The organism is Pseudomonas fluorescens (genome assembly GCF_001307155.1).
Classification (GTDB): Bacteria; Pseudomonadota; Gammaproteobacteria; order Pseudomonadales; family Pseudomonadaceae; genus Aquipseudomonas; species Aquipseudomonas helvetica.
This window is the reverse complement of sequence record NZ_CP012830.1, coordinates 2,432,501-2,490,171: the sequence shown is the minus strand read 5'-3', so window position 1 is coordinate 2,490,171 and position 57,671 is coordinate 2,432,501. Positions and strand designations below refer to the sequence as shown.

The following is a 57,671-nucleotide window of genomic DNA, read 5'->3' as shown; positions in this document are numbered from 1 at the left end:
TTGGAATGTTTGCGACTTGCCTTTGCTCCACCACATGCTGCTCACCCGGATTCGAACTTTTATTACCGCGCAAATAAAAACGCCGCAATCAACTGATCGCGGCGTCGGCTTTCATGCGAATAACGTTGGCGGCGCTGGCTGAGCCATCGTGCCAAAAGGACAATTCTGCGTATTTGTCGAACAGGTCCGGCGGCAGGATCGTGCGCCGAGGCTCCAGTGCGACCGAGCGCTTGACCTTGTGCAGCCCCGATACCCCGAGTGCCTGGTCGAATTCCGGCGCATCGTAGGCGAGGTTGTTGAAATCGTGCTCGAACCAGGGTTCGCCAATGAAATCGTAGATCAACCGCATGACCCGGTCAGGCGCCTGGCTCAACAGATCGTAATCGACGATCAACAGCGAATCGGCGTTTTCGCCGTAATAAGCCTCTTTCAGCGCGGTCCAGGCAAAGCCCACCAGACGATTGCGCTGGGCCAGGGTTTCACAACGACTGTAAACGGTATGGCGCTCGATTTCGTCATTGAACAGCTTGGTGTTCTCGAACGGATTGGCGCGGTACAGACGCTCAAGGCTGTCCATCACCCAGGCGACATTGCGCACACAGGCAATGGTTTTGGCCTCGGGAAACAGTTCCCGTAGCGCAGGCTGACGCGAGCACCATTGGCGATTGGTATCGAAGATAACGGGTGTATCTGCCTGATCGGCATAGAAGGAGTCGAATAGACCGCGCAATAGACGACGGCGTAGCGGAGTGTCGATCACCGCGCCAAATTCGCTGCCGGCACTGCATTGCTCCAGGACGCTGGTGAACAGCGAGCCGACGGGGCTGGTCATGCCGGCATGAAAACGCGGGTTCTGCAACAGGATTGCAGAAAGCAGGGTCGAGCCTGAGCGCGGCAAGCCGGAGATAAAGTGGAACTTCTGCATCCCTTCACCGTAGTCGGAAGTCCTTTTGTAAGACAAAGCGTAGACTACGATTTTGGATCCGACTAGTGGGCTTTTGATATCAAATCGGAGCAAAAACCTTTCAGAAGGTGTGGTTGTAACGAATGTGGACAGAATGAAACGTTTAAGCTGATCAAGTACGGTCTTCAGCTGTAACGCGCTTCTGTAGGAGCGGGGGGCGCCTAGCTCTTGCCCGCGATGGGTGCGCCGCAATACTTAAGACATACCGCGTCATCGTTCATCGCGGGCAAGCCTTGCTCCTACAGATTTACAGGTTATTTTTTAGGGCTGTTGATGACAAACAACCGTGCCCGCGCATTGCCGGCGACTTTTTCGCTGATCTTCTGCCAATCGGCGGGCAACGGTGCGAACTCATCAGGTTGGTCAGCGGTGCTGAACAACCACACACGGTGCGTTTCGGGCGGCAGATCGGTGAGCCGATCGAGGTAAATCTTGTCGGCGGCTTCCTCTACCAGCGTACCGAAACCGTAGGCATTCGGGCGACTGGACGTGCCATTGGCTAAGGGCGGAGTAAAGAGTCGTGGCTGGACGACGGTGCGATCGTAGTAGACGTACGGCATATACCAGAGCAGATCGCTGATGACGACCTGATCACCCGGCTCGTAATGCTGATTGATGAACTCCACCGTCACATTGAGCTGGTCATTCGGATCGACCATCGCGTTGTTTTTCAGGCCCACCCCTTCAATACCGATAAACAGCATGAGAAATGCCAAGGCCAGCACCCGAGCCCCTTTTTTCAGGCCATCGACGCTCAGGGCGATGATCAGCGGTAACCCCAGCGCGTAGGCCGTCACGTAGCGTTCGATAAACACCGGCGAAATGAACGACACCAGGAAAACCAGCACCAGCGGCACCACCGCGTAAATCGCCAGCAAGGCACTCCAGCGGTAGGCGCTACGATCACGCAGCACCGTCGACACGATCACACCCAGCAACAGCACCGGCAGTGCGAAAAACACCGACCTGGGCAGGAAGTCATCATCGCTCTGGATCATGAAGGTCCAGACCATGGACGGCAAAGAGCTAAGAGTGACCGGATCTTCCCAGCCCACATCGCCGCTGGCCTTGAGTTCCGGCATATGCTGAACCAGGCTCAGCAACTGCGGGAACCACGGTAGAAACAGCAGCACGATCGCCGCATTGGTCAGCCACCAGCCCGGGCGGTTGATATGCCGCAACCGCTCGCCTGGCTGCACCCGCAGCACCAGCAGGTACAACCAATGGGCAATCACGCACAGGGCCGTGAAGTAGTGGGTGTAAAACCCGGCGGCCATCAGCACTGCATAGATCACCAGATACCGTGCACGCTGGGGCTGTTTGACCCAATACACCAGTGCAATGGTCGCGCCGAGCAGCAACACGCCCAGCAGCGAATACATCCGCACTTCCTGGCTGTAACGCACCGCCGAGGGGAATAGCGCCAGCAACAACCCGGCCAGCAACGCCGCCCGCGGGTTGGCGATCAACCGTACCAGCCAGACGCCCATTGCCACCGTGGCGATCCCCGGCAGCGCACTCAGGCCGCGAATCGAGAGCATGCTGTCGCCAAACAGTTCGATCCAGCCGTGCAACACCATGAAGTAAAGCGGTGGATGCACATCACGGGCCGCGTGGAACCAGATCCCGGCCAGATCGTACTGGCTCATCAGCAGGCTGGAGCCTTCATCGCCCCAAATCGCCGCGGCTGTCAGGTCGTAAAACCGCACGAACGCCGCCAACAGCAAAATTGGCCAGATCCCGTAATCGGTCAGCCATTGAAACAGACGCGCCGAGGCCGCCAGCCGAGTGCGCGCAGCACACGCATCAGGCTTGCCGGCAAGCTCTGTTTCTCTTCGGTATTCCATCTGTCCCCCTGGGTGATTGATAAGGCCCTATAAGGCTTGGACCTCGAATTGGGTGTGGATGCTGCCCCATTCCCTGCACGCACGCAATGTAGCGGCATTCGTCTTTGCGGCTACGCTGATCGGTGGTCGGCGGACACGCCGGCCTCCTCCAAAAAACACAGGGATAACAACCATGGAAGTGTTTACCGGAACCATCCAGACCTTCGCTTTCAACTATCCTCCCAGCGGCTGGGCGTTGTGCAACGGGCAGACCATGCAAGTCGGCCAGTTCCAGGCGCTGTTCGCCTTGCTCGGCACCAATTACGGCGGCAACGGCACGACAAACTTCATGCTGCCGGACCTGCGCGGTCGCCTGCCTTTGTGTCAGGGGTTGGGCTTGAACCTCACTCCACGGGTGATCGGCACCGCCTCCGGCGCCGAAAAAACCTCTGCCACGGTGAGCAACCTGCCCATTCACACACCCACGGCGACCGCCGTCGGCACTCCTAACCTGACGGCCAGCACCACCGTCAACCTGGCCAGTGTCGCTGCCACCCCCGCGAGCGTGCCCTCAACGACCAATGCCTTTATCGGTGCCTCCAGCGGCGGCCCGGGCACGGCCAATATTTACTCCACCGCACAGGGCACTGCGCCCGTGCCGCTGCAAGGTGTCAGCACCTCCGTTGGCGGCACCGTCAACGTCGCCGTCTCCGTAGCGCCCATCGGCGGTGGCGTGCCCATGGACACGATGAACCCGTTCCTGGTGCTGAACTTCAGCATGTGCCTCAACGGTCTTTTCCCGTCTCGCAACTGAACATGCCGCCGGGGCCCAAGGCCCCGGCTCTTTACTTTTCTGGAGCCAGGCCATGCAGCAACAGGTCAACAGCGATCATTTTCGACAGCTATTGGAAACACCCACCAGGCTGTACCTGGAGGATGGCAGCGAACTGTCGGTGATCATCGAATTGGTAGAAGACGTACCAAAGGCACGCTTGTCAGAGGGCAGCCGAATGCCTTTTGGGGTGACCTTGAGCAGCCCGGACCTCACTTCGTTCGTCGATGGACTCTGTGCGATCGACTTGCCTGGGCTGGGCCGCATCGAAGGCATATTCGTATCGCGCACCCTGGCGCTGGGGCGCGACGCAAGCCGGGCGTATTTCTACATCACCTTCAACTGACCAGAATCTGCGGCTGGCCGGGATACCAGACCAGGCGTTCAGCCGCGACACTTTGCTCCTCGACCTGAAACCCCAGCGCCAGATAATGCTGGCGCGCATGGGGGTTACTGGCCCAGACCACCGTGCTCACCGGGCAGCGCACCTGTTCGGCGGCTTTTTGCACGCCTTGCAGCACCGTACGGCCATAGCCCTTGCCGCGGGCCGACGGAATGAACGCCAGGTACAGGACACGAATTTCGTTGCTGCCAAACTCGGCGCTCAAGGCGCCAATCGGGGTGTCGAGTTTCTCGACCACATAATGCATCGCGTTGGGGAAGTGCTCCCCGGTGCCCTGCTCCTGCACCCGAAACTGCTGGGCGATGACTTCCTCGACCAGCTCGCGTTCGCCGTCGATCCATTGCAGATCGGGGCGCGCCGCATGATAGAGGCTTTCCAGAAACGGCCCATCGGTTGCCCGTGAAGGGCGCACCACCAGACCGTCTGCGGCATTGGCATTGTTGTTCAGCATCGTGATGCTCCTTGCGCTAAAAACCACTCTCCCTCACGCCCAACGCCGCCAACCGGCGCCAGGCCGTCCCCAGCAACGACTCACTGCCGCCCTGCAACACCACCAGCCCCCGCAATGGCTGCACCGGGGTGGCAATGCTGTCGAGGACTTTGAGCCGCACCGCGTATTGCGCTTGCACAGGCTCGGCGCGCTGGCTCTGATCGCGGCGCACGGCAATCGGCCCGTGGTGGTCGGAGGTCAGCGCTTCCTGATCCACAACCGCCGCGCCATTGGTGTCGATTTCAGTCAACTCGACCGCCACCGCCGGGTGCATCGGGTCCTCGGCGATAAACCGTCCCGTCGCACCGGGTGCAACCCGCCACAGCTCGGCTTCGGCCAGATAACCGCGCAACCGCGCGCCCTCTTCGACAACCCGGGCCAGCGTCTCCTTGGGTGACAACCAGCGGCCAACAGCCAGTTGCGGCAGCAGATCGCGCACCTGACCGGCCTGGGGCGCCCGCAGCAGCAGGCGCTCGCGCTGCGCCGCCAAACCGCGATATTCGGCCACCGCCTCTGCCAGCCGCTGTTCGACGATGCCGGCATCGGCGGCGGTTTCGCTGCGTCCGGCCTGACGGCGCATCTGCAATTGCTGGATCTCGATTTCCCGGCGCGCGATGGCCTGACGCGAATCCAGGTCCGGCGACTCCAGCTCAATCAACACATCGCCCTGGGCGACGATTTGCCCGTCGCGGACATTCAACTGCTTGACCCGTGCCGCCACCGGCGCATGCAAGGCACTGACCCGGCCAGCCTCGAGCATGCTCGGCAATTCCACCGCGCTGCGCCACGGCAACACCAACACGGCAATCACCGCCAACAACCCCAGACCACTGAGCAACGCCCGCGGTGCATGGGCCTGTTCGCGGCGGCTCCACCATTCGCGCCATTCACGTGCAATTGGCAGGAAGATGAACCACACCAGCTCGACCATCATCAGGAAGATCCCCAACAACTTGAAGAACAGGTGATACACCGCCAGCGCAATCCCGAAAAACAGCACCGCGCGCCACAGCCACGAGCCATATCCCCACCACAGCAAACGCCGCTGCATCGACGGCGACCAAGGCTCCGGTGCCGGCGCGCCGTAACCGAACAGCGCCTCGCGCAATCGCCAACGACACAAGGCAAATGCCCGGCCCTGAAGGTTGTCCACTTCCCAGAAGTCGCTGAGCAAAAAATAACCATCGAAGCGCATGAACGGGTTCAGGTTGACCGCAAGCGTAGTGAGCCAGGTCGCGCTGGCGAGCATGAACGCCGCCGTCCGCGCCGGCCCGTCCGGCAACAGCGACCAGGCGAGCAAGGCGATACACGCCAGCAGCAACTCGGCGAGCACCCCGCCCGCGCCGATCAGCAACCGCGCGCGCCGATCATTGACCCGCCAGGCGTCACTGACGTCGGTGTAAAACATCGGCAGCAGCACCATGAACGCCACCCCCATGCTCTGCACCCGACAACCGGCGCGCTTGGCCATGAAGGCGTGGCCGAACTCATGACAGAGCTTGGCAAAGAACAACGCCACCCCGAACGCCAACGCACCGCCAAGACTGAACAAGTGCGGGAAGGTCGCGATAAAGCGCTGCCAGTCCCGCGATACCAGAAATACCCCCAGACCCAGGGTCAGCGGCAAACCATAACGCAGCGCTCCAGGACCAAAACGCGCGAGCCATGGCCAGGCACGATTGAGGAAAGCGTCGGGGCGCCACAGTGGAATCCGGAAGAACAGGTATTGATGCAGCAAGATCTGCCAGACACTCTGACGTTGCGCCGCGGCCTTGAGGCCATAACTGTCGCGCTGTTGCGGGTCAAGGGCGGAAATCAGGTCGTGGGCGCGCAGAAAACTCAGCAACTGCTCAAGCTCAGCGACGTCCAGAGGCAAGCCCGGTTCGCGATTGGCGGCGCGCAGCACTTGCTCGGGATCGCCCAAAGACCAATGACGCAGCAAGCGCATGGCCGCGGCACCGAGCTTGAAGTAGCGCCCACGCAGCGGGTCGGCCAAGGTCCAGCGCGGTGATCCGTCCAGCGCCGGGGCGGCCATCTGCAACTGTAAATCGGCACGCAGGCTGGGCAATGTCATCTAGAGACCTACACTTTGGCGCAAGCCGGCCAGCGGCTTGCGCAACAGGTACAGCGCCAGCGGCGCGCGATCGCCGAAGATTTTCGCCGTACCGCGCAAGCCGATACGCGGCGGCGCGGCCTCGAAACTGGCATCGAGCCGATACGCCAACTGGCCGCCGGCCGTCGGTTGCGCTTCATAGGCCGAGCGTTCGAGTCTGGCCGAATGCCGTTGCAACGGATCGCTGTCGAGAAACAGCGCCACCTGCGCGCCCGGCTCCAGTGCAATCGCATCACCCACCGCCAGTTCGATGCGCAACTCCGCCTGGCTCGGGTCGGCGATTTCCATCAGCCGCTCGCCGGTCTGCACCGGTTTGCCGGTCCAGCGTTCGGCGTCGGCGAACACCGCAATGCCATCGCGCTCGGCACGCACTTCGCTGCGTTTGAGCAGTTCATGGGCGTAATCGCGTTCGGCACGCTTCTGCTCGACCCGTGCGGCCAGCAAATCAATTTTCGAACTCGACTCGGCGTCGGCAAAGGCGCGCTGGGCGTTGGCCTTGAGCTCGGCTTCCGCCACACCCAAGGCCCGATCGGCGACATCCGCCTGGGCTTTGAGCGTGGTGCCTTCGAAACGCAGCAACAGGTCGCCAGTCTTCACGCTCTGGTTGGGTTTGACCAGGAACTCGGCGATTACCCCATCCAACGGTGCCGCCACCACCCGACCGCCGAGCGGCACGACTTCGGCCGGCGCCAGCACCGACTGGCGTACCGGAATCAACAAGCCCAGCACCAGCACCGCCGCCAAGGCGACCTGACGTTTGCGGGTCCAGCGCAAGCGCCACGGTTGACGCGGTTGCAGCGCCAGCCAGGCGTGACTGTAGGTGTCACCGAGTTGCGACAACAGCACTTGCTCGGACGGATTCCACGGTACATCGCGAGCCAGCCACACACCGCCGAATACCTGGCCCTGGCGATCAATCAGCGGCAGCCAGAACACCTGTGCGGCAGAAAGACTTTGCCAGTCGGCCTGAATCGGGCCGCTTAACGCAGAGGCCGGTATAACCCGCGCCTGCTTCACCAGTTCGAGCTTGAACAACTGCGCCACCGCTTGCTCGACGAACGCTACAAACGGCGCATTCGGTTCCACGGCACTGACACCGGTAATCGCCCGCACCTTGCCGGCAATCAACAGCGCCGCATGACGAAAACCGAACAAGGATTGACCGTCATTGGCCAGGCTGTAAGCCAGTTGGTCGGCAGTGCGCGCGGCGCGGGTCTGGCGCTCCAGCTCCAGAAAGCGCGCGAAGACCTGCTCGGCGCCACCCGTGACGGGCGCGTTCATTTGAGCTCCGCGAAGCGCGCCGTGCCGCTCATCCCGGCCAGCAAGCCACTGGCGTTGGGCACCGTTGCAACCAGCAGCAAGGTCTGGCTGCCTTCGTCAATTCGCGCGCCAAGGCGTTTTACCGTGGCATCGAGTGGCTGGCCGGTTTCATCGGGGATGAAGCTGAAGGTCTGCCCGGGCTTGAGCTTGCTCATCCAGCGCGAAGGCACCAGCAGATGGATTTCCAGGCTACGGTTGTCGACGATGTCCAACAGCGGCGCACCGGCGGCGACGCTTTCATAACGCTGAACCTTGCGTGCGACGACCTGGCCGTCAAACGGCGCGACGACGCTGCAGCGTTTGACCTGAACCTGATACACCTGAGATTGCGCCTGGGTTTCGCTGAGTTTGGCTTCGGCTCGCGCCACTTCAAAACGCCCGACCGAGTTCAACGAAGCGAGTTGTTTGTTGTGGGCCAACTCTTCGCCGGCCCCCCGGCTGGCGGCCTGCGCGGCGTTGAGCTGCGCCTGAAAGGCCGAACAGTCGAACCGCGCCAGGGTATCGCCCTTTTTGAAGGACTCGCCTTCACTGAACGGCAACTCGACAATTCTGCCGGGCAGTTCACTGGCAAGCACCGCTTGATCGCGAGCACGCAACACACCGCGGGCTTCGCTGCTGGTTGTCGCATGACTGCCTGTGCTGGTGCTTTCCAGGAGCGGATCGTCTGGCACGGGCGTTTGCGCCTGTGATACGCCTGCCAGCCCGATCAAACCTAACGCCAAACCACGAAAACGCCGCATAGCCATGTCTCCCTGACAGATGGTCGGAGTCTAAGACAGCTTCGACCAGCGTCAAGCAATTAGCCATCACTGCCCGAAATTGCGGCTCGGCACTGCAAATTCGAGATCAGCGCGCGGTATGATCACGGCCTCGATTTCAGCGTTTGCGGATTAAGGACAATTCATGCGTACCGGTCTTCTGTCGCCCCTCGCTCTGGCACTTGCCACAACCTGCGCACTCCCGGCCCACGCCAGCTACGATCAGGACGCCTGTACGCCTGAACTGTCGCTCAGCGGCGCCGGACGCTGCAACAATGTGGCTTTCCTCAACCCTGGCAACGACAGCCGCGCCAATTTGCGCTTGCTGCTCTCCGATCAAGGCGCGCTAGCGCTGAACCCGGCGCCATTGAGTGATTTTGACCGCGAGGCCGGCTACGGCCCGGTGCCGTTCGACCTCGGACGTCTCGACTCACCGTCAGCTCCTGCACCTACTCCTCCCCCTGAATCGGCCCCGGTTTCCGTACTTGATGAGCCCCTGCGCCAACTCGGCATCAGCCACGAAGCCTCGACCATTGCCGGCAATCAGTTCATCGAAGGCGAAGGCAGCCGCTGCCGCAGCAACAGTGAAGAGAGCGCCGCCGCGTTCCTCGCGCAACTGCTGAAAACCACTCAATTGCCCGCCGAAGAACGCCAAAGCCTGGCGCAAAGTCGCCTCCAGATGCTCGCCGCATGCAGTTGGGAAGCCGATCAACTGAACAGCCTGCTGCCCGCCTCAATCACCTCGGAACCGGGTAAAGCCTTCCTCACGTACCTGCGCGGCGCGGCGCAGTTCTATGGCGGCCAGTTCGCCGAGGCCACGCAAACCTTCGCCAGCCTGAACCACAGCGAACAGCCTTGGCTCAAGGAAACCGCGCTGTACATGGCCGCGCGCATTGCGCTCAACGCGGCCCAGCAAAACGCTTTCGACGAGATGGGCCTGCCGACGCTCGAACATGTGGATAACGCGAACCTGCAATTGGCCGAAACCGGCTTCGACAACTATCTGAAAACTTATCCACAGGGCGAGTACAGCGCGTCGGCCAAAGGCCTGATCCGCCGCGTGCACTGGCTGGCCGGCGAAGATCAGAAACTCGCCGATGACTACGCCTGGCAACTCACCCAGGCCACTGACGCCCAGCGCAACAAAACCCTGCCGGAACTGGTGGAAGAGGTCGACAGCAAACTGCTGACCCAGCCGGATAACGGTATTCAGGCGCCGCTGCTGCTGGCGGTCAAAGACTTGCTGAGCATCGGCACCTACCAGACGCCTTTCAACCTCAAGACGCTGCAAGCGCAGAAAGCCTCGTTTGCCCAGCAACCAGCACTCTACGACTACCTGCAAGCTGCGGTGCTGGTGTACCTCGAGAAAAATCCCGAGCAGGCACTGAACGTCCTCCCGGGCAGCGTCCCGGACAAACTCGATTACCTGGCCTTCAGCCAACAGATGCTGCGTGGCATTGCCCTGCATGAGCAGCACAAATGGCCGGAAGCCGAAGCGCTGTGGCTGGAGTTGCTGGGCAAGGTCAAACAGCCGTTGCAGCGCGAGCAGGTCGAACTGGCGCTGGCCTTCAACTACGAACTCAGCCAGCGGCTGGGCAAAGTGTTCGCCGTCGACTCACCGATCAAGACACCTGCCGTGCGTTATCGCCTGCAACGGCTAGTGGCCGACGCCCCACTGCTGCGTCAGCAATTCAGCCAGGGCGCAGACGCCACCGAGCGCAACAGCGCGCTGTTCGTGCTGCTCTACAAAGAGTTGCTGCGCAGTCAGTACGCCGAGTTTGCCGAAGACTTCAAACGACTGCCGGCCGAGCCGTCGACGGACAAACTCGGTGTGAGCATTGGCTATTTCTACAGCACCGGCCAACCGCTGACGATGTTCCGCTGGCAGGGCGACAAGGCTGAATCGGGTTACCACTGCCCGAGCATCGCCGAGATTGCCGCGGCCCTTCAGGCGGACGGCAAGAACCCCAAAGGCCTGAACTGCCTGGGTGAGTTCATCCTGCGCAATGGCCTCGACAGTTCACCGCTGGAAGCCAAACCCAACAAGTCCGAACTCGGTGCCACAGGATCGGCGTTCAAAGACGAGATCTACTCCCGGCACGAAGGTTATCGCCAGGTCATCGACAACGCCAAAGCGCCGAAGGAAGACCGCGCTTACGCTCTGTTCCGCGCCATCAACTGCTATGCGCCCTCGGGCAATAACAGCTGCGGCGGCAAGGATGTCGAACCCGCTGTGCGCAAGGCCTGGTTCCGCCAGCTGAAAAGCGCTTTTGCCGATACTCAATGGGGCAAGTCGCTGCAGTATTACTGGTAAGCCATGAGAGATTTCCTCAAAGGCCTGGCGCTGCTCGCACTGCTGGTCAGCGCCCCGGCCCTTGCGGCCGTCGACGCCGGCGAGTACGACGCCTTTTGGCTGTGGAGCGGGGTCAGCACGCAACCGGTGCTGGCCCAGGCGAAAACCCTGTACATCCTGCAAGGGCAGATCAGCGAATCACGCCGCACGCCACAACGCGGCGTGCGCTTCATCGCCCAAGGCATCGCTATCCCGCGCCTGACCCAGGGCGAAGTCTGGGTGACCTACCGCGCCCACACGCTACGCTGGCCGGAACCGGTCTATCAGCAATTGCTGGGGCAGGTGCAGCGCTGGCAGCAAGCGGGTAACCCGGTGGTCGGCATCCAGATCGACTTCGATGCCCGCACCCGTTACCTCGACGAATACGTCAGCTTCCTCAAAGACCTGCGCCAACGCCTGCCCGCCCAGTATCGCCTGAGCATCACCGGCCTGATGGACTGGAGCAGCCACGCCGATCCGCAGGTGATCGGCCAACTCAAAGGCGTGGTCGACGAAGTGGTGGTGCAAACCTACCAGGGCCGCCACAGCATCCCCAACTACGCCGCCTACCTGCCAAGGCTGAACAGGCTCGGCCTGCCGTTCAAGGTCGGGCTGATTCAGGGCGGCGAATGGGAGGAGCCGGGGTATTTGAAGGACAACGAGTGGTTTCGTGGGTATGTGGTGTTTTTGCAGAATCGGTAGGCAGGCTATATGACGCAAACGCAACCGTAATATGGGCTCATAAAACCAAGCTCGCCATGACTTGACGCCAATGGCCTGCTAGGGCAAAAACAACCACCGCGGGTGCTGGAGCGTCGGCCATCCCTGCATGATCTCTTTGTTAGGTTGCAGTTGACGTCAGTGTCAACTCGACTTAGCATCGGCCCCACTACTCAACCCCGTACGCAGTGATTCAGTTCGCTGGCAGTTGGGGTGAAAAAACCGGCTTCGGCCGGTTTTTTCGTTTTCAGGGATTGGAATTGTGCGCACAGCGTTCTTCGTCGACGGTTACAACCTTTTCTATGGCCTTCTCGCGGGTACGCCCTACAAGTGGCTGGACTTGTCGAAACTACTGGCCCATATCGCTTACGTAGAAAACCCGGCCAGCACGTTGGCATCCGTCGATTATTTCACCTCGTCTGTCAAACCTGAGCTTGCGACCCGCGGCCGAGTATCAAAGGAAGCCCAAGACTCCTATGTCCGAGCGCTGAAAGCCAGTGATGTCCGTGTCCACTATGGCCGACATCAGCTCGAGCCCGCCAAGGCCCCACGCTTCATTGATAAAAAAACCGGAGCGTCGCGTCAGGACAAAGTCGACATCTGGAAGCTCGAAGAGAAAGAAACAGACGTACATATCGCAATCAGCATGTACCGCATTGCAGCCAGACAAGCCCTCATCAGCGAGACAGATCGCATCGAACAACTGATATTGGTCTCTGGTGATACCGACATGACACCGGCCTTGAGAGCCATTCGAGAAGACTTCCCTGAAATGACCGTAGGAATCGTTCTACCTCACAGACCTGAGTTCAAGCGTGCCGCTCCAGGTTCTCTAAAAGAATTCTCACACTGGATGCGACGGGTCATCACTGCGCAGGAGCTAGAGACTCATCAGTTTCCCTCTCGAGTCCCTACACGCAAAGCACCTGCAATCAAACCCGAGTACTGGTGACGGCACGCTTCAGTCTCATCACTCCCTCACGTTCTGAGCCAACGGATACACCGACTCCCACCCACCGCCCAGCGCCTTGTACAACCCCACCATCGCCAGCGACACGCCGGTCGAGCTTTCCACAAGTTGTTCCTGGGTCGCCAGCAGCGCGCCCTGTACGGTCAGGACGTTGACGAAATCGACCACGCCTTCGACGTATTGCTGTTGCGCGGTATGCAGGGCGATCTGGTTTTGGCGCACGGCTTCGGCAAGGCTGTCGCGGCGTAGCTGGCTGGCGTTGAAGCTCGTCAACTGATCGTCGATTTCATGCCAGGCCCGCAGCACGGTTTTCTGGTAGGCCAGCGCCGCGTCCTGTTGCTGCGCCTCGCGCAAATTGAGCATACCGCGCAGGCGACCACCATCGAACAGCGGCAGGTTGAACTGCGGGCCGATGCCGAATTGACGCGAACCCCAGGAACCAAAATCACTCAATTGCATGGCCTGCGAACCGAGGTTTCCAGACAGTGTGATGCGCGGATAAAAATCGCCCTTGGCCACACCGATGCTGGCGGTGGTGGCATGCAGTCGAGCCTCGGCCTGGCGAATGTCCGGGCGCCGCTCGGCCAGTTGCGACGGCAGGCCGATCGCGACTTGACGCGGGGTTTGCGGCACCGGGGCGTCCTTCGACAACTCGGCTTGCAGCGCTTGCGGCCGTTCTCCCATCAACAGGCTCAAGGCGTTGATCAACTGCGCCTGACGCTGCTCAAGCGCGGGCAGGCGCGCTTCGATGGTTGCCACCTGAGCGGCGGCTTCGGCGACATCCAGATCGGTGGCCACACCATCGGCCAGACGCAACTGCGACAATTTCAGGCTGTGCCGCGCGACCTCGAGGTTTTGCTCGGTGACAACCCGGGTGCTTTGCACGCCGCGTAGTTGAATGTAGTCCTGTGCGGTTTCCGCCAACACTGAGAGCAGCACACCCCGGCGATCATTCTCTGCCACTTCCAGAGTCGCGTGTGCGGCTTCGGCTTCGCGCCGCACACGCCCCCAGAAATCCAGCTCCCAGGAGGCTGAGAATCCGCCATCCCAGAGGTTGAACGCCGAGCGGCCGTTGTTGCCGGACGGGTCCATCAAGCCTTGCGCGCTGTTGCGTTTGTGTCCGTAGCTGCCGGTTGCGGCGGTGGTGGGATACTGCTCGGCGGTGATCACCTGGCGAGCCGCGCGGCTTTGCTGCAAGCGGCTGCTGGCAAGTTGCAGGTCGAGATTACCGGTCAATGCACGGCGGCTGAGCGCCGACAGCTGCGGGTCATGAAAGACCTCCCACCAGCGTTCGTTCATTTCGGCCGTCACCGCTTGGCTGGCAGCGGCTTTTTGTGGTTTTGACCATTCTTCGATCTGCGGTGCTTGCGGTCGCACAAAGTCCGGGCCGACGGTGCAGGCCGCCAGCGAAAACAAACCCAGCACAACAATCACTGACTGGCCAAGGCCTTTGTGGCGACCGAGCTTGCTCCCGCCCGAGTGCGTAGTGCTCGCAAAAAAGCTGTCGCGGTGTACCAAAGGAAACGCGGCGGCAGGTTTTGGGGACGCTTCGCGGCCCAACGGGAGCAAGCCTCCTCGCCACAGAAATAGGTGTTTACCAGTGCTCATCGCTGGGTCACCTCACGCGCACTGGCCTTTGGTCCGACGGTGTCGATACTCGCTTCCACCGACATCCCCACCCGCAAACGCTCTGCCAGCGGTTGGCCGGGATCGAGGACGATCTTCACCGGAATTCGCTGCACGACTTTGGTGAAGTTACCGGTGGCGTTGTCAGGTTTCACGGCAGCGAAGGTCACGCCGGTAGCCGGTGCGACACTCTCGACCCGACCGGTCAAGGTTTCACCACCGAGACTATCGACACGCACTTCCACGTTTTGCCCAGACTGTACGTCAGAGAGTTGGGTTTCCTGGAAGTTGCCGACCACATACGCTCGCGCCAGCGGCACCACGGCGAGAATCTTGCTGCCCGGCGTGACATAGGCACCGACCCGTACCGCACGCTCGCCGACCATGCCATCCACCGGCGCCACGATGCGCGTATAGGACAACTCGAAACTGGCCATTTCCAGTGCTGCATGGGCGCGCTTCAACCCTCCTTCGGCCGCATCACGCTGGGCCGTGAGGATTTCCACCTGCTTGCGTTCTGCCGCCAGCACTGCGGTGGCATTGGCCAGTCGTGCGCCAGCCTGGTCGATGCGGGTGCGCGCTTGCTGGGCGTTTTGCACCGTGCCGGCGCCGACTCCGGCAAGGTGGTTGTAGCGGTTCAGTTCATGTTCGGCGAAAGCCATTTCTGCTTTCGCGGCCACCACCGTGGCCTGCGCCTGAGCGATCACCGACGCCTGGCGTTCGAGGGTTGCCCGAGCGTTTTGCAGCTGTGCCTTGGCCACCAGGGTTTCGGCATCCGCGGCTTGCGCTGCGGCGCGCAGATCCCGGTCATCGATCAGCGCCAGCAACTGCCCGGCCTTGACCTGCTGGTTGTCTTCGACCAGCACTTCCTTGATAAACCCGGCCACGCGCGGCGCGACCAGTGTGAAGTCGGCAGCGATAAACGCGTCGTTGGTGGTCTGTTGAGGTTTCTTGCCGAACACGCCCGGCGCCAACAGGTAAACCAGCACGCCAGCCGCCAACACCGCGACGGCTGCACCGGTGAATTTGGATTTCATAGGGATCGTCATAAAAACCTTCTGTTTCAGTAAGCGTTCACGTCGGCGCGCGCGGCGGATAGATCCGCGTCGGCAGCCAGAAAATCAGCAGGATCAGCGCCAGCGCGATCCCGGCCATACACAGGTACAAGTCTGACGAGGTCAGCACCACCGCTTGCTGGTGCAACCGATGCGCGAGACCCGCGCTGTCGCTGTCGGCCAGCGGTGAGTTGCCGAGGTTGTCGACCAGCACCGTTGAGTGGAAATGCAGGCGAACCGTGGTCAGCGCATCCAGCACACCAGTGGCGATCACCGCCGCGAGGCCTTTTACGGTGTTGAACCAAGCCGACGCAAACGGCCCCTCCTGCGGACTGATGCTGCCGGTCGCGAGCATCAACAACGGCAGCACCGCCATCGGCTGGCCGAAAATCTGCAGCAATTGCAGCCCGTAGAAGTCATCGCGAATCCACGCCGACGTCAGCTGCGAACCGCCGATGCAGGACAGCGCCAACAGGCTCAAGCCGATGCCCAGTACCCAACGGCAATCGACCCAGCGCACGTTGCACAGCGCCGCCACCAGCGGCAGCGCAATCAGTTGCGGGACGGCCATCAGCAGCATTACCGGGGCGGTCTGAATCGGCCGATAGCCTTGAACCTGCGCCAGGTAACTCGACGGGATGATGATCACCGCCAGCAACACCACCAGCACCCCGGCCAACGTCAACAGGGCGAATGACAGGTTGCGGATGCCGAGCATCTGCAATTTGAAGAACGGCACCGGTTGCGACCATTCGTTCACCAGAAACAGCACCAGCAACAACAGCCCGCCACCGAGTAGCCAACCGATCAGGCTCGACTCGAACCAGTCCAGGCGATTGCCCTGCAAGATCCCGATCACCAGCATGCAGATGGCCGGGAAACCCAGCAGCAGGCCACGCCAGTTGAACTGTTTCAGGCGCTCCAGACGCAGCGGATCCTGTGGCAATCCATACGCCACTGCGACCATCGCCAGCAGGCTCGGCGCAATGATTTGCCAGAAGGTCCAGCGCCAACTCAGGTACTCCGTCCACAAACCCGCCAGCGGCGTGCCCAGTCCGGGGCCAAACGTCGCCGTCAGGGCATAGCCGGCCAGCCCATAGAGTTTCAGGTTGGCCGGCAAAAACCGCAGGGCGACGGTCATCAACATCGGCGGCAACGCCCCACCCGCCAGGCCTTGCAAGGTGCGCATCAGCAGCAGGCTTTCATAGTTCGGCGCGAAGGGACTCAGCACACCGAGTACAGTGAACAGGCTGATAGCGCACAGGGTGAAACGCCGCAGTGAAAAGGTCACCGAACACCAGGGCGCAAACGCCATCGCCGCCACGGAGGTCGCGGTGTAGCTGGCGACGAGCCAGGTGCCTTCGTCGTGACCAATGGCCAAGGCACCGCGAATGTCAGCCAGGGCGAGCTTGGTTACCATGTCATTCAGGCCCGACACCAGCACCGCCAACAACACACCGATCAGACCGATGATGATGCGTGGACCGAAGATCGGTGGGATACCGACGGAAGATTTGCTGGCCGCTTCGAGTGTTGCGGGGACAGCGATGGAGGTCATGTTCAGTACAGCTCCGGATTACAGGAATACCGGGGCAGTTTATGAACGCAGACAGCTGACGAAAACTGACTTATCGACAGGTTATAAGTGCGCCAGACACACGAATCGCGAGGCTCCCTCGCCACAAAAGTAGTCTGCTGCTGTCAGGACGGCTGCGCCGCCAGCCATGTCTCATCACAACTGGCTTTCAAGGTTTCGCGCAGCCAGCGGTGGGCCGGATCCTTGTCGTAACGCGGGTGCCAGGCCTGCGTCAGCATCAAGGTTGGCAGCGGGATCGGCAAAGTAAAGGAGCTCAGCCGCAACCCAAGTCGGGCCACGCTGAGCAATGCCTCTTTGGGAACCGGCAGAATCAGATCGGAGTCCGGCAGCACGAACATCGCCGCGTGAAAGCTGGGAGCGATCAAGGCCACGCGACGCTCCAGCCCCAAACCGTTGAGCGCCGTATCGATCGGCCCTCGGGCAATACCGCGACGAGACATGGAAATGTGCGAAAACCCGGCGAAACGCTCTGCAGTGATTTCGCCTTCAAGCAGTGGGTGACCTTCACGTACCAGACCGACAAAATGCGTGGCAAACAGATTCTGGACCTTAACTTCCGGCGTTCGCGGGCGCGTGTTGCTGACCATCAGATCAATCCGCCCTTCGCGCAGCGCCTCATCGTCACCATCGCCCAGCGGCACAAAGCGCAACTCGCAATGCGGTGCCTGACGGTTCAGCGTGTCGATCAACCGGCCGCCGTAGACCCCGATGAAAAAGTCGTTGGCGCGCACGTTGAAACGTCGGCGTAGGGTGCGCAAATCCACCTTGTCCGCCGAACGAAAGAGCATCGCCGCCTGTTCCACTACATCGCGTACCTGGCTGCGCAACTCCAGCGCCTTGGGCGTCGGCACCAACCCGCGACCGGCACGTACCAGAATCGGATCACCGAGCGCTTCGCGAACGCGGGTCAGGGTCCGGCTCATCGCCGCCGGGCTAAGGTTCATCCGCCGCGCCGCGCCTACCACACTGCCCTCGTCGAGCAAGGCGTCGAGGGCGACCAACAGGTTCATGTCCGGGAGTTGCATGCTGAGCACTCATCGCTGATCAGAATTGATTCAGGCGCAATCCTAGCAAACATCCCTATCACCACAGAACCAGAAGCCTAGCGCTGCATTCCCCAGCGCTTCACCGTGATTCGCTCCAGAGTGTCGAACACCAGGTTCTCCACCAGCAAACCGATGAGGATCACCACCGCCAACCCGGCGAACACCTTGTCGGTGTACAACTCGTTGCGGTTCTGGAAGATGTACCAGCCCAGGCCACCCTTGCCGCTGGTGGCGCCGAACACCAGCTCGGCGGCGATCAGCGTGCGCCAGGCGAAGGCCCAGCCGATTTTCAGCCCGGCGAGGATCGACGGCAACGCGGCGGGAATCAGGATGAACAGCACAAACCGGATGCCCTTCAGGCCGTAGTTGCGACCGGCCATGCGCAAGGTTTCCGAGACCCCGAGAAACCCCGCGTAGGTGTTCAGGGCCAAGGCCCAGAGCACCGAATGCACCAGCACGAAAATCAGGCTGTTCTGCCCCAACCCGAACCACAGCAGTGCCAACGGCAACAAGGCAATCGCCGGCAATGGGTTGAACATCGAGGTCAGGGTGCTCAGCAGGTCGCGGCCGAACTGGGTCGACACGGCCAGCGTGGTCAGGGCAAACGCCAGGACGATACCGACCAGATACCCCTTGAGCAGCACCACCAGCGAAATCCCGACCTTGCCCAGCAACTCTCCGCTGAGCAACCCGTCGTACAGCGCATGGCCGGTTTGCAGGACGCTCGGCAGCAACAGGTCATTGTCTTGATAGCGGGCGATGGCTTCCCAGAGCACCGCCAGCAGAATCAGGATCAGGCCTTTACGCAACCAGCCCTGCTGCCAGAGGCGCTGGCCAAGGGGCAATTCGCGCTCCAGCGCAACGCTTAACAAGGGTTGCAACTCAACTTCATATTCTTGTCGCGCAGGTGATGAATGGCTCATCGAGCACTCCTCCAGCCGCTCAATAAGCGATGCGGATATCGTTGAAATCCAGTTCGTGATCGCTCTCGGCAGACTGGCCTTCATCGAACAACAACCGATGAATGCGTCGTGCCGACTGCTGAAACGCCACGCCGCCAAGGCTGTGTAAATCGTATTGATGGCTGTGGATTTCCGCCCGCACCCGACCGGGATGAGGCGACAGCAACAGGATCCGGTTACCCACCACCAGCGCCTCTTCGATGGAATGGGTGACGAACAACAGGGTGAATCGCACCTCCTCCCAGAGCAGCAATAACTCCTCCTGCATCTTGCGTCGGGTCAGCGCGTCGAGCGCGGCGAATGGTTCATCCATCAGCAGGATTTTCGGCTGCATGGCCAAGGCCCGAGCAATCGCCACCCGCGCCTTCATGCCACCGGACAAGGTGTGTGGATAGGCATCGGCAAACGCCGCCAGCCCGACCTTGTCGAGGTAGCGCAACGCCCGCTCTTCAGCCTCGCGACGCTTGAGGGTTTGCGAGGCCAGCAGCGGGAACATTACGTTCTGTTTGACGGTTTTCCACGGTGGCAGTTGATCGAACTCCTGAAACACCACAATCCGGTCAGGCCCCGGCGCACTGACAGCCTGACCTTGCAGGCGGATCTGCCCTTCACAGGGCGCAATGAACCCTGCAACGGCCTTGAGCAAGGTCGACTTGCCGCAGCCGGAGGGGCCGAGCAACACAAAACGATCGGCGGGATCGACCTCGAAGCTGACCTGATGCGTTGCCCGCACCACCCGTTGCGGCGTGCGGTATTCAAGGCTGACGTGATCGACCGCGAGCAACGCCTGGGTGCTGGCGGTCGAGCTGCTGGCCGCGTGGCCTTGCAAGCGAGCGTTCATGGCAATCAGCTCCCTTGCAACGGTTTGGCGTCCTGGAAGAAGTAGTCCTTCCACGAGTCCGGTTTGTTCTTGATCGCGCCGACGCGGTAGAGGAACTCAGCCAGCGGATATGTATTTTTCGGCGTGACGCTGAATTCGAACTGCGGGTTGTCGATGATTTTCAGCAGCGCGGCGCGGTCGATTTTAGCTTTGGTCACCCTCAGGTAAGTGTCCGCCGCTGCGCCCTTGTCGTTCTGGGCAAATTCAGCAGCTTCGGTCAGGGCTTCGATGAAGGCCTTGTAGGTTTTCGGGTTCTCGTTGCGAAACTTCTCGGTGGCGAACAGCACGGTCGGCGAATTCGGGCCCAGTAGGTCATAGGTGTTGAGCACGACATGGACGTTAGGGTTTTCCAGCGCCTGATCCTGGAACGGCGGATTGGAGAAGTGCCCGGTCAGTTCAGTGCCGCCAGCGATCAACGCAGCCGTGGCGTCCGGGTGCGGGACAGCGATGGTGTACTTGTCGAGGCGATTGAATTCCTTGTCACCCCACTGCTTGGCCGCCGCGTACTGGAGGAATCGCGACTGTACGGAAACCCCGACCGCCGGCACCGCGATACGGTCCTGCTCGGTGAAATCGGCGATGGTTTTGACCTTCGGATTGTTGCTCACCAGGTAATACGGGAAGTTGCCCAGCGAGGCGACCGCTTTGACGTTCTGCTTGCCGTGAGTGCGGTCCCAGATGGTCAGCAACGGGCCAACGCCAGCACCGGCAATGTCGATGGACCCTGAGAGCAACGCATCGTTGACCGCCGCGCCGCCGGAGAGCTGGGTCCAGTCGACCTTGATGTCGATGCCCTCTTCCTTGCCGTGCTTCTCGATCAGGTGCTGGTCGCGGACCACGTTGAGCAGCAGGTAAACGATGCCGAACTGCTCGGCGATGCGAATTTCGCCTTCGGCGTGCGCCACAGTCGGTGCGACCAGACTCCCGGCGAGCAGGCTGAAACCCAGACCGATGGCGGCGGCCAGCGGCGCGAATGGAATACGTTTGGACATGGCAGGTATCTCCGAAATGCAGCCGATCAGAAAGGCGCATCGCCCTGAATGGTGGTGCGGTAGAGCTTGCGGCGCAGATGACTCGGGCAACCGGCGGCCAGGTGAATCAGCGAGCGGTTATCCCAGAACACCAGGTCGTGAGGCTGCCACTGATGGCGGTAGATGTTTTCCGGCAACACGCTGTAGGCGTAGAGCTCGGCCAGCAGTTGCCGGCTTTCGTCTTCCGGTAAACCGACAATGCGGGTGGTGAAGCCTTCGCTGACGAACAGTGCCTTGCGACCGTTTTCCGGGTGAGTGCGAACCACCGGATGCACCACTTCGTTGACCTGAGCGAGTTGCTCCGGGGTCAGGGTCGGGCGCCAGTTGCCTTCGAATTTGTTCTCGCTGTAACGCGCGGTATAGGAGTGCGCGGCAGAGCGTCCTTCAACCGCCTTGCGCAACGCATCGGGCAGGGTGTCCCAGGCTTTGTGCTGGTCGGCGAACAGTGTGTCGCCACCTTCGGATGGCAGCTCCTGGGCATGGAGCATCGAGCCCAGGCTCGGCAGTTCTTTATAGGACAGGTCGGAGTGCCAGAACTTGCCGGCGTCACCGAGACCGATAGCCTGGCCGTTTTCGATGATGTTGGAAACGATGAGGATTTCCGGGTGATGGGCCAGCAGAAATTGCTTGAGCACATGGATCTGCAACACGCCAAAACGGCGGCTGAAGGCGATCTGTTGTTCGGGGCTGATGCGCTGGTTTCGGAACACCACGACATGGTGATCCAGGTGCGCGCGGTGGATGCGTGCGAAGTCCTGATCGTTGATGGGCAAGGCGAGGTTCAGGCCGATGATTTCGGCACCGACAGCCCCACTGAACGGGCGGATCTCGAACAATTGCGGCGCGAGGGTCGCGGCGCTGGGCGAAGCGGACAGTACAGGCATACATCTCTCCCACGCAGAGCACGCCCAATGGCGTGCGCGTCGATCAGAAACTCACGGAGGTCCCGTGTGGGTTCATTTCGTGCGGCACGCCGATTAGTCGGTGGGTACGCAGGGGCTTGACTTTATAGATATAAGAACGAGTATTTAAATACCGTTAACGAATAACGATATGGCTTTTGAAATGCGCCGCTGCTCAGGCCGTCATCGCGGGCAAGCCTTGCTCCTACAAATACTCTGTATCGACCACGTAATTGTGGTTCGGTGCAGATCCTCTGTAGGAGCAAGGCTTGCCCGCGATGGGGCCATCGGCCCACCAGAGACTAGCGCTCGTGTAGCGCCTCTGCCCGCGCCTTGATGATCGGCTTGAGCAGGTAGCTGAGAATGGTCTTCTTGCCGGTGATGATGTCCACCGAGGCGACCATGCCCGGAATGATCAGCAAGGGTTTTTCGTCGGTGCCCAGGTGGCTGCGCTCGGTGCGCAGCTTAATCATGTAGTAGGTGGTTTTCTTGTCTTCATCGGTGATGGTGTCGGCGCCGATCTGCTCCAGCTTGGCTTTCAGCCCGCCATAGATGGTGTAGTCATAGGCCGTGAACTTGACGATGGCTTCCTGGCCCGGGTGCAAAAACGCGATGTCTTGCGGACGGATCTTCGCTTCCACCAGCAGGGTGTCGTCCAGCGGCACGATTTCGACCATGTCACTGCCGGGCTGGATCACGCCACCGATGGTGTTGACCAGCAGCTGCTTGACGATACCGCGCACCGGCGAGGTCACCAGCGTCCGGCTGACGCGGTCTTCCAGCGCCTTGCCGGTCGCCTTCGCCTTGTTCAGGTCGGTACGGGCCTCGTTGAGCTGGGTCAGCGCCTCACTGCGGAACTTGCCACGGGTCTCGTCGATCTTGCGCTGCACTTCCTTGATTGCCGACTCGGCACGCGGGATCGCCAGGGTGGTAGCGTCCAGTTGGCCACGGGTTTCGACTTCGGCACGCTTGAGTCGCAGCACTTCCACCGGCGACACCGCGCCCTGAGCCACCAGCGGCTCCGACATGTTGATTTCCTGACGTTGCAACGCCAGACCGCTGCGGTACTGCGCCTGCTTGGAGGTGAATTCGCGCAGCTCCTGTTGTTTCTGGATTAGTTGCTCCTGCAGGCCGCCGACTTCATCGTGCAGTTGCTGGCGACGGCTCTCATAGAGTGATTTTTCGCTGGCGGCCTGACCGGGCACAGCTTTCATTGCGTCGTCAGGAAAGCTCAGCGGGCGGTCGTCGACTTCCGCGCTCAAGCGTTCTACACGCAGCAACATCGACAAACGGTCGGCTTCGGTTTCGCCGACGTTTGACTTAAAGCGCGTGTCATCCAGACGAATCAACGGCGCACCGGCTTCGACGATTTGCCCTTCGCGAACGAAGAGTTCAGCGACGATACCGCCCTCCAGGTTCTGGATTTTCTGAAGTTTGGAGGATGGAATCGCCTTGCCATCGCCTTTGGTGACCTCATCGATCACCGCAAAGTTGGCCCACAACAGCAGGAACAGAAAGAAGCCGATGATGGCCCAGATGGTCAAGCGGACCACTCGCGGGGCATCTTCGATCAGCGCCTTGTTCACCTCGGGCAAGGGTTGGCCTTGCAGTGATTCGGAGCCTTTGAAGTAACGGCGGATCGAGTCGCGCATTCCGGACTTAAGCAACACTGATCTGCCCCTTCTTCAACGCTTCCATCACCGAGGCTTTTGGACCATCAGCCAGTATTTGCCCACGATCGATCACCAGCAACCGATCGACCAGCGACAACAACGACGCCCGGTGCGTCACCAGCACCACGGTCTTGTTCTCTACAACGGCTTGCAGGCGTTGTTTCAAGCGTTCTTCGCCGGTGTTATCCATGGCGCTGGTCGGTTCGTCGAGCAGCAGGATCGGCGGATTGAGCAGCAGGGCACGGGCCAGGGCCACGTTCTGACGCTGACCGCCGGAGAGGTTTTGCCCGCGTTCACCGACTTGCAACTCGTAACCTTGCGGGTGCAAACGGGCGAACTCATGCACGCCGGCCAGTTCAGCAGCCTGCAGAACAAGTTCGTCTTCCATGTAGCGGGCGCCGGACACCAGGTTGTCGCGCAACGTACCGGCGAGCAACTGGATGTCCTGCGGTACATAGCCGATGTTGTGGCGCAATTCGCTGACATCGATCTGCCGGATATCCACGCCATCCACCAGCAACGCGCCATCGTCCGGCTGATACAGGCCGACCAGCAGTTTGGCCAGCGAGCTCTTGCCCGAGCCGCTGCGGCCGATGATGCCGATCTTTTCACCCGGTTTGATGATCAGGTTGATGTTCTTCAGCGCCGGATTCTGCTGACCCGGGTAGGTGAAGCTCAACTGACGACACTCGATGGCACCCTGCAGGACTTTGCGGCTCAGCGGGCGCTCTTCGAAGTTGCGCTCTTGCGGCAACTCCATCATCTGGTCGACCGAGGTCATGGTGACCCGCGCCTGCTGATAACGGGTCAGCAGACCGGACAACGACGCCAGCGGGCTGAGGGCCCGACCACTGAGCATGTAGCAGGCGATCAGGCCGCCCATGCTGAGGTTGCCGGCAATGATCTGGTAAACGCCGAAGACGATCATGATCACCCCGGCCAGTTGCTGGATCAGCAGGGTGATGTTCATCGCCAGGCCGGAAAGCATTTTCACCCGCAGCTCAAGGCGGCTAAGGGTTCCGATGGTCTGCTCCCACTGATACTGACGCTCGCTTTCAGCGTTGTTGACCTTGACTGCATCAAGCCCGGCGAGGGTTTCAATCAGGCTCGACTGACGTTCGGCCCCCAGCGCCATGGTTCGCTCCATGGTCGCCACCAGCGGCTTCTGCAACGCGTAGCCGATCAGCAGGGCAATCGGGAACGCCAACACCGGAATCCACACCAGGTGCCCGCCCAGCAGGGCGATCACCAGGAAAATCAGCAAGGTGAACGGCAGGTCGATCAGGCTGGTCAGGGTCAGCGAGGCGAGGAAGTCGCGCAGGCTCTGAAACTCGTGGATGTTCTGGGCAAAGCTGCCGACCCGTGCCGGGCGGTACTTCATGGCCATGCCGACGATCCGCTCGAACAGCGTCGCTGAGATAATCAGGTCGGTTTTTTTGCCGGCCAGGTCCAGGCACAGACTGCGCAGGCTTTTAAGGATCAGGTCGAACAGATACGCCCCGGTGATGCCGAGGGCCAGCACCCACAGGGTCGCCTCGGCCTGGTTCGGCACCACGCGGTCGTAGACGTTCATCACGAACAGCGGCGCGGCCATGGCGATGATGTTGATCAGGAAACTCGCGGCGATGGCGTCGGCATACAGCCAGCGCGAGCGCTTGAGGGTATCGCGGAACCAGGAGCGCGCACGCGGGATCAGCGTGCCGTGGTTCACATCGAATTTATGTTGAGGCTGGGCGAAAAATGCTTGCCCGGTGTAATCGTCAGCCAGCAGTTCGCGGCTGACGTGAACTTCACCGCCATCGCTTTCACTGAGCAGCAGACGCGCCTGGTCATCGCCGAGCCAGCCCAGCAGCACGGCACTGCGACCATCCTTGAGCAGCAACAGTGCCGGCATGGCAATCGCCGGAATTTGCGCCAGCTTGCGTTGCAGCACCCGCCCTTGCAGGCCGGCGCGGGCCGCCGCACGCGGGAGCAACTCGACGCTCAGGCGCTGCTTGGGCAATGGCAGACCGGTGGTCAGCATCGCCGCGCTCGCCGGTTTCTGGTGCAGCGTGCAGAGGGCTAGCAGGCCGTCCAGTAACGGATCGTCGTGCAACGCGCGTGGATCATGACGGAGATGAACTCGACTGGCTTCTGATTCCACGCTTGGCACTCTTGGCTAACTAACTAGAAGGATCTGCTCAATTCATGCCAGGCAGTTGGACCTTGGTCTTCACATCGTTCGACACGACGGAGGCCATGGGTGCAACTACACCCTGACTTTTGAGCAATTCGCCCATGGTCGCCTTGATTCGATATTGAGTAAATAACTGAATGTTTTTGATATCCGCCAGACGACGGGAAGCGGTAAACAGTTCGTTCTCGCTGTCGAGCAAGTCGAGCAAAGTACGTTGACCCAAACTGAACTGTTGCTGATACGCGGTGCGCACGGCACTGCTGCGATCGACATATTGCTGAGCGATCGGCACTTGGGCGTTGGCGTTGTTCAGGGCATTCCATGCCAGGCCCAACTCTTCGTTCAACACGCGCAAGGCGTTGTTGCGGATATCCAGCGCCTGGTTCGACAGATAGGACTTGGATTCCAGATCAGCTTTGTTGCTGCCGCCGGAATACAGGTTGAAGCGCATGCGCAGCATGGCCTGCCATTCATTGTTATGACCGACCGCACCATCCAGATTATTGTCGGCGGTGCGGCCCAGTTCGGCATCGAAACGTGGGTAGAACGTCGACTTGGCAGCATCGTACTGCTTCTCGGCCGCGGCAATATCGGACTCGGCGGAACGCAGTACCGGGCTGTTTTCGAGCATTTGCTGGCGGGCTTCATTCAGGTTCGCCGGCAGCAGCGCAAGGAAGGGTGCCGGACGCTCCAGTTGATCGGGCATCTGACCCACGGCGCTGAGGAAGTTGGTCTCGGCGTCCGCAAGATTGGTCTGCTCAGTGATCAGGTTGTTGCGGGCCTGGGCCATACGCGCTTCGGCCTGATCGAGGTCGGCACCGCTGCCCACGCCACGCGAGGTGCGCAGTTTGATCTGGTCAAAAATCCGTTCGTGGCTCTTCAGGTTCTCTTCGGCCAAGCGCACGAACTCGCGACGGGTCAGCACGTCGAGGTAAACTTGGGCCACAGTCAGTGCCGTGCGCTCGGAAGTCCCCAGCAATGAATAGGCGCGGGAGTTGACGGTGGCTTGTTGACGCCCGACTTCGCTGGATGTCGCAAAACCGTCAAAAACCATCTGCTGCAAACGCACGCTCGACTCGCCGCGGTTCAAGGTTTCCCAATGATTGTTGCCGGCGCCAGCACGAGTGCTCGGGTTGTCAGTGCCTTCACGACCATACCCCCCTAGCAGATCGACCTTTGGCAAGTAGCCACCCTGAGCGGCTCTGAGCTGATAGTCCGCGGAAAGGCGACTGTTCACCCCAGCCTGGATTTCCGGGTGGACATCCAGTGCTTGTTGCATGGCTTGAGGCAGGGTTTGAGCTTGTACAAAACTGGCAGCAAGAACAAATGGTAGAGCCTTGAACAGGTGTGAGCGCATATAAGAATTTCCCTGGACTTCTTGTCTCAAATCACAGCAGATCGCAGTGCTGCGACGGAAAATGGCAACCGAAATGACCGTATGTCGGAAAGTTAAAAATCAGAACTGGGTCACACGCTGCCGGCAGGTCGTCACACAAATATCAATGTGACATTACCGGGGCGATTGTTTAGGATGGCACCCAGAAGGTCAATAGTTTGGCACAAAGTTAATCGCGAAAAAAACCAGCCAAATTATTGACGCGGTGGCGTCAAATTAATGCGCCCCACTTTGAAAGTACGTCCAGACTGAATTGGCAGACGGCCTCTTCAGGTCTATGGAAGCCTACTGAACGGAACACTTGGAGAGTCCTCAATGAGCAGTGTTGTTGCCATCGTCAAAAGCATTGTTGGTCAAGTTTTCGCGGTGTCCCCGGAAGGCATCAGACGTGTGCTGATTGAGGGTGACCGACTGTTCACGGGCGACCAGCTCGATACCGGTCCGACGGGCGCGGTGACGCTTGAACTGGCCGACGGTCGTACGTTGGACCTGGGCCGTGATACCCAGTGGAGCGGCAGCGCTCCGGACTCCAGCACTGACTTGGCACAAGCCACCGCGCAAGCCGCGCCTTCGGTAGCAGAACTGCAACAAGCCATCCTCGCGGGCGTCGACCCGACCACTGATATAGAAGCCGCCGCCGCAGGCCCGACTGCAACAGGCACGGGTGCTGCCGGCGGAGGCCACAGCTTCGTGGCACTGGACGAAACAGCTGCCCGCGTAGCCCCGACCATTGGTTTTCCGACCGCAGGCATTGGCGCAACCACTTCCGCCGTCGACGTCACTACGGGTGGCCAGAACACCAATAACGGCACCAACGTGCTGGTTGGCTCGACCCTGAGCCTCAGTGCTACATCGACCATCACCGAAGCCGGTGGTGTGCTGGTTTACACCGCAAACGTCACCCGGGCACCGCTGACTGACCTGAGCATCACCCTGTCCAATGGCTCGGTCATCGTCATCCCGGCCGGCCAGGTCAGTGGCAGCGTCAATGTTCCGCTGGCACCGAATGACAGTGTCTACAACGACCCGCACCAGATCACCGTCAATGTCACCGGCACCACCGGTGGTGGCGGCCTGGTGCTGACCGTTGATCCGACGCCCGCCGTCACACAGGTCACTGACACGATTGATACCACCACCGTCACCCTGACGGCAGGCTCGACCATCACCGAAGGCGGTCAGATCACCTACACCGCAACCTTGACCAACCCGGCGCAAACGCCGGTCACCGTGACCCTGTCCAACGGCTCGACCATCACCATCGAAGCCGGCAAAACCACCGGTACGGTGAACGTCGACACCCCGGCGAACGACGTCTACAAAAACGGCAGCACGGTCAGCACCACCATCGAAAGCACCAGCGGTGGCAACTTCGAACAGTTGACCCCGAGCACCACCCCGGCGGTCACCACCATCACCGATTCGATCGATAACACCGGACTGAGCCTGACGGCGACCGGTTCGGTCACCGAAGGCGGCCAGATCACTTACACCGCGACGCTGAGCAATCCAGCCGGCACCGCGATGAGCGTGACCCTGTCGAACGGTGCCGTGATCAACATCGAAGCCGGTAAAACCACTGGTTCCGTGGTGGTCGATACCCCGGCCAACGACGTCTACAAAAACGGCAGCACCGTCAGCACCACCATTGAAAGCACCACGGGCGGCAACTTCGAGCAGTTGACCCCAAGCACGACGCCGGCCGTTACGACGATCACCGACTCGATCGACAACACCGGCCTGAGCCTGACGGCGAATGGTTCTGTGGTTGAAGGCGGCCAGATCACTTACACCGCGATGCTGACCAATCCGGCCGGCACGCCGATGACCGTCACGCTCAGCAATGGCGCCATAATCAACATCGAAGCCGGTAAAACGTCCGGTTCCGTGGTGGTCGACACCCCGGCCAACGACGTCTACAAAAACGGCAGCACCGTTAGCACCACCATCGAAAGCACCAGCGGCGGCAATTTCGAACAGCTGACCCCAAGCACCACGCCGGCGGTGACGACGATCACCGATTCGATCGACAACACCAGGCTGACGCTCACCGCCAACAACACCATTACCGAAGGCGGCCAGATCACCTACACCGCCACGCTGACCAACCCGGCCGGCACCGCGATGAGCGTGACCCTGTCGAACGGCGCCGTCATCAACATCGAAGCCGGCAAGACTTCCGGCAGCGTGGTGGTCGACACCCCAGCCAACGACGTTTACAAAAACGGCAGCACCGTCAGCACCACCATCGAAAGCACCACGGGCGGCAACTTCGAACAGTTGACCCCGAGCACTACCCCGGCGGTCACCACCATCACCGACTCGATCGACAACACCGGGCTGAGCCTGACGGCGACCGGTTCGGTCACCGAAGGCGGCCAGATCACTTACACCGCAACGCTGAGCAACCCGGCCGGCACCGCGATGAGCGTGACCCTGTCGAACGGCGCCGTCATCAACATCGAAGCCGGTAAAACCACTGGCTCGGTGGTGGTCGATACCCCGGCCAACGACGTCTACAAGAACGGCAGCACCGTCAGCACCACCATCGAAAGCACCACGGGCGGCAATTTCGAACAGCTGACCCCGAGCACCACGCCGGCGGTCACCACCATCACCGACTCGATCGACAACACCGGCCTGAGCCTGACGGCGACCGGTTCGGTCACCGAAGGCGGCCAGATCACCTACACCGCGACCCTGAGCAATCCGGCCGGCACCGCGATGAGCGTGACCCTGTCGAACGGCGCCGTCATCAACATCGAAGCCGGCAAGACTTCCGGCAGCGTGGTGGTCGACACCCCAGCCAACGACGTTTACAAAAACGGCAGCACCGTCAGCACCACCATCGAAAGCACCACGGGCGGCAACTTCGAACAGTTGACCCCGAGCACCACCCCGGCGGTCACCACCATCACCGATTCGATCGATAACACCGGACTGACGCTCACTGCCGACAGCACCATTACCGAAGGTGGCCAGATCACCTACACCGCGACGCTGAGCAATCCAGCCGGCACCGCGATGAGCGTGACCCTGTCGAACGGCGCCGTGATCAACATCGAAGCCGGCAAGACTTCCGGCAGCGTGGTGGTCGACACCCCAGCCAACGACGTCTACAAAAACGGCAGCACCGTCAGCACCACCATTGAAAGCACCACCGGTGGCAACTTCGAACAGTTGACCCCGAGCACCACCCCGGCGGTCACCACCATCACCGATTCGATCGATAACACCGGACTGACGCTCACTGCCGACAGCACCATTACCGAAGGTGGCCAGATCACTTACACCGCGACGCTGAGCAATCCAGCCGGCACCGCGATGACCGTGACCCTGTCCAACGGTGCAGTGATCAACATCGAAGCCGGTAAAACCACTGGTTCCGTGGTAGTCGATACCCCGGCCAACGACGTCTACAAAAACGGCAGCACCGTCAGCACCACCATTGAAAGCACCACGGGCGGCAACTTCGAACAGTTGACCCCGAGCACCACCCCGGCGGTCACCACCATCACCGACTCGATCGACAACACCGGGCTGAGCCTGACGGCGACCGGTTCGGTCACCGAAGGCGGTCAGATCACCTACACCGCGACCCTGAGCAACCCGGCCGGCACGCCGATGACCGTCACGCTCAGCAATGGCGCCATAATCAACATCGAAGCCGGTAAAACGTCCGGTTCCGTGGTGGTCGACACCCCGGCGAATGACGTCTACAAAAACGGCAGCACCGTCAGCACCACCATCGAGAGCACCACCGGTGGCAATTTCGAACAGCTGACTCCAAGCACCACCCCGGCGGTCACCACCATCACCGACTCGATCGATAACACCGGCCTGAGCCTGACGGCGAATGGTTCTGTGGTTGAAGGCGGCCAGATCACCTACACCGCGACGCTGAGCAACCCGGCCGGTACCGCGATGAGCGTGACCCTGTCGAATGGCGCCGTCATCAACATCGAGGCCGGTAAAACCAGCGGTTCGGTGGTGGTCGATACCCCGGTGAATGACGTCTACAAGAACGGCAGTACCGTCAGCACCACCATCGAAAGCACCACGGGCGGCAATTTCGAACAGCTGACCCCGAGCACCACCCCGGCGGTGACGACGATCACCGACTCGATCGACAACACCGGGCTGTCCCTGGCAGCCACCGGTTCGGTCACCGAAGGCGGGCAGATCACTTACACCGCCACCCTGACCAACCCGGCCGGCACCGCGATGAGCGTGACCCTGTCGAACGGCGCCGTCATCAACATCGAAGCCGGTAAAACCACTGGCTCGGTGGTGGTCGATACCCCGGCCAACGACGTCTACAAGAACGGCAGCACCGTCAGCACCACCATCGAAAGCACCACGGGCGGCAACTTCGAGCAGCTGACCCCGAGCACCACCCCGGCGGTGACGACGATCACCGACTCGATCGACAACACCGGCCTGTCCCTGGCAGCCACCGGTTCGGTCACCGAAGGCGGGCAGATCACCTATACCGCCACCTTGAGCAATCCGGCCGGCACGCCGATGACCGTCACGCTCAGCAACGGTGCGGTGATCAACATCGAGGCCGGCAAAACCACCGGTTCCGTGGTGGTCGACACCCCGGCCAACGACGTCTATAAAAACGGCAGCACCGTCAGCACCACCATTGAAAGCACCAGCGGTGGCAACTTCGAACAGTTGACCCCAAGCACCACCCCGGCGGTCACCACCATCACCGATTCGATCGACAACACCGGCCTGACGCTCACCGCCAACAACACCATTACCGAAGGCGGCCAGATCACTTATACCGCCACCCTGACCAACCCGGCCGGCACCGCGATGAGCGTGACCCTGTCGAACGGCGCCGTGATCAACATCGAAGCCGGTAAAACGTCCGGCAGCGTGGTGGTCGACACCCCGGCCAACGACGTCTACAAAAACGGCAGCACCGTCAGCACCACCATCGAAAGCACCACGGGCGGCAACTTCGAACAGTTGACCCCAAGCACGACGCCGGCCGTTACGACGATCACCGACTCGATCGACAACACCGGCCTGAGCCTGACGGCGAATGGTTCTGTGGTTGAAGGCGGCCAGATCACCTACACCGCCACCTTGAGCAATCCGGCTGGCACGCCGATGACCGTCACGCTGTCGAACGGCGCGGTAATCAACATCGAAGCCGGCAAAACCACCGGTTCCGTGGTGGTCGATACCCCGGCGAATGACGTCTACAAAAACGGCAGCACCGTCAGCACCACCATCACCGGGGCTACCGGTGGCAACTTTGAAAACCTGGTGCCAAGCACCACGCCAGCGGTGACGACGATCACCGATTCGATCGACAACACCGGCCTGAGCCTGACGGCGACCGGTTCGGTGGTTGAAGGCGGCCAGATCACCTACACCGCCACCCTGACCAACCCGGCCGGCACCGCGATGAGCGTGACGCTGTCGAACGGCGCGGTGATCAACATCGAGGCCGGCAAAACCACCGGCAGCGTGGTGGTCGATACCCCGGCGAATGACGTTTACAAAAACGGCAGCACCGTCAGCACCATCATTGAAAGCACCACGGGCGGCAATTTCGAACAGTTGACCCCAAGCACCACACCGGCCGTTACGACGATTACCGATTCGATCGATAACACCGGCCTGACGCTCACCGCCAATAACAGCATTACCGAAGGTGGCCAGATCACCTACACCGCGACGCTGACCAATCCGGCCGGCACCGCGATGAGCGTGACCCTGTCCAACGGTGCAGTGATCAACATCGAGGCCGGCAAAACCACCGGTTCCGTGGTGGTCGACACCCCGGCCAATGACGTCTACAAAAACGGCAGCACCGTCAGCACCACCATCGAAAGCACCACGGGCGGCAACTTCGAGCAGCTGACCCCGAGCACCACACCGGCGGTCACCACGATTACCGACTCGATCGATAACACCGGCCTGACGCTCACCGCCAATAACACCATTACCGAAGGCGGTCAGATCACTTACACCGCGACGCTGACCAACCCGGCCGGCACCGCGATGAGCGTGACCCTGTCGAACGGCGCCGTCATCAACATCGAAGCTGGTAAAACCACCGGCTCGGTGGTGGTCGATACCCCGGCCAACGACGTTTACAAAAACGGCAGCACCGTCAGCACCACCATCGAAAGCACCACCGGTGGCAACTTCGAACAGTTGACCCCAAGCACCACCCCGGCGGTCACCACGATCACCGATTCGATCGACAATACCGGCCTGAGCCTGACGGCGAATGGTTCTGTGGTTGAAGGCGGCCAGATCACTTACACCGCCACCCTGACCAACCCGGCCGGCACCGCGATGAGCGTGACCCTGTCGAACGGCGCGGTGATCAACATCGAGGCCGGCAAAACCACTGGTTCCGTGGTGGTCGATACCCCGGCCAACGACGTCTACAAAAACGGCAGCACCGTCAGCACCACCATCGAAAGCACCACCGGCGGCAACTTCGAGCAGTTGACCCCGAGCACGACGCCGGCGGTCACTACCATCACCGACTCGATCGACAACACCGGGCTGACGCTCACCGCCGACAACACGATTACCGAAGGCGGCCAGATCACCTACACCGCGACGCTGAGCAATCCGGCTGGCACGCCGATGACCGTCACGCTGTCGAACGGCGCGGTGATCAACATCGAGGCCGGCAAGACTTCCGGCAGCGTGGTGGTCGACACCCCAGCGAACGATGTTTACAAAAACGGCAGCACGGTCAGCACCACCATCGAGAGCACCACGGGCGGCAACTTCGAGCAGTTGACCCCAAGCACCACTCCGGCGGTCACCACCATCACCGATTCGATCGACAACACCGGGCTGTCCCTGGCAGCAACCGGTTCGGTCACCGAAGGCGGTCAAATCACTTACACCGCGACGCTGAGCAACCCGGCGGGCACGCCGATGACTGTCACGCTCAGCAATGGCGCCGTGATCAACATCGAAGCTGGTAAAACCACCGGCTCGGTGGTGGTCGATACCCCGGCCAATGACGTCTACAAAAACGGCAGCACCGTCAGCACCACCATCGAAAGCACCACGGGCGGCAACTTCGAGCAGTTGACCCCGAGCACGACGCCGGCGGTCACGACCATTACCGACTCGATCGATAACACCGGGCTGACACTCACCGCCGACAACACGATTACCGAAGGCGGCCAGATCACCTACACCGCGACGCTGACCAATCCGGCCGGCACCGCGATGAGCGTGACCCTGTCGAACGGCGCGGTGATCAACATCGAGGCCGGCAAAACCACCGGCAGCGTGGTGGTCGATACCCCGGCGAATGACGTCTACAAAAACGGCAGCACCGTCAGCACCACCATCGAAAGCACCAGCGGCGGCAATTTCGAACAGCTGACCCCAAGCACCACCCCGGCCGTTACGACCATTACCGATTCGATCGATAACACTGGGCTGACGCTCACTGCCGACAACACCATTACCGAAGGCGGTCAGATCACTTACACCGCGACGCTGACCAACCCGGCCGGCACCGCGATGAGCGTGACCCTGTCGAACGGCGCCGTCATCAACATCGAAGCTGGTAAAACCACCGGCTCGGTGGTGGTCGACACCCCGGCCAATGACGTCTACAAAAACGGCAGCACCGTCAGCACCACCATCGAGAGCACCACCGGTGGCAATTTCGAACAGCTGACTCCAAGCACCACCCCAGCCGTTACGACCATTACCGATTCGATCGATAACACTGGGCTGACGCTCACTGCCGACAACACCATTACCGAAGGCGGTCAGATCACTTACACCGCGACGCTGACCAACCCGGCCGGCACCGCGATGAGCGTGACCCTGTCGAACGGCGCCGTCATCAACATCGAAGCTGGTAAAACCACCGGCTCGGTGGTGGTCGACACCCCGGCCAATGACGTCTACAAAAACGGCAGCACCGTCAGCACCACCATCGAGAGCACCACCGGTGGCAATTTCGAACAGCTGACTCCAAGCACCACCCCAGCCGTTACGACCATTACCGATTCGATCGATAACACTGGGCTGACGCTCACTGCCGACAACACCATTACCGAAGGCGGTCAGATCACTTACACCGCGACGCTGACCAACCCGGCCGGCACCGCGATGAGCGTGACCCTGTCGAACGGCGCCGTCATCAACATCGAAGCTGGTAAAACCACCGGCTCGGTGGTGGTCGACACCCCGGCCAATGACGTCTACAAAAACGGCAGCACCGTCAGCACCACCATCGAGAGCACCACCGGTGGCAATTTCGAACAGCTGACTCCAAGCACCACCCCAGCCGTTACGACCATTACCGATTCGATCGATAACACTGGGCTGACGCTCACTGCCGACAACACCATTACCGAAGGCGGTCAGATCACTTACACCGCGACGCTGACCAACCCGGCCGGCACCGCGATGAGCGTGACCCTGTCGAACGGCGCCGTCATCAACATCGAAGCCGGTAAAACCACTGGCTCGGTGGTGGTCGATACCCCGGCCAACGACGTCTACAAGAACGGCAGCACCGTCAGCACCACCATCGAAAGCACCACGGGCGGCAACTTCGAGCAGCTGACCCCGAGCACCACCCCGGCGGTGACGACGATCACCGACTCGATCGACAACACCGGCCTGTCCCTGGCAGCCACCGGTTCGGTCACCGAAGGCGGGCAGATCACCTATACCGCCACCCTGACCAACCCGGCCGGCACCGCGATGAGCGTGACCCTGTCGAACGGCGCCGTCATCAACATCGAAGCCGGTAAAACCACTGGCTCGGTGGTGGTCGATACCCCGGCCAACGACGTCTACAAGAACGGCAGCACCGTTAGCACCACCATCGAAAGCACCAGCGGCGGCAATTTCGAACAGCTGACCCCAAGCACCACCCCGGCGGTTACGACGATCACCGACTCGATCGACAACACCGGCCTGTCCCTGGCAGCAACCGGTTCGGTCACCGAAGGCGGTCAAATCACTTACACCGCGACGCTGAGCAATCCGGCCGGCACCGCGATGAGCGTGACCCTGTCGAATGGCGCCGTAATCAACATCGAAGCTGGTAAAACCACCGGCTCGGTGGTGGTCGACACCCCGGCCAATGACGTCTACAAAAACGGCAGCACCGTCAGCACTACCATCGAAAGCACCAGCGGCGGCAATTTCGAACAGCTGACCCCAAGCACCACCCCGGCCGTTACGACGATCACCGATTCGATCGACAACACCGGGCTGTCCCTGGCAGCCACCGGTTCGGTCACCGAAGGCGGGCAGATCACTTACACCGCGACGCTGACCAACCCGGCCGGCACCGCGATGAGCGTGACCCTGTCGAACGGCGCCGTCATCAACATCGAAGCCGGTAAAACTTCCGGTTCCGTGGTGGTCGATACCCCGGCCAACGACGTCTACAAAAACGGCAGCACCGTCAGCACCACCATCGAAAGCACCAGCGGCGGCAACTTCGAGCAGCTGACCCCGAGCACGACGCCGGCGGTCACCACGATCACCGACTCGATCGACAACACCGGCCTGAGCCTGACGGCGAATGGTTCTGTGGTTGAAGGCGGCCAGATCACCTACACCGCCACCTTGAGCAATCCGGCCGGCACGCCGATGACCGTCACGCTCAGCAACGGTGCGGTGATCAACATCGAGGCCGGCAAAACCACCGGTTCCGTGGTGGTCGACACCCCGGCCAACGACGTCTATAAAAACGGCAGCACCGTCAGCACCACCATTGAAAGCACCAGCGGTGGCAACTTCGAACAGTTGACCCCAAGCACCACCCCGGCGGTCACCACCATCACCGATTCGATCGACAACACCGGCCTGACGCTCACCGCCAACAACACCATTACCGAAGGCGGCCAGATCACTTATACCGCCACCCTGACCAACCCGGCCGGCACCGCGATGAGCGTGACCCTGTCGAACGGCGCCGTGATCAACATCGAAGCCGGTAAAACGTCCGGCAGCGTGGTGGTCGACACCCCGGCCAACGACGTCTACAAAAACGGCAGCACCGTCAGCACCACCATCGAAAGCACCACGGGCGGCAACTTCGAACAGTTGACCCCAAGCACGACGCCGGCGGTGACCACCATCACCGATTCGATCGATAACACCGGCCTGACGCTCACCGCCAATAACACCATTACCGAAGGTGGCCAGATCACCTACACCGCGACCCTGAGCAACCCGGCGGGCACCGCGATGACTGTCACGCTGAGCAACGGCGCGGTGATCAACATCGAAGCCGGTAAAACCAGCGGCTCGGTGGTGGTCGATACCCCGGCCAACGACGTCTACAAAAACGGTAGCACCGTCAGCACCACCATCGAAAGCACCACCGGTGGCAATTTCGAACAGTTGACCCCGAGCACCACCCCGGCGGTCACCACCATCACCGACTCGATCGACAACACCGGGCTGAGCCTGACGGCGACCGGTTCGGTGGTTGAAGGCGGTCAGATCACTTACACCGCCACCCTGACCAACCCGGCCGGCACGCCGATGACCGTCACCCTGTCGAACGGCGCAGTGATCAACATCGAAGCCGGCAAAACCACCGGCAGCGTGGTGGTCGATACCCCGGCCAACGACGTCTACAAAAACGGCAGCACCGTCAGCACCACCATCGAAAGCACCAGCGGTGGCAATTTCGAGCAGCTGACCCCGAGCACCACCCCAGCCGTTACGACGATCACCGATTCGATCGATAACACCGGCCTGTCCCTGACGGCGACCGGTTCCGTGGCCGAAGGCGGGCACATCACCTACACCGCGACCCTGACCAACGCCGCCGGCACGCCAGTGACCGTGACCCTGAGCAACGGTGCAGTGATCAACATCGACGCCGGCAAAACCACCGGCACCGTAGTGGTCGACGCACCCAAAGACGACGTCTACCTCGACGCCGGCAAGGTCCAGGCAACGATCTCCACCGCCACCGGCGGCAACTTCGAGAACCTGGTCACCAGCAGCACACCTGCGGTCACCAACGTTACCGACACCATCGACACCTCGACGGTGAAACTGACCGCGACCGATTCGGCAGCCGAAGGCGGCACCGTCACCTACACCGCAACCGTCTCGGCGCCAGTCACCGGTTCGGCAGTGATCGTGACGTTGGCCAACGGCCAGACCATCACCATTCCAGTCGGCCAGTCCAGCGGCACCGCGACCACCACCGCGCCAAACGACGCGCTGGTTGGCCACACCCCGCTGACCAACGCGATTACCAACGTCAGCGGCGGCAACTACGAAAACCTGGTCGCCGACAAAACCCCGGTCAGCACCACCGTGACCGACACCGTCGACACCACCAACCTGACGCTGAGCGCAACCGGTTCCGTGGCTGAAGGTGGCCAGATCACCTACACCGCGACCCTGACCAACGCCGCCGGCACGCCAGTGACCGTGACCCTGAGCAACGGTGCAGTCATCAACATCGACGCTGGCAAAACCACCGGCACCGTAGTGGTCGACGCACCAAAAGACGACGTCTACCTCGACGCCGGCAAGGTCCAGGCAACGATCTCCACCGCCACCGGCGGTAACTTCGAGAACCTGGTCACCAGCAGCACACCTGCAGTCACCAACGTTACCGACACCATCGACACCTCGACGGTGAAACTGACCGCGACTGACTCGGCAGCCGAAGGCGGCACTGTCACCTACACCGCCACCGTCAGCGCGCCAGTGACCGGTTCGGCAGTGATCGTGACCCTGGCCAACGGCCAGACCATCACCATTCCGGTCGGCCAGTCCAGCGGCACCGCGACCACCACTGCGCCGAACGACGCGCTGGTCGGCCACACCCCGCTGACCAACGCCATCACCAACGTCAGCGGCGGCAACTACGAAAACCTGGTCGCCGACAAAACCCCGGTCAGCACCAGCGTGACCGACACCGTCGACACCACCAACCTGACGCTGAGCGCGACCGGTTCCGTGGCTGAAGGTGGCCAGATCACCTACACCGCGACCCTGACCAACCCGGCCGGCACCGCGATGACCGTGACCCTGAGCAACGGTGCAGTCATCAACATCGACGCTGGCAAAACCAGCGGTTCGGTGAACTTCGCCGCGCCGAAAGATGATGTCTACCTCGACGCCGGCTCGGTCAACGCCAAGATCACCGCCAGCACCGGTGGCAATTTCGAAAAACTGGTCACCAGCGATACCCCAGCGGTAACCAGCGTCACCGACACCATCGATAAAACCGAGGTCAGCATCAGCGGCAGCAGTCAGGTCACCGAAGGCCAGACTGCCAGCTACACCGTGACCCTGACGCACCCGGCGCAAACCGACGTGACGCTGAAGATCGTCTACAGCGGCACGGCCACCGACGGCTCGGACTTTACCGGTGTGTACACGGTGAAAATCCCGGCGGGTGCCAGCAGCGCCAGCTTCAATATCGCGACCATCGACGACAAGATCACCGAGCCTACTGAAAACATCGTGGTCAAGATCGACTCGGCCAGCGGTGGCAACTTCGAAAACCTGGTGGTCAGCAGCACCAATGGCAGCGTCAACACGTCAATCATCGACAACGATGCTCCGCCCGTCATCGACCTGGACGCCAACAACTCCAGCGGCGCGACCGGTGCCAATTACAACGTCACCTTCACCGAAGGCACCACCGGCCCGGGCGTATCGATTGGCGACACCGACCTCACGATCACTGACCCGGACAGCACCATGCTGACCGGCGCCACCATCGTGTTGACCAACCGTCAGCCGGGCGACTCGCTGAACCTGGGCAACAGCGTCAACGGCATCAGCATCAACGCCAACAGCAAGGATGGTTCGATCACCCTGACGCTGTCCGGCAATGCAACGCTGGCCGACTACATGCAGCAGATCAAGAACATCACCTTCACCAACAACAGTGAAGACCCGAGCACCACGCCGCGGACCATCACCGTGACGGTGACCGACGGCAGCAATTACTCCAACGTCGCCACCACCACCGTCAATGTGGTCGCGATCAACGATGCACCGGTCGCCACGGGTGGCGCTGTTACCGGCACTGAAGACACGCCGCTGATCCTCGGCTGGTCGAATTTCGGTGTGAGCGATGTCGACAGTCCTGCCGCCAGCCTGGGCGTGAAAATCACCCAGCTGCCGGGCGACGGCAAGTTGCAGTACCTGGACGGTTCGACCTGGAAAGACGTGGCCAACAACCAGACTTTCAGCAAGGCCGACATCGACGCAGGCAAGCTGCGCTTCATGCCTGATGCCAACGAATCCGGCACCAATGGCTACGGCGGCACCGGCGTGGGCAACCAACAGGCGGATTACGCACAAATCCAGTTCCAGCCAACCGACGGCCAACTGCTGGGCAGCACCGGCACGCTGAAAGTCGATATCACTCCCGTCGCCGATGCGCCAACACTCAGCATCGCCGACAACAGCGTGAACTCGACGGGCCTGATCAAGGAGGTCTGGACCGGTCTGGCCGGTCTCGGCACTAGCGGTAGTGGTGCGCCCGCTGAAACCCTGAAATCCGTGATCGATGCTGCCGGTACTCCGAACAGCAGCGGTACCGTGAACAACGTGCAGTCCGACAGCAACGTTGCAGCCGGCACAGCATCTAAAACTTCCGGGCTGATCTACCTCGAAGCCGGCAAGACCTACAGCTTCAGCGGTATCGCTGACGACAGTTTGCTGGTGACCATCGGCGGTAATAACGTGGCCGGTGCCACGTGGGGCGCGGGTGGCCAAATCTCCGGCTCGTTCACGCCGACCACCAGCGGCTACTACACCCTGGATATCTACCACCACAACCAAAGTGGCCCGGGCAGCTACGACGTCAACCTGTCGGTCAACGGCGCCCCGGCCATCGACCTGAGCAGCGCTGGCGTGCCGATCTACACGGGTGTCACCGACCTGATCAATGCTGGTGTGACGGTCTCCGACCTGCACGGCACCAATGGCGAAGGCTACTACGACGGCTACAAGCTCAACACCGGCGCCGAGGGCGGCAGCGTTCATCTGTCAAAAATCACCACCGCACTGACCGACACCGACGGCTCCGAAAGCCTGAGCGTGAAAATCGGCGGTATGCCGGCAGGTTCCGTGCTGAGCGATGGCGCGGGACATACTTTCACCGTAGCGACCACCGGTGAAGCAAATGTCACTGGCTGGAATCTCGGCAGCCTGACGCTCACGCCGCCACCGTACTTCAACGGCTCGATCAATCTGACGGTCACCTCGACTTCCACCGAGTCCCTAGGCGGCTCGGCACCAAGCATTGCGCAGATCCCGGTCACGGTTTACCCGGCGGTGTATAACGCGTCGGTCGGCACTTCAGGGGATGACAATATCGCCGGCTCTAACGGCAACGACATCATGATCGCCGACATCGGCGGGCTGACCGTGGTGCCAGGCACCAACTACAACATTGCGTTCATGGTCGACAGCTCGGGCAGCATGAGCGCCACCTCGATCAGCGCCGCCAAAGACTCACTGACATCGGTGTTCAACACCCTCAAGAACAGCCTGGGCGCCAGCACTTCGGGCACGGTGAATGTCTTCCTCGCGGACTTCGATACCCAGGTCAACAAGCAGATTGCGGTCAACCTGAACGACCCGAATGCCCTGACCCTGCTCAAGTCGGTGCTGGACTCTATGGCTTCCGGCGGCGGTACCAACTACGAAGACGTGTTCAAGACTACGGCCAACTTCTTCCAGAGCAGCATGGCCACCAGTAACAGCAACGCGACCAACCTGACGTATTTCATTACCGACGGAAAGCCAACGTACTATCAGTCCGGCGAGCAGACCAACCCGGCGTTGTACAGCGGTGGTGCGCAGCTGGATGACATCGTCACTACCAGCAACTACACGCTGGGGAACACGTTCTCCAAGTATCTGGACAACACGCACTACCTCTCAATCGGCACCGATGGTTCAACGACGCTGCAGACCTATACCGGCAACCGCTGGGTCAGCAAAGACCTGGGGATGCTCCACGCCCAGGGCGATGGCACCTATGAGTTGTCGAAACTGGCCGGAACGGGCTACAGCTCCGATAGCAGTACCACCAGCAACTCCAACGACAGCTTCGCGCTGCTCGGCAAGTTGTCGCAGGTCGAGGCCATCGGCCTGAACAGCGATGTCAGCCTCAGCGACCTGAAACCATTCGACACCGACGGCAAACCGCAAAGCAACATCGATCCGGCCAACCTGGCCAACTCGATCATCGGTCACACCGAAGCGACCATGCCGGGCGCCGATACGGTTAATGGCGGCGACGGCAACGACATCCTGTTCGGCGACCTGGTGAGCTTCAACGGCATTGCCGGTGAGGGCTACCAGGCCATGCAGGCCTTCGTGGCCCAGCAGACCGGCGTGGATCTCAGCAAAGTCACCACCAGCAACGTGCACCAGTACATCACCGAGCACTACACCGCGTTCGATGTGTCCGGCTCTCATGACGGTAATGACACGCTGCTGGGCGGTGCCGGTAACGACATCCTCTTCGGCCAGGGTGGCAACGACATCCTCGACGGCGGCAAAGGCAATGACATCCTGCTGGGCGGTACGGGTAACGACACGCTGATCGGCGGTCAGGGCAACGACATTCTGATTGGCGGATCGGGTGCCGATACCTTCGTCTGGAAGGCCGGCGACACCGGTAACGATGTGATCAAGGACTTCAAGGCCAGCGAAGGCGACCGGATCGACCTGCGGGATCTGTTGCAGGGCGAAAGCGGCAGCACCATCGACAACTTCCTGAAAATCAGCACGGTTGAAGGTGTGTCGACGTTGCAGGTCAGCTCCGAAGGCAAGCTTAACGCGGCCGGCGGCGTGGCCAACGCTGATGTGACGATCAAACTGGAAGGCAATAACTGGTCCGGTCAGAGCATCAACTCGCTGATCGCCGGTAGCGACCCGACCATCAAGATCGACCACAACAACACCTGATCAAGCCCCTGACGGCCGCTCGTAATGAGCGGCTGTCACGGTGCTGTCAGTCGCCAGCGGGTGACGATTTCGTCGTGGCACCGCATACTCGTACGCGTTGGCCTATCCTGCTGACAGCACGACGCGGGTTCATTCATGAGGGATTTTCGATGTTCTACGTGCAACGCGATGCGCAAGGCCAGTTGGTGCGCGTGGAAGCGACGGCTTACGCGGAGGCTACAGAAACGCTGCCCTCCGATCACCATGAAATCCAGGCCTGGTACGCCAACGAAGTGATGGAGACCAGCCTCAAGCAGCTCAAGCAAAGCGACCTGGAGATGATCCGGGTACTCGACGACCTGATTCAGGTGCTGACCAGCAAAGGGGTGATTCGCGTCACCGACCTGCCAGCAGCCGCGCAAGCCAAACTGATGGACCGGACCCAGGCCCGCGAAGCGCTGGGTGGTTTGAGTCACTTGATTGATGAAGATGAAGGCGGGTTGATCTAACCCCCACAACGCCGCTCGGTCCCACGCTCCCGCGTGGGCACGCCTCAATGGACGCTCTGCGTCCGCTTCTGCATGTGACGCAAAGCGTCACGGGCTGCATTCCCACGCAGAGTGGGAACGATCAAGCCTTACTGCCAACGCTTCGGCTCACCAAACAACTGCCCTTGCACGCCGTACACACCCATCTCGCGAATCACCCGTAACTCCCCTTCAGTCTCCACTCGCTCGGCAATCAACGGCAAATCGATGCTGTGGGCGGCGCGCTGGATGGCTTCGATGAACAGACGCTTATCGCTTTCCTGATCAATGGCACGGATGTAACTGCCATCGATTTTCAGATAGGCCAGTCCCAGCCGCGCCAGGTTGCCGATCATGCTGAAGCGACCGCCAAAGCGCTGCAGGCTCAGGGAGAAGCCCAGCTCACGCAGACGACGGGTCAGCTGTTCGAGCACGGCCTGATCAGGTAATTGCTCTTCGCCAATCTCCAGGGTCAAGCGTGGTCCCAGACTGGAATGCTCGCGCAGGATTTCGAAGACTTTATTCAGGGCTTGCGGATCCGCCAGGGTGGCGGCGGACAGGTTCAGCGCCAGCGAGTCTTCATGGCCCGCCATCTGCGCCAACACCCGTTCCAGCATCAGACGGTCCAGCCGCGCGGTCCAGCCAAAACGCTCCAGCCACGGCAGGAAGCGCCCGGCAGGGATGGTCTGGCCCTGCTCATCGAGCAAGCGCGAGAGCACTTTGTAATGCAGCACCAACTGCGTGTCCTGACTGGCCACGACCGGTTGGAAGTACAACTCGAATCGCTGCTGATTCAGTGCCTGATCGAGCAAGGTATGCCACGCATGGTGATCGTCGCCGACAATGGCCGCTGCGCCGTGATCCAGGCACGCCCAGTTCACCTCGCCCTCGGCTTCCGCCTGTGACAACGCCTGATCCGCCAGGCTCAACACCGCCTGCGGTGTGTCGCCATGGGCAAACGGCGCCAAACCGATCGACGCCACCGACGCCACATCAGTCGCCCCGGTTGCGTACAGACTGGCCAGCGCGCTGTCCAGGCTCTGCGCCAGTTGCAGCGCCTCTTCGCGCACCAGACCAGGCGCCAGCACGGCAAATTCACCACCGCGAATACGCGTCACCAGGTTCTGGGTTTCCGGGAATCTGGCGCACTCACGCGACAATTGCTCACCGACCGACCGCAGCAACTGGTCGGTGCGTTGACCGCCAAGACGCTGGTTCAAACCGGCCAGGTCCTTGACCCGCAACAGCAACAGATAACCCGAACTGGCCTGCTCCGGGTTGCTTACCCGGGCGTTCAATTGCATCTCGAAATAACGCCGGTTAGCCAATCCCGTCAGGGTGTCCTGATAGGACTCGACCCGCAGTTTTTCACTGCGCTCAGCCTGCTCCTGAAACAACGCCTTGAGTTTCTCGACCATCTGGTTCATCGCCTGCACCACGCGCCGCAGTTCCGGGGTACGCGGCAGCTCGGGCAGGCTGAGAAACTCGCGACGGGCGATGGCGTGGGATTGCTTGACCATGTAATCCAGCGGTTTCAATTGTCGACGCAGTAACAGTGCGCCGAGTACCGCGCTTAACGCGCCGCAGATCAGCAACCATCCCAGACTGCCCAGAGCGCTCTGCCAGAGCTTGGCCACGGCGAACATCGGGTGGCTGATGACCTCGACCCTGGCCGCCTGTTCCCAGCCACGGCTGACCAGCGCATCACCGCCAGCAGGTTCCAGAGCGATCAATTTGACGAACCAGCCGGGCACGCTGCTGACTTCCGGAATGCCACTGCGCTCGACGATGGCTTTGTCGGTTTTGAGGTCGACCACGCGAATACTCGCGTAATAACCGCTGTCGAAGATCGAGCTGACCATCAGCTCGACCATCGCCGGGTCATCGATGCTCGGCGTCAGCGAAAGCGCCAGCGCGGTCGCTGCGTCCTGCGCATGGGAGCGCAACTGATTGACGTACTGGGTCCGCGAACTCTCCAGGCCGACCATGAAGCTGCCACTGAAGGCGACGACCAGGAACAGACAGATAGCGATCAACAGTTGTTTGAACAAAGACATCTAAGCGCATGCTCCTAGTGAGTCGTCTCGACCGGAAATCCTTCGGCCTGCATTTTCTTCAACACATCCTGCCAACGGGACAGACGCTTGGTGTCACCGACTTTTTTATTGCCCTTGGCGCCCGGCAACCAAAGCCCTTCGGCATTGAAGGAGTAGACCGGCAGCAAATCGGTGCGCTGGCTGGCCGGCTGGATCGCATCCATCAGGCTGTCGAGTACCAACGGCATGGCGTCCGGGCTTGAATAGTAGGTCAAGACCATGTGCGCGCGATTCTGGCGCAGGGCCTTGACGTAAGTGATGCGCAATTTGTCACTGGAAACCCCAAGATGGCGCAGGCTGAAATACTTGGCGATCGCATAGTCCTCACAATCGCCAGCACCCTTCCACAAGGCTTCGATCGGTGTCGCCCAGTAGTCCTCGACGTGCCACAGGTCGATGTCTTCCACGTAATGCATCTGCTTGTTGAAGAACAGGTTGACCACATTGAGCTGTTCCGGCTCCGGAGTTTGCTTCTGTGCCGCCAGCAGGTGTTGCCAGGCATCGATTCGTTGCTTGCCTTCACCCAACGGCCCGTACAATGTTTCGGCCCGGCGGCTGATCAGCGAAAAATCCCAATCGGCATGCAGACCGCCCAGCAAGACGCCAGCAATCAGCAGTGCTGAACACAACCAGCGCAGGGGCCGAGGGAGAGCGAAACGTGCCTGCAATGCAGTGAGTCCAAAGGGCGGTTGGAAATCGATGGATGGTGAAGCCTTGATGGATAAAAGACAATGGCACGGTGCAATCACCGCGAGCACGCTAAACTTGAGAAAGCGCAAGCAGTTGAAAAAAACGTAGCCAGTGATGCTCTGTTCGGTGGCAATGCCAGTGGCATAAAACTAACGGAAACTGATTTGTTTTGCCGGTTTGACAACCAGCAAGGCAGTCACTAGTGTGCATTGGATCCAATATTTTTCATTTTAATCAGGGTGCGTTGTCGTGACACAGAAGCCCAACCCTTTAAGTACTATCCCGGTCAGCGGCCCAATCCCCGCTCACCTTGCGCGATCGGTGATCGAGGAAACCCTGCGCTCGGCGATTCTCGACGGCCGTTTGCCTTGCGGTACCGCGCTGCGCCAGCAAGACCTGGCCGACCTGTTCGGTGTCAGTCGCATGCCGGTGCGCGAAGCCTTGCGCCAGCTCGAGGCGCAATCACTGCTGCATGTTGTCGCACACAAAGGCGCGGTTGTCGCACCATTGGTCGAAGGTGACGCCGCCGAAACCTATGCCCTGCGTATCCTGCTGGAGTCCGAGGCCCTGCGCCTGTCGATCCCGCTGCTCGACGACGAAGATTTTGCCGAGGCCGAGCGTTATATCGACGACCTCGAAACACAGACCGATTATGCCGAGATCGGCAGGCTTAACCGTTTGTTCCACATGACGCTATACCGCAAGGCGCCCAACCGCAGGCTCCTCAGCCTGGTGGAAGGCGGTCTGTGGGAAGAGGAACGCTTTCTGCGCTTCAACCTTGAAGCCATGGGGCTCGGCAAGCTGTCCCAGGAAGATCACCGTGACCTGCTGCTCGCTGCACAAGCCCGAGACATCGCGCTAACCGTAACAAAGCTTCAGAACCACCTGAACCGGGGTGTCGAGGTCATCACGCGTTACCTGAACAGCCTTGAACCTCAGGGCAAGAAATCATCGACGTGAATCGTACAAGAAAAGCCGTGCACACCCGGAACACTCCATGGCTGACCGTGATCAGCGCCAGCCAGACGACGGACGTCAGGCTGATCTGCTTCGGCGAAGCTGGTGCCGACCCCGAGCAGTTCAGCAGTTGGACTCAAGCGCTGAGCGAGCACATTGAACTACTCGCGTTCAGGCTTCCCGGCCATGACAATCCGCAGAACCGGACTCGCTACGAACAATGGCCACCGCTGCTGGTCGACGCCTTTGCGGCGCTACAACCTTACTTGTCCGAACCCCATGCGCTGTTTGGCCATGGCCTGGGCGCAATTCTGGCCTACGAGCTGGCCAAGTTGAGTGAAACCCACTGCCCGGGGCAAACCCGTCACTTGTTCATTTCCGGTTGCCGTAGCCCGGATACCCGACCCGCCTCTGCGCCGCAGCATAGTCTGCCGAACATCCGGCACAGTTATGCACCCTCAAGCCCAGGTGCGCTTCTCGATGCAACAGCCAGCGATCAACTCGCCGCCTTCGAAGCACTGATACACAGTGACTTGAAACTGCTCGAGTCCTGGGCCGACCCTTCCAGTCGCAGCCTGCACATCCCGATGACTGCTTTCTACGGCAGCGACGATCCGCTGGCCCCCCTTGAAAGCATGGTCAATTGGTGCGAATTCACTCGCCGTGAATTCGAACTGATAGAAATGACCGGTAATCATTTTTTCACCACCACTCAGCGCCATCGTCTGCTGCAGATTATCAACACCCATCTGGGCCTGCTCAGCGAGTAAGCACCTGACGCCTGCGCCATGAGGCACAGGTTCTCGAGAAGCGCTGGCGACACCAATCCCTTCTTCCCCCCCTGAAAACCCCTGCCCCTCCCTGCGCCAGTGATAGCAGTACTGGTTTTTTGGGCTCACTCTTGGCTTGCCGACTAAAAAAGGACGAGCGGCGTGTAAATCTGCCTGCACAGCCCTCGCGTGATGGACGAACAAAAGGAGGCTTGCCAAAGGACGGGAAGAGATGGGCCGTGCCCTCCTCCTGCCCACCACATCAAAAAAAACATCAACTCCCCAGATACAAAGTTGCTCCGAGTGAGGCATTCACTCATTTAAATTCTGACTTATATAAGCCGGAAGGAACAACTTCATCCCAATAAAACTTAATCCAGAAGTTTTATCGAAACTTGTCGCGCCAAAAAAAATACACTTGACAAATATTATAAAAAACACTTGCCCGCTACTTGTTTCATGTATTAATTTTTCTCCGCCGACAACTTCAAGCTCCCGCGTACTTGTCGGCACGGTCAATGCCAAGGTCTGTAAGACTTATCTCGGCATCTGACCGCCAAGCACCATCGACACACGCAACGCCTTGCCTGGCAAGGTCCGCCAACGCCATGAACTGCATCAACGTTTGTTTGAGGTACTTGTTCGCCTATTAAAAAGATCAGGCCGCACCGTGTTTGAACTCGCCTAATAAACCTCTGCCAATCGAACAACTTAACTCACAACTTATAGGTCTCTCATGAAACCCAATAAAGCACTTCTCGACCAAAAAAAAGCAGCCCTGAGCGCTCACCCTATCTTTGCCGAGATCCATTCACTGTCAATACTTCAACGCTTTATGGAAACCCATGTATTTGCTGTATGGGACTTCATGTCACTGACCAAACGCCTGCAACAGGAACTCACGTGCGTGCAGCTGCCCTGGCTACCGCCCCAAGACCCTCAAGCGGCGCGCCTGATCAACGAAATCGTCCTTGGCGAAGAGTCCGATGACCGACTCGATCACGGTCACTACAGCCATTTCGAGTTGTACCTGGATGCGATGCGCGAAATCGGCGCCAGCACGGCGGCCGTGGAGCGCTTCGTCGCCCTGCAAAAGGAAGGCGTGAGCTACGACGTCGCCCTGCAAAGCGTGGACGTCGACCCGGCCGCATCGAACTTCGTCCGGCACACCTTGCACACCGCGCTGTATGCGCCGGGGCACAGCGTTGCCGCAGCGTTTTTGCATGGCCGTGAAAGCGTCATTCCACAGATGTTCCAACGCATTCTCGACGATTGGGGCATAGGCATCGAACAGGCGCCGACCTTTCGTTACTACCTGGAGCGGCACATCGAAGTCGACTCCGAAGACCACGGCCCCGCCGCCGAAACACTCCTGGAACGCTTGGTCGATGGCGATCCGCAACGACAAGAAGACGTCTATGCCGCAGCCATCGCCGCTGTGGAAAGCCGTATCGCACTGTGGGACGGCTTGCGCCTGAGCATGCGTGAATCAGTCGCCGAGGTGAGCGCATGAACGCCGCCGACTACCAATCCTTCGCCGACGCCTGGGAAAACCGCGCGACTATCCGTACACGTCCGCGGCGCATGGTCGAAAACGACGACAAACTGATCTATCCCTTGAGCCGCCAACCGCTGGTACTGAGCGAAACCTTTGTCCGCGAATGCCCGGAACAACGCGACTTCGCATTGGTGCAGACGCTCTACAAGTTCATCAACGACGTGGTGATTTTCGAAACCGAAATCGTCGACAAGACCGCCCGCAGCATCGCCAAGAATCGCTTCGCCGTGCCCTTCCCGTTCGCCTGTCGCTATGACGCCATGACCGTGGTGGTGGATGAGGATTACCACGCGCTGGTGGCGATGGATTTCATGCAGCAGACCGTGGCCATGACCGGCATCACGCCGATCGAACTGCCGCATGAAATCGAGCTGAGCCGGGCAATTCCTGCAGCGTTGGCGCTGGCCCCGGAACATCTGCGCAGCGCCGTTGAGCTGATCTGCGTGGCCATCGCGGAAAGCACCGTGACCAACGACGTCGCGGCATTCGCCAAGGACGACACGGTCAAGCAATCGATCAAGGGCCTGATGGCTGATCACTTGCTCGACGAGGGCCGCCACTCGGGGTTCTGGTCACGGCTGGTTCGGATCTATTGGCACTCGGCTAACGAAGACGACCGCCAACTGATCGCGAAGATTCTGCCGGTATTCATCACTCACTACCTGACTAACGACATTCAGAAATCGTTCGATTTCCGGTTGATCGAACACCTGCACATCAGCGATGCCGCCAAGGCCGCACTCAAAAGCGAAGTGGCAGGCCTGGCCTTCCCGATCAATCGCCATCACCCGCTGGTTGCCAACATCGTGCGGTTTTTCCGCAGCAGTTCGCTGCTCGATTCACCGTGCGTGCAAGACGCCTTGAGCGACTACCTGATCTAGCCGAGGAGAACATCATGAGACGTCTCGACATTCTGCTCATCGGTCAAAGCCAGGCCTTGAATGAGCTGGCGCTGGAGCTGGAACAACACGGCCATACGCTGACGCGATTGAGCGACAGCCACACCCTGAGCGAACAACCGGTCGGTAACGCCGAGCTGCTGATCGATGACGGCAGCCTGGCCATTCCGGCGCAACGTCTGCGCGACCAGGGCGAGTGCGCACAACTGAGCGTGCGCCTGGGCCTGGGACCTGAAGACGCCAGCGGTCTGCCGCCTATCGACGTGCTGTGCCGCTACATATCGAGCGGCGACCAGCGACTGATCGCTCGCGTCCCCGTCGCCGACGAAGCCTCTGGTAATGGCCAGGCGCTGCTCCTGAGAGTCATCGCTGAATTGGTTGACCGCGTGGCGCTTGAGGTCAGCCGTTTTTCCCGCGATGCCGAGTACTTCACGCAAGCTGCAACGGCCACGCCCGGTCGTCATCAGCGTGAAGAAAGCTTGTTGACGCTGGAGAGTCTGGCCTATGCCCACCGGCTAAACCTCAACGCGCAACCGCAGCTGCTGCAACTCGGGCAAATCCCGATGATCGAGCGGCTCGAACAGAGTTTCAAAACCTTCCGTGAACGCCCGGCGCTGCACATTGCCGGTGAGGTGCTCAGCTATGGCGACTTGTACGCCCGGAGCCTGGCAATCCAACAACGGCTGCTGCCATTGATCGAGCAGCACCGGGCGGTTGAGGGACCGGTGGTCGTGGGTATTTGCCTGCCGAAATCCAGTGCATTGTTCGCCGGCATTCTGGCGATCCTCGGCAGTGGCGCGGTGTACCTGCCACTCGAACCCAGCCATCCGCTGCAACGTCAGCAGTACATCCTGGAGAACGCTGGCGCCGTGCTGTTGTTGCACGATGGCCAGCACCCATTAAGCGACGAGATGCCCGGGCTCGACATCACTGGCATCGACGCCCGCGAGGCAAATCCCTGCTTGCCGTTGATGCGCCTGCGTCCCGGCAGCCAGGCGCCGTGCATGGCGCTCTACACGTCGGGCACCACCGGTCATCCCAAGGGCGTGTTGCTCAGCCAGAACAATCTGGGGCACTTCACCGCGTGGTATGCCGATTACGTCGGGCTGACGGAGCGGAGTCGGGTGTTGCAGTTTTCATCGCTGAGTTTCGACTCCTCGTTGATCGATATTTTTCCGGCGCTGATCCAGGGCGCCGAGCTGATCGTACCCAACGACGACCAGCGTCGTGACCCGCTGCAACTGGTCGAGTTGATCCGTCATCATCAGCTCAGCCACGCGTTTTTGCCGCCAGCGCTGCTGAGCATTCTGCCGCTGGATCAGTTGCGCGACCTTGCACATGTGATGACCGGGGGCGACGTCTGCGAACCCCATGTGATCAAACAGCTGACCCAGCAAGGCAAGCTCTACAATCTGTATGGCCCGACCGAAGCCACAGTGCTGATCACCGCCCGACAATTGCAAGTCGGTGATAGCAATCGCAGCCTCGGGGCACCGATTGCCAACAGCCAGGTGCTGATCCTCGACGAGAACTTTCAGCCCGTGGCCGAGCAGACCGTCGGTGAGCTGTACATCGTCGGCCCGGGGGTGTGCCTGGGCTATTTGAACAACCCGCAGCAGACCGCCGAGCGCTACCTGCAATTGCCCTTGCCGGGCGGCCAAAGTTTGCGTGCCTATCGCACCGGCGATATGGCGAAGTGGACCGCCGACGGCATCGAGCTCTGTGGACGACGAGACAATCAGGTGAAGATCCGCGGCTATCGGGTCGAACCGGAGGAGATCGAACGCTGCTTGCGCGACAGTCAGTTGTTCCGCCAGGTGGCCGTAGTGATCGACAGTCATCGAAGGATTCTGGCGTTCCTCGCACAACCCCAGGAAGACCAGCCAGGCGCAGCGCGCGAAGCGCTGAAAGCTCACGCCCAGCAGTTCTTGCCGGACTACATGCAGCCCATCGCCTGGACTGAGTTGGCGAACATGCCTTTTGCCAGCAACGGTAAAGTCGATCGCCGGGCGCTGCTGGCGATGCCGGTCAGTGTCCTCGAAAACCTTCAGCGTCGGTTACCCGAGTCCGCCGACGAGGCGCAACTGCTGGAGCTCTGGGCCGATCTGCTGGAGTTGCCGGCAGGCGACATTTCCACCGACGAAAACTTCTTCAATCTGGGCGGGCACTCGATCCTGTTGTCGCGCATGTTGCTGCAAATACGCGAGCAGTTCGGACGCAGCATCTCGATCAACCGCTTCATCGAAGTCCCGACCATCGCCAGGCTGGCCACGCTGGTCAGAGGTTCTGTCGGTGAAGAAGTGCTCAGCGAAAAAGCCCTGGCCGATGCCTTCCGCGAGCTCGATGTACAGCCCTTGCCGGTCAGCCGAATGGGCGATGTGCACAAGGTCATCGTTACCGGCGCCAACAGCTTCGTCGGCGTGCATATCGTCGAAGCGCTGCTGGCCTGGGGCGCCAGCGAAGTCGCGTGCCTGGTGCGTGACGGTGCCGGGCAAAGTGCTGCGCAGCGCTTCGCCGAATCGCTGCGTGAGAACCGTCTGGAGCATCTGGACCTGACTCGGGTGCGGGTCTACGCAGCGGACATCACGCAACCGGCACTGGGCCTGACGCCGGAGGTATATGAGCGGCTGGATCGGGAGTTCGGCGCGTTGGTGCACAACGCCGCCAACGTCAACCACGTACTCGATTACGAGTCGTTGGCACGGGATAACGTCGAGCCGATTTTCGAGTGCTTGCGGCTCTGCGAAGGGCGCAGCAAGAAGATCTTCAATTTCGTCTCCACACTGTCGGCCTCCAGCACCATCGACGCCGAGGGGCGAGTGCTCGAACAACCCGCCGCGCAGACTCCGCCGATCTACATCAAGAACGGCTACAACCTGTCCAAATGGGTCGGCGAACGGATCCTCGAGCGTGCTCGCGAGCGCGGGGTGCGGGTCAACCTCTACCGACCAGGCAACATCAGTTTCAACAGCCTCACCGGCGTCTGCCAGCCGCACAAGAACCGTCTGATGCTGATGCTCAAAGGCTCGATCCAGCTCGGCCAGGTGCCGGAGTTCGCACTGAACTTCGACTTGATGCCGGTGGACTTCCTCGCCCGCTTCATCGCCTTTCACGCCAGCCGTTATCAGCCCGAACAGGCGGTGTTCAACCTGCACAACCCCGAACCGCTGAGCTGGGACGCCTACGTCGCTTCGTTCCGCGAGGCCGGCCGCGAGTTTCAAATGGTCAGCGTCGCCGACTGGCAACAGCAACTGGGTCGGGTCGACAGCGATAACGCGTTGTTTGGCGTGCTGGGTTTCTACCTCAACGGCTTCGAGGAGGACATCGGCGACATCTCGATGATCGGCCACGCCAATGCCCAGGCCGGTGTGCAGCAAATGGGCACGCACTACCCGCAAAAGTCTCCGGCGCTGCTGCGTCGCGGCTGCGACTACCTGAAAGAAATCAACTTCATCTGATTCACCACCCGTAGAAATGGAGCAAGACCATGAGCACTCTGCAACCCGATACCCTGATCAAAAACCCGCACGGCTGCCACGTTGTGTCGTCGGTGGAAATACCCGCCGAGGCGTCGCGGGTTTGGGAAGTGGTCGGCAACTTCGCCGGCTTCGACAAGTTCATCCCGGCGCTGTCGCACATCGAGATGACCGGCGAAGGTGTGTCGTCGCTGCGCAAGAAGTTCTTCAAGGACGGCAACCTGGTCGTCGAACAACTCAACTCCCGCGACGACCAGGCGCTGAGCATGACCTGGACTACCGTCTACAACACCTTGGGCGTTGGTCAGTTGTGGGCTGCCATGAGTGTCGAGCCCCTGAGCGCCGGCAAGTCGCGCGCAACCTGGACCATCATCGCAGAACCCGCCCAGGGCGGCGCAGAAGCAATGCCGGGGTTCAAGGACTTCGTGCAGGGGTTTGCCGATGACTCGATGAGCAACGCGCGCAATTTGTTTGCGTAGGGAATTTTCGCCATAAAAAAACGCGATGAGTCAGACCGACTTCATCGCGTTTTTTTGCATCCATGCAACGGTTTAAATCTTGAAGCTATCTACCAGTTGCTTCAGGCGGTTGGCCTGCAGCGACAAGGCATCGCAATCCTTCAATGTTTCGTTGAGGTTGGCCACGCCCTGCTGGTTCAGCAGGTTGATCTGATTGATGTCACCGTTCAGGGTTTCCACCACTGCCGTCTGCTCTTCCGTTGCGGCCGCAACCGACTGGTTCATGCCGTCGATTTCGGTGATCCGCTGGGTCACGCTGATCAACCGCGCACCGGCCTGATTCGCCACTTCGACGCTTTCCTCACTGGATACCTGGCTGGCATTCATGGTCGATACCGCTTCACGCGAGCCGACCTGCAATGAGGTGATCATCTTGTGAATCTCCTCTGCCGACTCCTGAGTGCGATGGGCCAGGTTGCGCACTTCGTCCGCCACCACCGCGAAACCACGTCCGGCTTCACCCGCCCGCGCCGCTTCGATGGCCGCGTTGAGAGCCAGCAAGTTGGTCTGCTGCGAGATGCCTTTAATCACATCGAGGATGTGCCCGATGTTGTCGGTGCTGGCGTTCAGGGTTTCAATCTGGGTGCACGACAGGCTGATTTTTTGCGACAACTCGGTCATCGCCAAAATCGTTTGTTCCACCACCTGACGACCGTCGTCAGCTTGCTCACTGGCACCGCTGGCGTGTTGCGACGCGTCCGCTGCGTTACGGGCAATCTCCTGAGTGGCCGCACCCAGTTGGTTGATCGCTGCCGCCACGCTATTGGTCCGTGCGCTTTGCTCATCAGAGCCGATGATCGAAGCATTCGACGACGCCATGACCCGTTGCGACAGGTCATGTACCTGGCGCGTGGCCGACGACACTTCGGAAATCGACGCGTGAATCCGCTCCACGAACTGGTTGAAGGCACCGCCCAATTCACCAAACTCGTCTTTGCTTTCCACCGCCAGACGGCGAGTCAAATCGCCTTCGCCTTGAGCGATGTCCTGCATCGCACGGCCCATGGTGGTCAGTGGACGCATCAGCACTTGAATCAACAGACTCAGCAGCACGGCAATTGCGGTCACCGCGATGAACATCGCAATCAGTGCCGACGTGCGGAATTTGCTCAGTGGCGCATAAGCCTTATCCCTATCGATCGTCAGGCCGATGTACCACTCAGCATTCGGCAAGCCGGTAACCGGGGTAAAGGACAGGATGCGCGCCTGCTTGTTCAGGAGCACTTCCTGATTCCCCCGCTCGATGCGTACGTTCGAGCCTGGGTAGATGTCCTTGAGGTTCTTCATCACCTGGTCTTTGTCCGGGCTGACGATCACCTGGCCGTCAGCACTGACCAGGAACGCATGACCGATACCACCGAAGTCCACCGAGTTGATGATCTTCACCAGGGTTTCCAGACTCAGGTCACCACCGACGACGCCAAGCAGTTCACCGTTCTTCTTCACCGGCATGGCGATCGTCACCACCAGCCCGCCAACAGCGGCCATGTAGGGCGGCGTGAGCATGGTTTTGTCGGCAGCTACGGCCTGCTTGTACCAAGGGCGCTGACGTGGATCGTAACCATCGGGCATTTTGGCGTCAGGACGTTGGGTAAACACGCCATTGGACTGACCGACGTAGGTGAACTGGAAATTCGAGGTGAAGGCCGGCTGATCGACCAGCCCGGCAAAGTCTGCGTTGGCGCCTTGGTGCGCGACGTTCTGGGAGAGGTTTTCCAGTACCAGGATTCGCCCACTCAGCCAGTTCTGGACGCTGCTGGCCGTCAGATCGCCGGCTTGCTGGACGGAGGAGTCGAGGTTTTGCTGGATGGTATTCCGCTGCAGGTAGTCGTTGTACAAAGTGAACAACGCAAAAGCCAGAACCACTACGCCTGAAGCGGCCAAAAGGATTTTATGGCTGAACTTGAGATTCATTTCATGGGACTTCTTATGCAAGGAGTGGGGATGCGTTCCGGGTGCAACATTCCATGTGACGCCGTAGACCGTTCTAAGGCGGCTCTACTTTGGTGCACGCATGTCTCACCAGTCTTTCGGCACAGATCCGAGAAAACTTAGGCTTTTATGCAAAACGCACGTCTTTCCCTGCATGAACCCGCTAAATGGCGTGCTAGAGCTTTCAACCTACGTTTTTTTGATGACGCTTGATCATGCAGCACAGGCGCTCTGCACCAATCATCGCGCAGGAGGGCGAGGCGGCAGGGTCTTCACGGGGAGCTTGAAGCCTTTAGCGGCCTCTGAAATGACAAAACCCCTGTCTGCGTAAGCAGACAGGGGTTTCGGAATTCAATCTTGACGATGACCTACTCTCACATGGGGAAACCCCCACACTACCATCGGCGATGCATCGTTTCACTGCTGAGTTCGGGATGGGATCAGGTGGTTCCAATGCTCTATGGTCGTCAAGAAATTCTGTGACCAGCCCGTATGAAGCATACGTGCCGGCAAAATTGGTGACTTCTACTTAAAACAAAACCCCAACTGCTTTCGCAATTGGGGTTTCGGAATTTAATCTTGACGATGACCTACTCTCACATGGGGAAACCCCACACTACCATCGGCGATGCATCGTTTCACTGCTGAGTTCGGGATGGGATCAGGTGGTTCCAATGCTCTATGGTCGTCAAGAAATTCGGGTACTGAGTCGTGACCTGTTGGTCTCGCTTCAGCAAATTGGGTATGTGATAGATCTCGGTGTTTGTGAGCAGCTCGAACTTTCGGTTCGTTTCGTCTTCACACACCGCAATCTGGCTCTTCTCTCGAAGCATGCAGATTGCTTGGGTGTTATATGGTCAAGCCTCACGGGCAATTAGTATTGGTTAGCTCAACGCCTCACAGCGCTTACACACCCAACCTATCAACGTCGTAGTCTTCGACGGCCCTTCAGGGGACTCAAGGTCCCAGTGAGATCTCATCTTGAGGCTAGTTTCCCGCTTAGATGCTTTCAGCGGTTATCTATTCCGAACATAGCTACCCGGCAATGCCACTGGCGTGACAACCGGAACACCAGAGGTTCGTCCACTCCGGTCCTCTCGTACTAGGAGCAGCCCCTCTCAAATCTCAAACGTCCACGGCAGATAGGGACCGAACTGTCTCACGACGTTCTAAACCCAGCTCGCGTACCACTTTAAATGGCGAACAGCCATACCCTTGGGACCGGCTTCAGCCCCAGGATGTGATGAGCCGA

Annotated in this window: 34 protein-coding genes, 3 rRNA genes and 1 pseudogene (2 of these 38 running past the window's edge); 13 read left to right on the top strand and 25 right to left on the bottom strand. The window is 60.4% G+C overall.

The window, feature by feature from the left end; genetic code table 11:
- The 3 genes from AO353_RS11295 to AO353_RS11285 form a co-directional block, all read right to left on the bottom strand.
- Positions 1-36, bottom strand: partial view of an Ig-like domain-containing protein gene (locus AO353_RS11295; protein WP_081013723.1) — the 5' end (the start) only. It extends 8,172 nt beyond the left edge of the window; only the first 36 of its 8,208 coding nucleotides appear in the window; the start codon lies at positions 34-36; its stop codon lies beyond the left edge, outside the window.
- Between the two features lie 52 nt (positions 37-88).
- A complete protein-coding gene (locus AO353_RS11290) occupies positions 89-925 on the bottom strand; it encodes a sulfotransferase family protein (RefSeq protein ID WP_054595011.1) in 837 nt (278 codons plus the stop codon).
- A 293-nt stretch (positions 926-1,218) separates the two neighbouring features.
- Positions 1,219-2,811 (bottom strand): glycosyltransferase family 39 protein, encoded by a 1,593-nt coding sequence (locus AO353_RS11285; RefSeq protein WP_054595010.1) that lies wholly within the window; start codon positions 2,809-2,811, stop codon positions 1,219-1,221.
- A 172-nt stretch (positions 2,812-2,983) separates the two neighbouring features.
- On the opposite strand from AO353_RS11285, the gene AO353_RS11280 reads away from it, so the two are divergent.
- Together AO353_RS11280 and AO353_RS11275 are read left to right on the top strand one after the other, a co-directional pair.
- Entirely contained in the window at positions 2,984-3,604 is a 621-nt protein-coding gene (locus AO353_RS11280; protein ID WP_054595009.1) for a phage tail protein, read from the top strand.
- Between the two features lie 52 nt (positions 3,605-3,656).
- Positions 3,657-3,968 (top strand): DUF6916 family protein, encoded by a 312-nt coding sequence (locus tag AO353_RS11275; RefSeq protein ID WP_054595008.1) that lies wholly within the window; start codon positions 3,657-3,659, stop codon positions 3,966-3,968.
- Here the strand turns inward: AO353_RS11275 and AO353_RS11270 are convergent.
- From AO353_RS11270 to AO353_RS11255, 4 genes are read right to left on the bottom strand one after another with little or no spacing between them, the layout of a single operon-like run.
- Entirely contained in the window at positions 3,961-4,476 is a 516-nt protein-coding gene (locus AO353_RS11270) for a GNAT family N-acetyltransferase (protein WP_054595007.1), read from the bottom strand. The genes AO353_RS11275 and AO353_RS11270 overlap by 8 nt on opposite strands.
- 16 nt (positions 4,477-4,492) lie before the next feature.
- A complete protein-coding gene (locus tag AO353_RS11265) occupies positions 4,493-6,589 on the bottom strand; it encodes a biotin/lipoyl-binding protein (protein ID WP_054595006.1) in 2,097 nt (698 codons plus the stop codon).
- Positions 6,590-7,909 (bottom strand): efflux RND transporter periplasmic adaptor subunit, encoded by a 1,320-nt coding sequence (locus AO353_RS11260; RefSeq protein WP_054595005.1) that lies wholly within the window; start codon positions 7,907-7,909, stop codon positions 6,590-6,592. It abuts the gene before it with no gap.
- Positions 7,906-8,688 carry an efflux RND transporter periplasmic adaptor subunit gene (locus AO353_RS11255; protein ID WP_054595004.1) on the bottom strand — a complete coding sequence of 261 codons (783 nt, stop codon included), beginning with the start codon at positions 8,686-8,688 and terminating at the stop codon, positions 7,906-7,908. Before AO353_RS11255 ends, AO353_RS11260 begins: the two co-directional genes overlap by 4 nt.
- Positions 8,689-8,851: 163 nt before the next feature.
- Between AO353_RS11255 and AO353_RS11250 the strand changes: the two genes are divergently transcribed.
- From AO353_RS11250 to AO353_RS11240, 3 genes are all read left to right on the top strand, one after another.
- Positions 8,852-11,020 carry a hypothetical protein gene (locus tag AO353_RS11250; protein ID WP_054595003.1) on the top strand — a complete coding sequence of 723 codons (2,169 nt, stop codon included), beginning with the start codon at positions 8,852-8,854 and terminating at the stop codon, positions 11,018-11,020.
- Positions 11,021-11,023: 3 nt separating this feature from the next.
- The gene (locus AO353_RS11245; RefSeq protein WP_054595002.1) at positions 11,024-11,740 is read left to right on the top strand and encodes a DUF3142 domain-containing protein; all 717 of its coding nucleotides are present in this window, start codon (positions 11,024-11,026) and stop codon (positions 11,738-11,740) included.
- Between the two features lie 280 nt (positions 11,741-12,020).
- Positions 12,021-12,710: an NYN domain-containing protein gene (locus tag AO353_RS11240; protein ID WP_054595001.1), complete on the top strand. Its 690-nt coding sequence runs from the start codon at positions 12,021-12,023 to the stop codon at positions 12,708-12,710.
- Positions 12,711-12,728: 18 nt separating this feature from the next.
- Here the strand turns inward: AO353_RS11240 and AO353_RS11235 are convergent, their stop codons facing one another.
- From AO353_RS11235 to AO353_RS11185, 11 genes are all read right to left on the bottom strand, one after another.
- Entirely contained in the window at positions 12,729-14,336 is a 1,608-nt protein-coding gene (locus AO353_RS11235) for an efflux transporter outer membrane subunit (protein ID WP_237142977.1), read from the bottom strand.
- Complete coding sequence (locus tag AO353_RS11230; protein WP_054595000.1) at positions 14,333-15,403, bottom strand: HlyD family secretion protein; 1,071 nt, start codon at positions 15,401-15,403, stop codon at positions 14,333-14,335. The genes AO353_RS11235 and AO353_RS11230 overlap by 4 nt, the downstream gene beginning before the upstream one ends.
- A gap of 25 nt (positions 15,404-15,428) precedes the next feature.
- Positions 15,429-16,967: an MFS transporter gene (locus tag AO353_RS11225; protein WP_054594999.1), complete on the bottom strand. Its 1,539-nt coding sequence runs from the start codon at positions 16,965-16,967 to the stop codon at positions 15,429-15,431.
- Positions 16,968-17,110: 143 nt separating this feature from the next.
- Complete coding sequence (locus AO353_RS11220) at positions 17,111-18,031, bottom strand: LysR family transcriptional regulator (protein ID WP_054594998.1); 921 nt, start codon at positions 18,029-18,031, stop codon at positions 17,111-17,113.
- A gap of 77 nt (positions 18,032-18,108) precedes the next feature.
- Positions 18,109-18,975: an ABC transporter permease gene (locus AO353_RS11215; protein ID WP_054594997.1), complete on the bottom strand. Its 867-nt coding sequence runs from the start codon at positions 18,973-18,975 to the stop codon at positions 18,109-18,111.
- A gap of 19 nt (positions 18,976-18,994) precedes the next feature.
- Positions 18,995-19,855, bottom strand: a complete 861-nt coding sequence (locus AO353_RS11210; RefSeq protein WP_054594996.1) for an ABC transporter ATP-binding protein — start codon at positions 19,853-19,855, stop codon at positions 18,995-18,997.
- A gap of 5 nt (positions 19,856-19,860) precedes the next feature.
- Positions 19,861-20,886, bottom strand: coding sequence for an ABC transporter substrate-binding protein (locus AO353_RS11205; RefSeq protein ID WP_054594995.1), 1,026 nt, complete (start codon positions 20,884-20,886; stop codon positions 19,861-19,863).
- A 26-nt stretch (positions 20,887-20,912) separates the two neighbouring features.
- Positions 20,913-21,809 (bottom strand): TauD/TfdA dioxygenase family protein, encoded by an 897-nt coding sequence (locus AO353_RS11200; protein ID WP_054594994.1) that lies wholly within the window; start codon positions 21,807-21,809, stop codon positions 20,913-20,915.
- Between the two features lie 320 nt (positions 21,810-22,129).
- Positions 22,130-23,497, bottom strand: coding sequence for an HlyD family type I secretion periplasmic adaptor subunit (locus AO353_RS11195; RefSeq protein WP_054594993.1), 1,368 nt, complete (start codon positions 23,495-23,497; stop codon positions 22,130-22,132).
- Complete coding sequence (locus tag AO353_RS11190) at positions 23,487-25,643, bottom strand: type I secretion system permease/ATPase (RefSeq protein WP_054594992.1); 2,157 nt, start codon at positions 25,641-25,643, stop codon at positions 23,487-23,489. Before AO353_RS11190 ends, AO353_RS11195 begins: the two co-directional genes overlap by 11 nt.
- Positions 25,644-25,680: 37 nt before the next feature.
- Positions 25,681-27,033 (bottom strand): TolC family outer membrane protein, encoded by a 1,353-nt coding sequence (locus AO353_RS11185; protein WP_054594991.1) that lies wholly within the window; start codon positions 27,031-27,033, stop codon positions 25,681-25,683.
- Positions 27,034-27,387: 354 nt separating this feature from the next.
- On the opposite strand from AO353_RS11185, the gene AO353_RS11180 reads away from it, so the two are divergent.
- A complete protein-coding gene (locus AO353_RS11180) occupies positions 27,388-43,017 on the top strand; it encodes a LapA family giant adhesin (protein WP_054594990.1) in 15,630 nt (5,209 codons plus the stop codon).
- 149 nt (positions 43,018-43,166) lie between these two features.
- Positions 43,167-43,505, top strand: coding sequence for a hypothetical protein (locus AO353_RS11175; RefSeq protein WP_054594989.1), 339 nt, complete (start codon positions 43,167-43,169; stop codon positions 43,503-43,505).
- A 128-nt stretch (positions 43,506-43,633) separates the two neighbouring features.
- On the opposite strand, the gene lapD is transcribed toward AO353_RS11175, so the two are convergent.
- Together lapD and lapG are read right to left on the bottom strand one after the other, a co-directional pair.
- Positions 43,634-45,580, bottom strand: coding sequence for a cyclic di-GMP receptor LapD (lapD, locus tag AO353_RS11170; RefSeq protein WP_054594988.1), 1,947 nt, complete (start codon positions 45,578-45,580; stop codon positions 43,634-43,636).
- Positions 45,581-45,594: 14 nt separating this feature from the next.
- The gene (gene lapG / locus AO353_RS11165; RefSeq protein WP_054594987.1) at positions 45,595-46,287 is read right to left on the bottom strand and encodes a cysteine protease LapG; all 693 of its coding nucleotides are present in this window, start codon (positions 46,285-46,287) and stop codon (positions 45,595-45,597) included.
- A gap of 271 nt (positions 46,288-46,558) precedes the next feature.
- Here lapG and AO353_RS11160 point away from each other — a divergent pair, with 271 nt between their 5' ends.
- The 6 genes from AO353_RS11160 to AO353_RS11135 all read left to right on the top strand — a co-directional run bounded on the left by AO353_RS11160 (position 46,559) and on the right by AO353_RS11135 (position 54,448).
- Positions 46,559-47,269: a GntR family transcriptional regulator gene (locus AO353_RS11160; protein WP_054594986.1), complete on the top strand. Its 711-nt coding sequence runs from the start codon at positions 46,559-46,561 to the stop codon at positions 47,267-47,269.
- Positions 47,266-48,036, top strand: coding sequence for a thioesterase II family protein (locus AO353_RS11155; RefSeq protein WP_237142976.1), 771 nt, complete (start codon positions 47,266-47,268; stop codon positions 48,034-48,036). Before AO353_RS11160 ends, AO353_RS11155 begins: the two co-directional genes overlap by 4 nt.
- A gap of 736 nt (positions 48,037-48,772) precedes the next feature.
- Positions 48,773-49,549 carry a DUF3050 domain-containing protein gene (locus AO353_RS11150; protein ID WP_054594984.1) on the top strand — a complete coding sequence of 259 codons (777 nt, stop codon included), beginning with the start codon at positions 48,773-48,775 and terminating at the stop codon, positions 49,547-49,549.
- On the top strand, positions 49,546-50,475 hold the full coding sequence (locus AO353_RS11145) for a diiron oxygenase (RefSeq protein ID WP_054594983.1): 930 nt from the start codon (positions 49,546-49,548) through the stop codon (positions 50,473-50,475). The genes AO353_RS11150 and AO353_RS11145 overlap by 4 nt, the downstream gene beginning before the upstream one ends.
- Positions 50,476-50,489: 14 nt before the next feature.
- Complete coding sequence (locus AO353_RS11140; protein WP_054594982.1) at positions 50,490-53,951, top strand: amino acid adenylation domain-containing protein; 3,462 nt, start codon at positions 50,490-50,492, stop codon at positions 53,949-53,951.
- Positions 53,952-53,980: 29 nt separating this feature from the next.
- Positions 53,981-54,448, top strand: a complete 468-nt coding sequence (locus tag AO353_RS11135; protein WP_054594981.1) for an SRPBCC family protein — start codon at positions 53,981-53,983, stop codon at positions 54,446-54,448.
- Between the two features lie 72 nt (positions 54,449-54,520).
- Here the strand turns inward: AO353_RS11135 and AO353_RS32085 are convergent, their stop codons facing one another.
- The 5 genes and pseudogenes from AO353_RS32085 to AO353_RS11115 form a co-directional block, all read right to left on the bottom strand.
- On the bottom strand, positions 54,521-55,306 hold the full coding sequence (locus AO353_RS32085) for a methyl-accepting chemotaxis protein (RefSeq protein ID WP_371917687.1): 786 nt from the start codon (positions 55,304-55,306) through the stop codon (positions 54,521-54,523).
- A 69-nt stretch (positions 55,307-55,375) separates the two neighbouring features.
- Positions 55,376-56,401: pseudogene (locus tag AO353_RS32080) on the bottom strand (cache domain-containing protein); the annotation flags it as partial.
- Positions 56,402-56,774: 373 nt separating this feature from the next.
- Positions 56,775-56,891, bottom strand: a 5S ribosomal RNA gene (gene rrf / locus AO353_RS11125).
- Positions 56,892-56,996: 105 nt separating this feature from the next.
- Positions 56,997-57,112 (bottom strand): 5S ribosomal RNA (gene rrf / locus AO353_RS11120).
- 160 nt (positions 57,113-57,272) lie between these two features.
- Positions 57,273-57,671 (bottom strand): 23S ribosomal RNA (locus AO353_RS11115) (it continues 2,493 nt past the right edge of the window).

What these genes read in the sequence shown, in the direction of transcription:
- AO353_RS11265 (WP_054595006.1), bottom strand. Translation starts at nt 6,589, where the DNA reads ATGACATTGCCCAGCCTGCGTGCCGATTTACAGTTGCAGATGGCCGCC.
- AO353_RS11250 (WP_054595003.1), top strand. Translation starts at nt 8,852, where the DNA reads ATGCGTACCGGTCTTCTGTCGCCCCTCGCTCTGGCACTTGCCACAACC.
- AO353_RS11285 (WP_054595010.1), bottom strand. Translation starts at nt 2,811, where the DNA reads ATGGAATACCGAAGAGAAACAGAGCTTGCCGGCAAGCCTGATGCGTGT.
- AO353_RS11235 (WP_237142977.1), bottom strand. Translation starts at nt 14,336, where the DNA reads ATGAGCACTGGTAAACACCTATTTCTGTGGCGAGGAGGCTTGCTCCCG.
- AO353_RS11260 (WP_054595005.1), bottom strand. Translation starts at nt 7,909, where the DNA reads ATGAACGCGCCCGTCACGGGTGGCGCCGAGCAGGTCTTCGCGCGCTTT.
- AO353_RS32085 (WP_371917687.1), bottom strand. Translation starts at nt 55,306, where the DNA reads ATGGCGTCGTCGAATGCTTCGATCATCGGCTCTGATGAGCAAAGCGCA.
- AO353_RS11270 (WP_054595007.1), bottom strand. Translation starts at nt 4,476, where the DNA reads ATGCTGAACAACAATGCCAATGCCGCAGACGGTCTGGTGGTGCGCCCT.
- AO353_RS11145 (WP_054594983.1), top strand. Translation starts at nt 49,546, where the DNA reads ATGAACGCCGCCGACTACCAATCCTTCGCCGACGCCTGGGAAAACCGC.
- AO353_RS11200 (WP_054594994.1), bottom strand. Translation starts at nt 21,809, where the DNA reads ATGCCTGTACTGTCCGCTTCGCCCAGCGCCGCGACCCTCGCGCCGCAA.
- AO353_RS11290 (WP_054595011.1), bottom strand. Translation starts at nt 925, where the DNA reads ATGCAGAAGTTCCACTTTATCTCCGGCTTGCCGCGCTCAGGCTCGACC.
- AO353_RS11150 (WP_054594984.1), top strand. Translation starts at nt 48,773, where the DNA reads ATGAAACCCAATAAAGCACTTCTCGACCAAAAAAAAGCAGCCCTGAGC.
- AO353_RS11215 (WP_054594997.1), bottom strand. Translation starts at nt 18,975, where the DNA reads ATGAGCCATTCATCACCTGCGCGACAAGAATATGAAGTTGAGTTGCAA.
- AO353_RS11245 (WP_054595002.1), top strand. Translation starts at nt 11,024, where the DNA reads ATGAGAGATTTCCTCAAAGGCCTGGCGCTGCTCGCACTGCTGGTCAGC.
- AO353_RS11205 (WP_054594995.1), bottom strand. Translation starts at nt 20,886, where the DNA reads ATGTCCAAACGTATTCCATTCGCGCCGCTGGCCGCCGCCATCGGTCTG.
- AO353_RS11185 (WP_054594991.1), bottom strand. Translation starts at nt 27,033, where the DNA reads ATGCGCTCACACCTGTTCAAGGCTCTACCATTTGTTCTTGCTGCCAGT.
- AO353_RS11140 (WP_054594982.1), top strand. Translation starts at nt 50,490, where the DNA reads ATGAGACGTCTCGACATTCTGCTCATCGGTCAAAGCCAGGCCTTGAAT.
- AO353_RS11230 (WP_054595000.1), bottom strand. Translation starts at nt 15,403, where the DNA reads ATGACGATCCCTATGAAATCCAAATTCACCGGTGCAGCCGTCGCGGTG.
- AO353_RS11220 (WP_054594998.1), bottom strand. Translation starts at nt 18,031, where the DNA reads ATGCAACTCCCGGACATGAACCTGTTGGTCGCCCTCGACGCCTTGCTC.
- AO353_RS11280 (WP_054595009.1), top strand. Translation starts at nt 2,984, where the DNA reads ATGGAAGTGTTTACCGGAACCATCCAGACCTTCGCTTTCAACTATCCT.
- AO353_RS11255 (WP_054595004.1), bottom strand. Translation starts at nt 8,688, where the DNA reads ATGCGGCGTTTTCGTGGTTTGGCGTTAGGTTTGATCGGGCTGGCAGGC.
- AO353_RS11275 (WP_054595008.1), top strand. Translation starts at nt 3,657, where the DNA reads ATGCAGCAACAGGTCAACAGCGATCATTTTCGACAGCTATTGGAAACA.
- AO353_RS11135 (WP_054594981.1), top strand. Translation starts at nt 53,981, where the DNA reads ATGAGCACTCTGCAACCCGATACCCTGATCAAAAACCCGCACGGCTGC.
- AO353_RS11180 (WP_054594990.1), top strand. Translation starts at nt 27,388, where the DNA reads ATGAGCAGTGTTGTTGCCATCGTCAAAAGCATTGTTGGTCAAGTTTTC.
- AO353_RS11225 (WP_054594999.1), bottom strand. Translation starts at nt 16,967, where the DNA reads ATGACCTCCATCGCTGTCCCCGCAACACTCGAAGCGGCCAGCAAATCT.
- AO353_RS11175 (WP_054594989.1), top strand. Translation starts at nt 43,167, where the DNA reads ATGTTCTACGTGCAACGCGATGCGCAAGGCCAGTTGGTGCGCGTGGAA.
- AO353_RS11210 (WP_054594996.1), bottom strand. Translation starts at nt 19,855, where the DNA reads ATGAACGCTCGCTTGCAAGGCCACGCGGCCAGCAGCTCGACCGCCAGC.
- lapD (WP_054594988.1), bottom strand. Translation starts at nt 45,580, where the DNA reads ATGTCTTTGTTCAAACAACTGTTGATCGCTATCTGTCTGTTCCTGGTC.